General features: G+C 55.6%; 38 protein-coding genes and 1 tRNA gene. 28 read left to right on the top strand and 11 right to left on the bottom strand.

Annotated elements, in window-relative coordinates:
• Positions 1–110 precede the first annotated feature (110 nt).
• A tRNA-Met gene (locus ACR0LW_RS20255) sits at positions 111–187 on the top strand.
• A gap of 399 nt (positions 188–586) precedes the next feature.
• Here the strand turns inward: ACR0LW_RS20255 and ACR0LW_RS20260 are convergent.
• Positions 587–1,300, bottom strand: coding sequence for a response regulator (locus ACR0LW_RS20260; RefSeq protein WP_480884178.1), 714 nt, complete (start codon positions 1,298–1,300; stop codon positions 587–589).
• Complete coding sequence (locus ACR0LW_RS20265; RefSeq protein WP_480884180.1) at positions 1,293–3,524, bottom strand: ATP-binding protein; 2,232 nt, start codon at positions 3,522–3,524, stop codon at positions 1,293–1,295. The genes ACR0LW_RS20260 and ACR0LW_RS20265 overlap by 8 nt, the downstream gene beginning before the upstream one ends.
• A 259-nt stretch (positions 3,525–3,783) precedes the next feature.
• Here ACR0LW_RS20265 and ACR0LW_RS20270 point away from each other — a divergent pair, with 259 nt between their 5' ends.
• From ACR0LW_RS20270 to ACR0LW_RS20345, 16 genes are all read left to right on the top strand, one after another.
• On the top strand, positions 3,784–4,623 hold the full coding sequence (locus tag ACR0LW_RS20270; protein WP_480884182.1) for an alpha/beta fold hydrolase: 840 nt from the start codon (positions 3,784–3,786) through the stop codon (positions 4,621–4,623).
• Positions 4,624–4,696: 73 nt separating this feature from the next.
• Entirely contained in the window at positions 4,697–5,527 is an 831-nt protein-coding gene (locus ACR0LW_RS20275; protein ID WP_480884184.1) for a class I SAM-dependent methyltransferase, read from the top strand.
• Positions 5,528–5,642: 115 nt separating this feature from the next.
• A complete protein-coding gene (locus tag ACR0LW_RS20280) occupies positions 5,643–6,008 on the top strand; it encodes a group I truncated hemoglobin (RefSeq protein ID WP_170455020.1) in 366 nt (121 codons plus the stop codon).
• The gene (locus ACR0LW_RS20285; RefSeq protein ID WP_170634091.1) at positions 6,005–7,027 is read left to right on the top strand and encodes an adenylate/guanylate cyclase domain-containing protein; all 1,023 of its coding nucleotides are present in this window, start codon (positions 6,005–6,007) and stop codon (positions 7,025–7,027) included. The genes ACR0LW_RS20280 and ACR0LW_RS20285 overlap by 4 nt, the downstream gene beginning before the upstream one ends.
• A gap of 267 nt (positions 7,028–7,294) precedes the next feature.
• Positions 7,295–8,386, top strand: coding sequence for a tyrosine-type recombinase/integrase (locus tag ACR0LW_RS20290; protein WP_480884187.1), 1,092 nt, complete (start codon positions 7,295–7,297; stop codon positions 8,384–8,386).
• The gene (locus ACR0LW_RS20295; RefSeq protein ID WP_480884189.1) at positions 8,386–9,123 is read left to right on the top strand and encodes a hypothetical protein; all 738 of its coding nucleotides are present in this window, start codon (positions 8,386–8,388) and stop codon (positions 9,121–9,123) included. Before ACR0LW_RS20290 ends, ACR0LW_RS20295 begins: the two co-directional genes overlap by 1 nt.
• A gap of 75 nt (positions 9,124–9,198) precedes the next feature.
• The gene (locus ACR0LW_RS20300; protein WP_170624492.1) at positions 9,199–9,402 is read left to right on the top strand and encodes a helix-turn-helix domain-containing protein; all 204 of its coding nucleotides are present in this window, start codon (positions 9,199–9,201) and stop codon (positions 9,400–9,402) included.
• On the top strand, positions 9,402–10,046 hold the full coding sequence (locus ACR0LW_RS20305) for a helix-turn-helix domain-containing protein (protein WP_480585003.1): 645 nt from the start codon (positions 9,402–9,404) through the stop codon (positions 10,044–10,046). Before ACR0LW_RS20300 ends, ACR0LW_RS20305 begins: the two co-directional genes overlap by 1 nt.
• A gap of 429 nt (positions 10,047–10,475) precedes the next feature.
• Positions 10,476–11,060 carry an ANTAR domain-containing protein gene (locus ACR0LW_RS20310; RefSeq protein ID WP_170523107.1) on the top strand — a complete coding sequence of 195 codons (585 nt, stop codon included), beginning with the start codon at positions 10,476–10,478 and terminating at the stop codon, positions 11,058–11,060.
• On the top strand, positions 11,057–12,226 hold the full coding sequence (locus ACR0LW_RS20315) for an ABC transporter substrate-binding protein (protein WP_170623058.1): 1,170 nt from the start codon (positions 11,057–11,059) through the stop codon (positions 12,224–12,226). The genes ACR0LW_RS20310 and ACR0LW_RS20315 overlap by 4 nt, the downstream gene beginning before the upstream one ends.
• 270 nt (positions 12,227–12,496) lie before the next feature.
• The gene (locus tag ACR0LW_RS20320; protein WP_170523101.1) at positions 12,497–13,861 is read left to right on the top strand and encodes a CmpA/NrtA family ABC transporter substrate-binding protein; all 1,365 of its coding nucleotides are present in this window, start codon (positions 12,497–12,499) and stop codon (positions 13,859–13,861) included.
• Positions 13,862–13,933: 72 nt separating this feature from the next.
• Positions 13,934–15,016: an ABC transporter permease gene (locus tag ACR0LW_RS20325; RefSeq protein WP_170623056.1), complete on the top strand. Its 1,083-nt coding sequence runs from the start codon at positions 13,934–13,936 to the stop codon at positions 15,014–15,016.
• 5 nt (positions 15,017–15,021) lie between these two features.
• The gene (locus tag ACR0LW_RS20330) at positions 15,022–16,701 is read left to right on the top strand and encodes an ABC transporter ATP-binding protein (protein WP_480884193.1); all 1,680 of its coding nucleotides are present in this window, start codon (positions 15,022–15,024) and stop codon (positions 16,699–16,701) included.
• A 4-nt stretch (positions 16,702–16,705) separates the two neighbouring features.
• The gene (gene nirB / locus ACR0LW_RS20335) at positions 16,706–19,141 is read left to right on the top strand and encodes a nitrite reductase large subunit NirB (protein ID WP_480884195.1); all 2,436 of its coding nucleotides are present in this window, start codon (positions 16,706–16,708) and stop codon (positions 19,139–19,141) included.
• Positions 19,138–19,470, top strand: a complete 333-nt coding sequence (nirD, locus tag ACR0LW_RS20340; RefSeq protein ID WP_170455998.1) for a nitrite reductase small subunit NirD — start codon at positions 19,138–19,140, stop codon at positions 19,468–19,470. The genes nirB and nirD overlap by 4 nt, the downstream gene beginning before the upstream one ends.
• Positions 19,470–22,124 carry a molybdopterin-dependent oxidoreductase gene (locus ACR0LW_RS20345; RefSeq protein WP_480884197.1) on the top strand — a complete coding sequence of 885 codons (2,655 nt, stop codon included), beginning with the start codon at positions 19,470–19,472 and terminating at the stop codon, positions 22,122–22,124. Before nirD ends, ACR0LW_RS20345 begins: the two co-directional genes overlap by 1 nt.
• Before the next feature lie 302 nt (positions 22,125–22,426).
• On the opposite strand, the gene ACR0LW_RS20350 is transcribed toward ACR0LW_RS20345, so the two are convergent.
• Positions 22,427–24,406, bottom strand: a complete 1,980-nt coding sequence (locus ACR0LW_RS20350) for a bifunctional 2',3'-cyclic-nucleotide 2'-phosphodiesterase/3'-nucleotidase (protein WP_170623052.1) — start codon at positions 24,404–24,406, stop codon at positions 22,427–22,429.
• A 583-nt stretch (positions 24,407–24,989) separates the two neighbouring features.
• Here ACR0LW_RS20350 and ACR0LW_RS20355 point away from each other — a divergent pair.
• The 7 genes from ACR0LW_RS20355 to ACR0LW_RS20385 all read left to right on the top strand — a co-directional run bounded on the left by ACR0LW_RS20355 (position 24,990) and on the right by ACR0LW_RS20385 (position 33,512).
• Complete coding sequence (locus ACR0LW_RS20355; protein ID WP_480884199.1) at positions 24,990–28,310, top strand: ATP-binding protein; 3,321 nt, start codon at positions 24,990–24,992, stop codon at positions 28,308–28,310.
• 336 nt (positions 28,311–28,646) lie between these two features.
• The gene (locus tag ACR0LW_RS20360) at positions 28,647–28,832 is read left to right on the top strand and encodes a RidA family protein (RefSeq protein ID WP_480884201.1); all 186 of its coding nucleotides are present in this window, start codon (positions 28,647–28,649) and stop codon (positions 28,830–28,832) included.
• Between the two features lie 98 nt (positions 28,833–28,930).
• Positions 28,931–30,211, top strand: a complete 1,281-nt coding sequence (locus ACR0LW_RS20365; protein WP_480884203.1) for an ABC transporter substrate-binding protein — start codon at positions 28,931–28,933, stop codon at positions 30,209–30,211.
• Between the two features lie 65 nt (positions 30,212–30,276).
• Entirely contained in the window at positions 30,277–31,128 is an 852-nt protein-coding gene (locus ACR0LW_RS20370; RefSeq protein ID WP_480582414.1) for a branched-chain amino acid ABC transporter permease, read from the top strand.
• Between the two features lies 1 nt (position 31,129).
• Positions 31,130–32,077, top strand: coding sequence for a branched-chain amino acid ABC transporter permease (locus ACR0LW_RS20375; RefSeq protein WP_480582416.1), 948 nt, complete (start codon positions 31,130–31,132; stop codon positions 32,075–32,077).
• A complete protein-coding gene (locus ACR0LW_RS20380; protein ID WP_480884206.1) occupies positions 32,074–32,805 on the top strand; it encodes an ABC transporter ATP-binding protein in 732 nt (243 codons plus the stop codon). Before ACR0LW_RS20375 ends, ACR0LW_RS20380 begins: the two co-directional genes overlap by 4 nt.
• Positions 32,805–33,512: an ABC transporter ATP-binding protein gene (locus ACR0LW_RS20385; RefSeq protein ID WP_170456014.1), complete on the top strand. Its 708-nt coding sequence runs from the start codon at positions 32,805–32,807 to the stop codon at positions 33,510–33,512. Before ACR0LW_RS20380 ends, ACR0LW_RS20385 begins: the two co-directional genes overlap by 1 nt.
• Positions 33,513–33,765: 253 nt before the next feature.
• Here the strand turns inward: ACR0LW_RS20385 and ACR0LW_RS20390 are convergent, their stop codons facing one another.
• The 8 genes from ACR0LW_RS20390 to aptA all read right to left on the bottom strand — a co-directional run bounded on the left by ACR0LW_RS20390 (position 33,766) and on the right by aptA (position 42,230).
• Positions 33,766–34,398 (bottom strand): tyrosine-type recombinase/integrase, encoded by a 633-nt coding sequence (locus ACR0LW_RS20390; protein WP_170633759.1) that lies wholly within the window; start codon positions 34,396–34,398, stop codon positions 33,766–33,768.
• 231 nt (positions 34,399–34,629) lie between these two features.
• Positions 34,630–35,040 carry a universal stress protein gene (locus tag ACR0LW_RS20395; RefSeq protein ID WP_480884209.1) on the bottom strand — a complete coding sequence of 137 codons (411 nt, stop codon included), beginning with the start codon at positions 35,038–35,040 and terminating at the stop codon, positions 34,630–34,632.
• Positions 35,041–35,183: 143 nt separating this feature from the next.
• Complete coding sequence (locus tag ACR0LW_RS20400; RefSeq protein ID WP_480884211.1) at positions 35,184–36,476, bottom strand: TRAP transporter large permease; 1,293 nt, start codon at positions 36,474–36,476, stop codon at positions 35,184–35,186.
• Positions 36,473–37,087: a TRAP transporter small permease gene (locus ACR0LW_RS20405; RefSeq protein ID WP_480884213.1), complete on the bottom strand. Its 615-nt coding sequence runs from the start codon at positions 37,085–37,087 to the stop codon at positions 36,473–36,475. Before ACR0LW_RS20405 ends, ACR0LW_RS20400 begins: the two co-directional genes overlap by 4 nt.
• A gap of 72 nt (positions 37,088–37,159) precedes the next feature.
• Positions 37,160–38,149, bottom strand: a complete 990-nt coding sequence (gene dctP, locus ACR0LW_RS20410) for a TRAP transporter substrate-binding protein DctP (RefSeq protein WP_480884219.1) — start codon at positions 38,147–38,149, stop codon at positions 37,160–37,162.
• A 104-nt stretch (positions 38,150–38,253) separates the two neighbouring features.
• Positions 38,254–39,363: an alanine dehydrogenase gene (gene ald / locus ACR0LW_RS20415; RefSeq protein WP_170734265.1), complete on the bottom strand. Its 1,110-nt coding sequence runs from the start codon at positions 39,361–39,363 to the stop codon at positions 38,254–38,256.
• A 25-nt stretch (positions 39,364–39,388) separates the two neighbouring features.
• Positions 39,389–40,900, bottom strand: coding sequence for a CoA-acylating methylmalonate-semialdehyde dehydrogenase (locus ACR0LW_RS20420; RefSeq protein WP_480582422.1), 1,512 nt, complete (start codon positions 40,898–40,900; stop codon positions 39,389–39,391).
• A 34-nt stretch (positions 40,901–40,934) separates the two neighbouring features.
• Complete coding sequence (aptA, locus tag ACR0LW_RS20425; protein WP_480884216.1) at positions 40,935–42,230, bottom strand: omega-aminotransferase AptA; 1,296 nt, start codon at positions 42,228–42,230, stop codon at positions 40,935–40,937.
• A 171-nt stretch (positions 42,231–42,401) separates the two neighbouring features.
• On the opposite strand from aptA, the gene ACR0LW_RS20430 reads away from it, so the two are divergent.
• The 4 genes from ACR0LW_RS20430 (at position 42,402) to ACR0LW_RS20445 (ending at position 45,787) form a co-directional block, all read left to right on the top strand.
• The gene (locus ACR0LW_RS20430) at positions 42,402–42,968 is read left to right on the top strand and encodes a cupin domain-containing protein (protein ID WP_170456026.1); all 567 of its coding nucleotides are present in this window, start codon (positions 42,402–42,404) and stop codon (positions 42,966–42,968) included.
• Positions 42,969–43,555: 587 nt separating this feature from the next.
• Positions 43,556–44,629: a hypothetical protein gene (locus ACR0LW_RS20435; protein ID WP_170624464.1), complete on the top strand. Its 1,074-nt coding sequence runs from the start codon at positions 43,556–43,558 to the stop codon at positions 44,627–44,629.
• A gap of 11 nt (positions 44,630–44,640) precedes the next feature.
• Positions 44,641–45,312 carry a hypothetical protein gene (locus ACR0LW_RS20440; RefSeq protein WP_170624462.1) on the top strand — a complete coding sequence of 224 codons (672 nt, stop codon included), beginning with the start codon at positions 44,641–44,643 and terminating at the stop codon, positions 45,310–45,312.
• Positions 45,313–45,322: 10 nt separating this feature from the next.
• A complete protein-coding gene (locus ACR0LW_RS20445; protein WP_170624460.1) occupies positions 45,323–45,787 on the top strand; it encodes a HEAT repeat domain-containing protein in 465 nt (154 codons plus the stop codon).
• Positions 45,788–46,507: the final 720 nt, after the last annotated feature.

Below are 46,507 nucleotides of genomic sequence, written 5' to 3' on the forward strand. Positions count from 1 at the left end.
TAAGCACTGCCGCGCCAATGGTACTTGGGCTTAAGCCCCGGGAGAGTAGGTCACCGCCAAACCTAGTAAAAGCCCATATCTCTCTTACGATGATACAAATCTGACTCTGACGCGGGATGGAGCAGCCCGGTAGCTCGTCAGGCTCATAACCTGAAGGTCGCAGGTTCAAATCCTGCTCCCGCAACCAGTGTCAGAAAACCCCAACCCAGCCCGTTCAGACTATTATTGATCCACCGGATCAATGGCTTAACGTCTGCACCTCGTCGTTATCAGGGCTTTCGCGGCCCCACTGCAGCCACTGTCCCTTCAAACCATAACATGATGGTCAAAGGTGCAATTCCTAAGCCCGAAACCATTACAATCGAACGCAGTGTCAGACGAGCCGCTTCAACGCGCACAGGTTGAACCTGTTCCTCCCGGAATAGTCTTTCCGTACGCCGTTCACCTCTGGCAATACTATGAAGCCGCGCCTAACCATTTGACGGGTGAGTTTCACAAAAATTATCGGCTCCAAAGCTTCGCCAACGCGGTCGATGCCAATGGTGCCGTGTAATGCAACTTGCGCACAGCCCCCAAGAACCGCCAATCACTTGGGATCATATAAATAGCCAATTCCCCTAACGGTTCTGATGATTTCGGGCTTTTCGGGGTTGGCCTCCAGCTTGCGGCGTAATCTTGAGATTCTGATGTCGATGCTTCGGTCGAAAGGGTCCCAGCTGCGGTCATGGGCCTGTTCCAGCAGCTGATCCCGGTTCAAGACACGCCCTTTGTTTTCCGCAAAGACCTTGAGCAGACTGTACTCCATCGCCGTGAGCTGAACCTCGGTCCCGTCCGAGGAAAGAAGCTTTGCTGCCTCTTTATCCAGAGTGTAATCGCCAAAAAGCGCGTAGTCTTCACCGGGTTTTGCAGAAGGCGCGCTGTCATTCATCGAACCGCGCCGCAGGATGGCCTTGATCCGGGCTTCCAATTCACGCAGGTCAACGGGTTTGCCCAGATAGTCGTCGGCCCCCATTTCAAGACCTATTATGCGATCCACCACGTCGCCTGCTGCGGTTAGCATGATCACCGGAGTTGTATTCTCGGGGCGAAGGGACCTCAGGATCGAAAGGCCGTCTTCTTTCGGCATATTGATGTCCATGATCATGACGTCCACGGGTTCAGCGGCAGCAATTGCCCGGAGCTCTTCGCCTCCGGATGCCGCCGACACCTGGTAGCCGCGTTTGCTGAGGTATTCCTGCAGCATCTCGCGCACGTCGACTTCATCATCGCAAACCAGGATATGGGTTTTTTGATTATCCATCTGTTTCGTCCTTCCGGTCGGCAATCAGCTTCCCGACAAGTGTTCTGAGCTCTGTCGGCGAGACCGGTTTTTCCAGATAGGGCAGGCCGGAGTCCTGCAACAACCCCAAGGAACTTTCGCCCATCGTGTCGCCGGTGATATATGCGGTTCTGGGCAGCATGTCGGGGAAGCGGGACACCAGCGCCTCGTATATCTTGCGGCCATCTACGCCGGGCATGTTCAGATCGCTCAGGAAGACGTCATAAGCGGTGGATTGCAGGCGGTTCAGCGCCTCTTCGCCGGATGAGACGAAATCGACGTGAAAGCCTTCTCTCCTGAGAATTTCGGCATTCAACTCGCCCACCTCGACCTCATCATCCACCACCAATACGCGGTGTTGAGCCACGGTCGGGACTGGGTCGTGCGGTTCATCAGCCTCATCTGTGTTGGACACCGCAACAGGCAGCGTGATCCGAAAACAGGTGCCCGACAGGACAGTTTGATCAAGCCTGATCTGCCCGCCATGAGACAGCACGATCCGGTGGCAAAAGGCCAACCCGATCCCGGTACCGTCGCCAACCTCTTTCGTTGTGAAGAAGGGTTCAAAAATGCGGGGGCGGATGGATTTGGGAATTCCGGGGCCGTTGTCTTCGACTGTCAGTTCGACCATTCCTGCGTCGGGATTGGCCGCCGCCGACAGGGTAATCCGGTCGCCAACACCGCTGGAGGTCATGGCCTGTTCTGCATTGAATATCAGGTTCAGGATGACCTGCGTCAATTGATCGGCGTCCCCGGCAATCGGCGGCAATTCGGCGGGCAGGTTGCGTGTGATGCTGATCTCGCCCGAGGTGCTGCCATAGCCCGCAACATCTGCGGCGGTTTCGATCATACCGGGTACATCGACCTGTTCGATCTTGCTGGGCTGCTGGCGTGCCATCGCTAGAAAAGTCTTCACGATCTTGGCGCAGCGTTCTGCGGCACTGCCGATTTTTTCGATCCGGGCGGTCAGGTCGGGGTCCGTAATCTCTTCTTTCAGCATCAGCGAGTGACCCACAACAACTGACAGCGGGTTGTTCAATTCATGCGCGACGCCTGCCAGCAGCTCACCCAAAGCGGACATCTTTTCGTTCTGGAACAGCAGCTCTCGCTGTTTTTCAAGCTCTGCTTCGATTGCAAGTTCGTCCGTCAGATCGCGGGTGTTGGAAACGATGACTTCTTCGCCGTTGAATTCAATAAGGCGCGAAGAATCCGCGCCCCAAAACTTGCGCCCCTTTGCATCCACAAATTCCATGCGCCGGTCTTTCAGCGCACCTGCTTTTCGAAGGTCCTTTAAATAGCGATCCCGTTCTTCGGGGTCTGCGTAGTAGGATTTGGAACTTTTGTTGTCACCGAACAGCGCCTTGATTTCCGGCGTGGCAAATAGAACTTCGCCCGTGTCGGCATGCGTCATGTTGATGGCGGCCGGGTAGGCCTCCATCACCTGCCGGATCAGGGCGTCGGCTTCTTTCTGAACAGTCAGATCGATGATGCTGGTGACAATGACCTCTTCGCCCTTGTAGTCGATCAATTGCGAAGAAATGGACGCCGGAAAAGTCTTACCCTGCGCATTCACCAGATCGAGCTTGTAATCTTCGACCTGACCGTCAGCCAACAGCAGAGTAATAAAATCCGCGCGTTCTTCGGGGTTCAGATAGTGCTCTCGCGCAGATCTGGACGGCCCGAACATCTGCAGGGCCGCCGGCGTGCGATACAGGATCTGTCCGTCGCCAATCCGGGCCATTGTCACCACTGCCGAACTGGCGTCCAGAACCTGTCGGATCAGAAGATCGCCGTCGCGTTCTTCCACCTCGGCCTGTTTGCGGTCGGTAATGTCCTCGCGGGTGACGACAAAGCCGCCCAGCTTGGTGGGATGGACCGAGACCAGATAGGTGCGCCCATCCGTTTCGGTCAGTTCAAAATCCTGAATGAACTCGATCCCGTTGACCAGCCTGTCTGAAACCCATTGCTGTTCGTTGCCGATGGCGTCAGCGTAGATCCCCCGGCGCGCGGTCTCGCGCATGAGGATTTCCCAATCCAGACCGGGCTCCAGCAGATCGGCAACCCCCTTGTTCATTTCGGCATAGCGCTGGTTGAACATTACAAGGCGACGGTCGTCATCATAAAGGGCGAACCCTTCCTTGAGCGATTCAATGGCGTCGCGAAGAAGGTCTCGTGCCTTCTCAATCTCTTCAAGATTGTTCGCCATGCCCATCGTCATCCTGATTTTCTAAGATACCATTGTTTCAGTGCCATTTCAAAATCGGCCTCTTGTGTTTCAATTGTTTCACAGCGCGCCCCGCCGCGCCAGCTTCAGCCCGAAAGCTGGTTGTTTTCGAACCGGATAGCCAGTTGTGTGAACCACTTCACCAAGCAACAACTGAAACACTTTGCGCCGCATTCAGAAATCACATTGAAACAATGAAAGGTCAGTTATTGCCCATCACAAACGCAATTGGGTAAGTACGATGACTATTTCATTTAACACTTCTGAACTCACCAACGCTCCTATTGTCGCGTTGCATTCTTCTGCTTCTAACGGCGGGCAATGGGGGCCGCTGGCAGCGGATCTGGACGGCCGCTTTTCGGTTCACGCCTTTGATCTGCCCGGCTATGGCCAAGCGCCCCTTGCAGGTGACGCGTCCCAGACCGGAGCGGCCGTTTCCGCCATGCCGGTTATCCGCGAAATCGAAGCGATGGGTCGCCCTGTCCATCTGGTTGGGCATTCCAACGGTGGCGGTATTGCGATCAAGATCGCGCTGATGCGCCCGGATCTGGTAAAAAGCCTTACGGTTTACGAACCCGCCGCCTTTCATTTCCTCAAGCATGGGACTGAGGACAGCAAGGACCTGTTTCGGCAAATTCAACTGGTTGCGGCCATGGTGACGGCGTCGGCGGCAGACGGCAATCCCGCTGCGGGTATGCGTCATTTCCTGGATTTCTGGAATCAAAAGGGGTTCTGGGATGCGCTTCCAGCGCCTGCGCAAGATCGGTTCAGCGGGATGATCGCGTCCATCATGACCGACTTTGCCAATGGGTTTGCCGAGACCTGGACATTGAAGGATTTGGCCGGGATCGAAGCTCCGACGCTGGTCATGACCGGTCTGGAATCTCCGGAAATCGCTCAGCACACGTCGGTTGCGATCGCCAAGGCCCTGCCCAATGCGCGGATCGCGCTGCTGCCAGAGCTGGGCCATATGGCACCGGTCTTCCAGCCCGATTGGGTCAACCCAAGAATTCTTGAGCACGTGGCCAGTGCGGAACGGCCCGTCATGAATATCAGCTGGCCGGATCGGAAAGCTGCTTAACCCGCATGTGACGATGCGAATTTTACAAAACCCGCTGGTGTCAGGCCGGCATACCATCAAAAGGAACAAAATCATGGGTATTCAAACAGCTATCGCCTCTACAACGGACTTTACGGCAATCAAGGCCAAGCAGAACGTTGCCTGGGGATCCGGGGATTACAGCAAGGTTGGCGTCACCCTTCAAATCACCGGCGAAGAGCTTGCCGAGGCCATGGACATGACCCCAAGCGCCAAGGTGCTGGATGTCGCGGCCGGGAATGGTAATGCCACTCTGGCCTTTGCGCGGCGCTTTTGCGACGTGACCTCGACCGACTATGTCGAGGCGCTGTTGGAGGCCAGCAGTCAACGCGCAAAGGCAGAGGGCCTGTTCGTGACCTACAAGGTGGCCGATGCGGAAAACCTGCCCTTTGCGGATCAGTCGTTCGACGCGGTTGTGTCCACCTTCGGGGTGATGTTCACGCCCAATCAACAGCAATCCGCGGCCGAACTTCAGCGCGTGGTCAAACCCGGCGGCAAGATTGGCATGGCGAACTGGACACCCGAAAGCTTTATCGGCCAACTGTTCAAGACCATTGGCAAGCATGTGCCGCCGCCCGCTGGCGTGAACTCGCCCGCTATGTGGGGCAAACAGGACTGGGTCGAGGACACCTTTGGTGACAAGTGCGAGGTTATTTCCTTCCGGCGCAAGAACTTCATGTTCCGCTACCGCTCGGCCGAGCATTTCCTGGAATACTTCCGGACTTTCTATGGCCCCATGCAAAAGGCCTTTGATGCGCTGGACGAAACGGGGCAGGCGGCATTGCAGGCCGACCTTATGGCGCTGATCGAAAAGTTCGACATCTCGACCAACGGTTCCCTGTGCATCTCGTCCGAATATGCCGAGGTCATCGCCCAGCGTCGCTGACGGTGTGACATGGAAACTCAACGCTCTTGCGGTTTTGCATCCAAGGGCGTTGAGACTTGGCGGCCAAGGCATCTGGGTCGCGTTTCTTTATCAGTTTGTCAAAAGGGGTTTCGAAATGGCTGAACGCACACTTTACGAGAAATACGGCGGGTTCTCGAAGATCAGCAAGATCGTGATCTCATTCTACGACACGCTTTTGGACAATGATGAGGTTGGCCCCTTCTTCGATCATGTGGACATGACCAAGATGGTCGATCATCAGACCAAATTCATTGCCTCGCTGCTGGGCGGTCCGGCGTCCTACACAGACAACCAGCTTCGCCAGCTGCATTCTCACCTTGAAATCACGAATGCGCATTTCGATGAACTGGAAACGGTGTTGCAAGACGCTTTGCAAAAACACAACGTGGCTACAGAAGATATTGCGGCCGTTGTCGCCGAATTCGCGAAACGGCGCCCTCTGATTGTAGGTAAGCCATGACTATTGCAGCCATAAACGAACAACTGCTTCGCGCCATTGGCGTGGGCGTTGCCCTGCTCGACCGCCAGACACTGCAGTTCGGTTTTCGAAACGACACGTTTGACGAATGGTTCAGCGGCGACACCCCGTCGGATCAACTGCAACAGCTTTTTCCTGATCTCGATACTAGCGCGGTGCAGCAAAGCCTGCATGAGACCGGGCGGTATACGTCCGAGATCAGTTTCAAGAAAAAGCGCCGAACGCTGGTCATCGCGCTCGACTTCACGGTGGCGCATGATGACGTGCTAGTTCTGGTCTGCCAGAATATCACCCGCATCAAAGAGCTGGAATCCATGATCGATTCCTATTCGATGATGGTCGAGCGCAACACGCGCGAGTTGAAGCGCGAAAAAGAGCAGGTCGAAAAGCTGCTGCTCAACCTGATGCCGCGGTCGGTTTATGAAGAATACAAAACCTTCGGCGTCGTCACACCGCAGCTTTATGACCCGGTATCCGTTCTGATGCTGGATTTCGTCGGGTTCACCGAGATGGTCGCCGCGCAAGAACCCAGCGTTACGGTCACGGAACTGAACGACATCTACAGCGCCTTTGATCGCATTGGTGAGCAATTTGGTTGCGAGCGCATCAAGACAATCGGGGATGCCTATATTACCGTGGCGGGCCTGCCTGATCCGACGCCGGATCATGCCAAGGCGATTGCAAACACGGCCATTCGGTTTGTGCGCTACCTGAACCGCCGCAACCTGAGTCACCCGCATCAGTGGCGGTGCCGCATCGGGCTGGCGTCCGGGTCTGTCGTTGGGTCCGTGGTGGGCATTCAGAAATATGTCTACGACATCTTCGGCCCCGCCGTTAATCTGGCTTCACGGCTTCAGGAATTCTCGGATCCGATGCAGATCACGGTTCAGGATGAGGTCGCGGATATTCTCAAAGATCAATTCGACCTCGAGCCAATGGGGTCCAAGGCAATCCGTGGATTTGATGAGCAGGAGGTCTGGCGTTTGGCCGACAAAAGCTGATGTCACAGCATCTGGCAAAACCCCAAAATCAGACCAACGCATACTGGGGCGAGATCGCTCTTGACGCCCACTTGACCTTCACATAGGAAAGCCAAACCGTGAGCGGGTATAGCTTAATGGTAAAGCCCCTGCCTTCCAAGCAATGACAGTATGTTTCCCAGACATTCCCTGTCTTGCCAAGTAATTCAATATAAGTAATTAATTTTGTCACGATAGTTCCTGTGGTATCCTCAGGTTTCAATCCAGTTCCGACAAAAAGCTGACAAAATGCCAAAGCTCACAGAGACATTCGCACGCAAGGTTCCGCAGACAAAACAGGGCACTGCCAAGCACTGGGATAGCGAGATAAAGGGGCTTGTGCTCTTCGTCGGGAAACAGTCAAAGACCTGGTACTTCCAGAAAGACGTTGGAGGCCAAACGCGGCGTGTTTTGATCGGGCGCTACCCGATGATTTCCGCAGATACTGCTCGACAAACTGCACTGGGATATGCGCTTGACTGGGGCAGGGGAGCGGGCAAGCGTATACAGATCGGAACGCCGACGCTTGAGACAGCCATGGAAACCTATTTGGCACGTCCCAAACTTCGGTCTGAGGCTCACCGATCCGGGGTGCGTCAGCAGTTCGAGCTACATTTGAAAGATTGGCTGCGACTGCCGCTGGATGAGATAACCAAGTCGATGGTGGTTGAGCGTCACAGATCCATGGCAGCAACGCCATCTTCGGCAAATCATACGCTGAAATACTTTCGGACGGTCTGGAACCATGCACGGCGCATCTACGATCTGCCGGAAAGCCCAACGATGGCTATCGAGTGGTATGAGGAACAACCGAACGGTTCGATCATTGAGGACTTGAGCGCCTGGCGCCAATCAGTGGACGATCTGTACAACCCCATCCACAAGATCTTTTACGAGCTGCTTTTGTTCACAGGCTTTCGCAAAACCGAGGCACTGACGCTCGAATGGAAGCATATCCATGAAGATCACATCCATTTGCCGATGACAAAGAATGGTCGCAGCTTTGATCTTCCCATTTCACAGGTCCATCACGAAATACTGGCCCCTGTGCGCGGTCTGCATAGGCAATGGGTGTTTCCGTCACCCAAATCCCCCACAGGCCATCTGAAGGGACCCGAGCGTCTGCAATGGTCCAGCCATGTCCATCGTCGGACATTTGCAACGGTCGCAATGGAGGCAGGGATACTCGAAGAGATAGTTGGCCGTTTGCTGAACCACACTCCGCTTTCGATCACCGGACAACGCTACGTGAAACCGTCGCTCGACGCACTCAGGCCGGCGATGGACGCTGTCAGTCGGGAGTTGCTTCTCAGGACCGCGGGCAAAAACGGTGGTTTGTGATGAGTGGGCGAGATTGGATATTGCCGATCGACCCGGAAATATTCGAACTTGATTTTCTAGACCAAGAGGAATTCGAAGCTGGCGCCAGCAAGTTCCATAGCGAGTTAATTCGACTTCTTAGAAAACACTTTGAAAAATACGAATGTTTTGACGATGAGAGCTTTGGTTGGGTGGCGCATTTCTTGGTTTTCGATCAAGCGCATGAACTGGATGAATTCTGGTCAGCTAAACGCGTATTGGAAGACCTCACTAAACTGAGAACACGTTTGAACGAAGCAGATGAAATTCTGGACCGTCTCCCCACTCCTGTTAGCGATGCATTCCGTATCGGAGCTATTCAAAGAAGCAGGTTGTTAAACGAAAATGAAAGCACCGAAGGCGACCACGATACTCTCACTGACAAATTGAAGGAGTCTCCACACTGGAAGGCGATGTTGGCAAAGGCAGAGTTTTTCAGGAGACTTCGTCATTTCGTGGACTTGATTGAAGACGCTGAAAAGGCGGCAACTCAAGGTGTGCCGGTTGGAAAAAAGGCAATAGAGGCTTGGCGCCTGGTGGCAGCTTGTGTTGGATTATGTGAGCGCCACCCTGGAACGATAAAAGTTCCCAAAGCGATGAATGAAAGCGGGCCATTCTACCGCTTTCTGAGCGATATGTTTGAGCTCTTCGACATAGAAGAACTGCCGACGTCAGCGTTTCGCAGTTGGAGAAGGTATGTGGGGCGTAAAGAACACTAATTCGTTTGCACGACCCATGACGCCAACTCCAATTGTTTCTCTGTTGCTCCCAGACGTGTTCAAAGGAGCAATGCTATGCAGGCAAACTATCTGACGGCCCGGGAGGCCGCTCGTTACACTGGAATCAGTGAAAGCTACCTCGCGAAACTGCGGATGGGAATTGGCGCTGTCGCCGGGCCCAGGTATATTCGGATTGGAATTCGTTCCATCCGGTACAAGCGCTCTGACCTCGACGACTGGATGGCCTCGCGCAGTGAAGGTTTGGGAGGAGCGGACTGATGTCTCGGAACTCCCCATTCTCAAAATATCGTTTTGATTGGAAGAAACGCGTTCACGCTACAGATCACTTAGCACTGCGCACCAAACACTTCGCGTCTTTTGTCTGCGACGAGTTTGTATCGAAAGATAGCGGCTGCTTCTGGGCGAGCAACGCTACCCTGGCCAACAGGTTTGGCGTCCATAAGCGCAGCATCCAACGCTACATTCGGGAGCTCGAAAAGCTCGGCTGGATCCGGCGTGTACGCAAGCAAGGTGTCAGGCGCACGTTCCAAATCACGGAGCCCAAAATCAGCTTTAAACGTGACACTGGCACGCATCATGAGGCGACAACCGTGTCGCAAAAAGGTGACAACGCTGTCGCTCATTATAAGAACAAAGGAATGAACAAAGAAAACGTGAATGTTGGAGCCAGTCGTGGCGGATATCTTTGGTTTGCCGAAGATGACCAGCAGAACCTTCTTGAATGGGAAGCGTTCGTTACTGCCCACACGGTCTTCGACTTTGCATCGCTTTTGCAGTTGCTGCGGAAGAACGGCAGCATTGCATTGCCGACCCGTTTTCCAAGGCACGAAGAAATTGATCGCTACATTCTCTTTTTCAGCGATGTCGTGTTGAGTAAGGGACAGAGCATTGGTGTCACGTAGTCCTGAGTCCTCATCAGAGTTGGGGGGGGGTATCAAAAGTTGGTGGCCCCAACCCACGGGACCGGCGGGGGTAATCAGATTTTTCCGCGGGAAAGTTTTAAGGGGGGGGCTACAGGCAACGGGCGGGAAGCGGTCGTTCGCTGCGTTCGCGAAACCACATGGTTTGCTGTCAAAGCGGACTTTCGAATTGATCGTCTAAGGAAGTGCATTTGAACGTCCCAGAGCTAAGGAGTGCCCCCCAAAAAGATTCGATCCAATGCGTCACCGCGGTGTTCACTGTAAAATTTTTTGATACATGCAAAAAAACTGTGCAGACATTCCGCTGCGCGCGAAAAATAAGCTGAGAAATTGGGCGAACCGGTAGTCCGATGACTACTTTTGATGGAGTTGTAATTGCGATCAATGACGCTTGGGCTCACTTGATTCTCTATGAAAACAAACCTGACAGTCGTTGTAGTCGAACAGAATCAAGAACGTGCTTTTGCAATTGTAGATTCCTTAAAAGAGTCCGGAGACGTTGAGGTTTTTGTGATCGGTAATGTCTCCGGGCTGGCACGCAAAATCGCAACGCATAGCCCAGACATTGTCCTGATAGATATCGACAATCCCTCGCGCGATATGCTTGAAGAGCTGACCGTTGCGTCGGGTCCACTGGAACGTCCTGTGGCTATGTTCGTCTCGGGCGCAGCGGGCGCGTTGTCAAAAGCCGCCGTTGAAGCTGGGGTCTCAGCCTATGTAGTCGATGGACTTCAAGTCGAGCGCATAAAACCTGTGATCGATACCGCCATCGCTCGCTTTCAGGTACTACGTCAGATGCGGACCGAACTGGCGGAGACCCGCCGCGCCTTGGAAGATCGCAAGGTGATCGACCGCGCCAAAGGGTTGTTGATGAAGGCCAAGGGTGTGTCGGAAGACGAAGCCTATGCCCTGCTGCGCAAAACTGCGATGAATCAGAACCGCCGGGTCGCGGATGTTGCCGAAGCCCTTGTAACTGCGTCGGGGTTGTTGTCATGAGAACCGCAATCCTGCCCGTCGCCTATATGCCTCTGGTCGACGCGGCCCCGCTTATCGTCGCGCGCGAGATGGGGTTTGACCATGCCGAGGGTATTTCGCTGGACCTGCGCCCAGCCCCGTCATGGTCCTCTTTGCGCGACATGCTCGCCTTCGGGCATGTGGATGCGGCGCATTTGCTGTCGCCTATCCCCGTTGCGATGGCTTTAGGTCTTGGTGGCATTGCAACGCCGCTATCCGCCGTGTCTGTCCTTTCCCTGAATGGCAATGTCATCGGCGTTGGAACGCAATTGGCTGGCCGGTTGACCGAACAAGGTTACGACTTCGACTTCTTTGATGCCGCTGCGGCTGGGACTGCGCTGGCAAAGGCCGCCGGTGACGTTTTGGTATTTGGCGTGCCTTTTCCCTTTTCAATGCATGTTGAATTGCTGCGCTATTGGGTTTCTAGAACCGAGCTGGCCTCTAAACGGGTCGAAATCCGAACTGTGCCACCGCCGCTGATGGCAAAGGCACTCGCGGGTGGCGAGATCGATGCCTTCTGCGTGGGCGAGCCTTGGGGCTCATTCGCCGTAGACGACAATGTCGGCGCACTGCTGCTGCCCGGCAAGGCGATCTGGACCTGTGCACCTGAAAAGGTGTTGGCGGTCAGAAACGATTGGGCCGAAACCGAGCCGCATTTGCTGGGCAGCCTCATGCGGGCCGTTTGGCGCGCGGGGCGCTGGCTATCAAACACGGACAGCCGAACAACTGCGTCCGAGATGCTGTCGCGTAAAACCTACCTCAACGTCTCACCCGAACTGATCGACCGCGCTTTAATGGGCGAATTCACAATCTCGGCCCGCGGCGAGCAACGCCATGTGGATGGGTTTGTCGAATTCTTTGACGGCGCTGCCACCTTCCCGTGGCGCAGCCAGGCGAAATGGGTCGCGCATCAATTGGCGCAAAGAAACGGACTGGACGCCGGAACTGCGGAACGACAAGCCGCCAAGGTCTTTCGCAGTGATCTCTATCGCCGCGAGTTGCAGGGGCTGGGCGTTGAAACACCCGGCGCGTCAGAGAAACTGGAGGGGGCATTGCCCGAGTCGACGGCGGTTGCCTCGGCCAATGGCAGCCTGATTCTGTCTCGGAATGTCTTTTTCGACCGGCGCATTTTCGAGCCTGCGGGATAAGTTTGCACAAAATTATTGCAGCGCAGCATCTCCTTTCGCTGCACTGCAGAAATTTCTGGGTGAAAACATCGAAAATTGATGACGTCTCGCTGCGCGACTGACTTAATCGGGACATCGGCAGGCAACGACGCCCACCGACGGAATTCGCCCATAATCCAGGGCACCTCACATGAGCAAAGCCGCTCGACCATCCGCCACCTCCTCCCGGCGGACTGTGTCGGCGGCTTTTTTGTTTGCCCAAGGGGTTGGGCTGAACCGAAAGGGATCGAGATGAAAAAGCTTCTTTTAGGCCTCGCAGCGACGACGGCGCTTGTGTCTCCAGCACTGGCCGAATTGGAACTGGAAAAAGACGAGCTGACCTTTGGCTTTATCAAACTGACCGACATGGCGCCGCTGGCTGTCGCCTATGAGAATGGGTACTTTCTGGACGAAGGCCTGTTTGTGACGTTGGAAGCACAAGCAAACTGGAAAGTCCTGTTGGATGGCGTGATTGACGGGCAGTTGGACGGCGCACACATGTTGGCCGGTCAGCCGCTTGCGGCAACCATCGGCTACGGGACCGAAGCCCACATCATCACGCCGTTTTCGATGGACCTGAACGGCAACGGTATCACAGTTTCCAACGAGGTTTGGGAAGAGATGAAGCCGAACATCCCCGTCATGGAAGATGGTCGACCCCAGCACCCGATCAGCGCCGAGGCGCTGGCTCCGGTGGTCGAGAAGTACAAATCCGAAGGCAAGCCCTTCAACATGGGCATGGTCTTCCCTGTTTCGACGCACAACTACGAACTGCGTTACTGGCTGGCGGCCGGGGGGCTGCATCCCGGATACTACAGCCCGGACAACGTGACCGGCCAGATTGGTGCGGATGTGTTTCTCTCCGTAACCCCTCCGCCGCAGATGCCTGCGACGCTCGAGGCCGGTACGATTTATGGCTATTGCGTGGGAGAGCCGTGGAACCAGCAGGCCGTGTTCAAGGGCATCGGCGTTCCGGTCATCACCGATTATGAGCTGTGGAAGAACAACCCGGAAAAGGTCTTTGGCCTGAATGCCAAGTTCGCTGAACAATACCCCAACACCACTTTGGCCGTTACCAAAGCGCTGATCCGCGCGGCGATCTGGCTTGATGAAAATGACAACGCCAACCGCCCCGAGGCGGTCGAAATCCTCAGCCGTGCGGAATACGTAGGCGCCGATTACGACGTGATCGCCAACTCGATGACTGGCACGTTCGAATACGAAAAGGGCGACAAGCGCGAAGTTCCCGATTTCAACGTGTTCTTCCGCTATAATGCGACCTACCCGTTCTATTCGGACGCTGTCTGGTACCTGACCCAGATGCGCCGTTGGGGGCAAATTGCCGAGGCCAAACCGGACAGCTGGTATCACGACGTCGCGAAATCGGTCTACAAACCCGAGATCTATCTGGAAGCAGCGCGCCTGCTGGTCGACGAAGGTCTGGCAAATGAAGCCGACTTCCCTTGGGAGAGTGATGGCTACAAAGCGCCGACCCCGGCCGAGGATATTATCGACGGCATCGCCTATGACGGCCGTACCCCCAATGCCTATCTCGAAAGCCTGCCCATCGGCCTAAAAGGCGATCAGAAGATCGTCGGTTCGGACGTGCAAGGCTAACCCTGAAACGCCGTGCCCGGCATCGGTCGGGCGCGGACCACAAAGTGCCCCGCCATCGCAAGGACACATCAGATGACAACGGTCGATCCCGAATTAAACGCAGACGCCGCCCGAGAAGCGCGCCGCGCCCGCCTGTACACCCGCATCAACGCTGCCGACAAATGGTTCCAGGTTCTGGGCCTCAGCTGGGCCACCCCGGTTCTGAAGGCCGCTGCCGGAGACAACCCGCGCGCCCAGATGACCGAGATCTGGCGTCTTCTGGTCGTTCCCCTTTTGTCGATCTGCGCGTTCCTGCTGTTGTGGGGGACATTGGCACCCAAAGTTCAAACCTCTCTGGGCGCGGTCCCCGGACCGGCTCAGGTCTGGGAAGAAATGATCAACCTGAACGAGGACGCGCAGGCCAAGGCCGCCAAACGCGACAAGTTCGAGGCGATGGTTGAGAAACGGAACCAGAAGCTGATCGATGCGGGCCGGGCGGATGAGGTCAAGCAAGTCGCTTACACCGGTGCTCCGTCCTACTACCAGCAAATCTGGACCTCGATCAAAACCGTGTTTTTCGGCTTCCTGATTGCTACGGTTGTGGCTGTTCCGCTTGGGATCGCTGCTGGCCTTTCACCGACTGCAAATGCGGCGCTGAACCCGCTGATCCAAATCTTCAAGCCGGTCTCACCGCTGGCATGGCTACCGATCGTGACCATGATCGTCTCGGCGGTTTACGTCACCAATGACGGCTGGTTTGCGAAATCCTTCCTGATCTCTGCTATCACCGTGACCCTGTGTTCGCTTTGGCCCACGCTGATCAACACTTCTCTGGGCGTGGCATCCATCGATAGAGACTTGGTAAACGTTTCCAAGGTTCTGAAAATGAACACTTATACCAAGATCACCAAGCTGGTGCTGCCCTCGGCCTTGCCGCTGATCTTCACTGGCCTGCGCTTGTCGCTGGGCGTCGGCTGGATGGTTCTGATCGCGGCTGAAATGCTGGCGCAGAACCCCGGCTTGGGCAAATTTGTCTGGGATGAGTTTCAGAACGGCTCGTCCAGCTCGCTCGCCAAGATCATGGTTGCGGTCTTCACCATCGGCATCATCGGCTTCCTACTGGACCGAGTGATGTACGCGCTGCAATCCCTGTTTACCTTCACGAATAACCGGTGATCGAGATGAGCATTCTGAGCTTCAAGAACGCCTCGAAATCCTTCGGTGAAGGCACCGCACGCACCGATGTGTTGAAAGGCATTGATCTGGACGTGCAAGAGGGCGAATTTCTGGTGATCCTCGGCTTCTCGGGCACCGGCAAGACGACCTTGATCAACCTGATGGCCGGACTGGACACCCCAACCGGCGGAGAGGTCACGTTCAAAGGTACTCCGATCAAGGGGCCGGGCCCCGAGCGTGGCGTGATCTTCCAAAACTATTCTCTGATGCCGTGGCTGACGGTCAGCGGCAATGTGGGTCTGGCGGTAGACACAGTCTTTCCCGGCCTCAGTAAGGCCGAGAAATCCGAGAAGGTTGCGCACTACGTGAAGATGGTAGGCCTAAGCCATGCCGCAACGCGCCGCCCAGCAGAACTGTCCGGTGGGATGCGACAGCGGGTCAACGTGGCGCGCGCCTTGTCGATGAACCCCGAGGTTCTGCTGCTGGATGAGCCTCTGTCAGCGCTTGACGCGCTGACTCGCGCCAATCTGGCGGATGAGATTGAACACATCTGGGAGGCCGACAAAAAGACCTGTGTCCTCATCACCAATGATGTGGATGAGGCGATCATTCTCGCCGACCGCATCATTGCGCTGAACCCTGATGGGACTTTGGGGCAGGAGTTCCGCGTGTCGATCCCCCGCCCACGCGAACGCGGGGCGATGAACAACGATGAGACCTTTAAACGCCTCCGGGCCGACGTCACAAAGTACCTGATGGATGTAGGGATCGAAGCCAAAGTCGAAGTCTCTCGTATCCTGCCCGATGTCACCCCAATCCATGGGGTTCCAACGGCGGTGGCCGAGGCGCAAAAGGGGATGATCGAGAACCGCTTCCTAGACTTCTCGCAGCTGCACAAAGTGTATCCGACGCCCAAAGGCCCTCTGACCGTGGTCGAAGATTTCGACCTGAAGATCGACAAGGGTGAGTTCATCTCGCTGATCGGCCATTCGGGCTGCGGAAAGTCTACGGTTCTGACCATGGCGGCAGGGCTGAACGACATCTCGAAAGGCGCGATCAAGCTGGATGGCCGCCATGTCGAGGGAGCCGATCCAGAACGCGCCGTAGTGTTCCAATCGCCCAACCTGTTCCCCTGGCTCAGCGCCAAGGAAAACGTCGCGATTGGCGTCGACAAGGTTTATCCCAAGGCCAGCATCGCCGAGCGGCAGGACGTAGTGGAGTTCTATCTGGAACGCGTCGGACTGGCCGAAGCGATGGACAAATCTGCCTCGGATCTCTCGAACGGTATGAAGCAACGCGTCGGTATTGCCCGCGCTTTTGCACTGTCTCCCAAATTGCTGTTGTTGGATGAGCCCTTTGGAATGCTCGACAGCTTGACACGCTGGGAATTGCAGGAAGTCCTGATGGAGGTTTGGTCCCGTACCAAGGTCACCGCAATTTGCGTCACCCACGATGTGGATGAGGCGATCCTGCTGGCCGACCGCGTGGTGATGATGACCAACGGCCCGCAGGCGACGATCGGCAAGATCACCAAGGTTGACCTGCCGCGGCCGCGCACCCGCAAGGCACTTTTGGAACATCCGGACTACTACGCCTACCGGCAGGAAGTTCTCGATTTCCTCGAAGAGTACGAGCACGGCGCCAAGCCAAAAACACCCGCCCCCAAGGCGATTGCAGCGGAGTGAATTCATGAAGCAAAGACTTGTTGTCATTGGCGCAGGTATGGCCTCAGGTCGGGTGCTGGAACACCTAACCGATGCCGCGCCGGATGCGTTCGACATCACCCTGTTCAACGCCGAGCCTCGCGGGAACTACAACCGCATCATGCTCAGCCCAGTTCTGTCGGGTGAGAAAACCTATGATGAGATCATTACCCATGACGACAGCTGGTACGCCGAGCGCGGTATCGCCTGCCGGTTTGGCGAGAAGGTAGAAAAGATCGACCGCGAGATGAAGGTGGTCGAGGGCGTAAATGGCCACGTTCCCTACGACAAGCTGGTCATAGCGACGGGGTCGAACCCGTTCATTATCTCTCTGCCCGGACATGATCTGGACGGTGTGATCGCCTATCGCGATCTCGAAGACACCCATCAGATGATGGGTATGGGCCCGGACAACAAGGTTGTTGTTATTGGCGGCGGCCTGCTGGGGCTTGAGGCCGCTGCAGGGATGGCGGCGCATGGTGTTGAAGTTACCGTGGTGCATATCATGGGCCACCTGATGGAGCGTCAATTGGACGAAGCGGCAGGCTATCTGCTGAAGAAATCGCTGGAAGACAAAGGCATCAGGATTTGCCTGCAAGCGAATTCCAAGGAAATCCTCGGGCAAGATGGCAAGGTTCGCGCGCTTTTGCTGGATGATGGCACGGAACTGCCCTGTGATCTGTTGGTCATGGCGGTGGGCATCCGTCCCAATACGACGCTGGCGCAAGAGGCCGGGCTGGCCACTGGGCGTGGTATCCATGTGGATGACCAGATGTTGACCTCGGATCCGGATGTCTACGCCGTCGGCGAATGTGTTGAACATGACGGAGAGGTCTTCGGCCTCGTTGCGCCGCTCTACGATCAGGCGAAAGTGGCCGCGCAGGCTCTGCTGAATGAAGAGGCTGCGTTTGCGCAGAGAACCCTGTCGACCAAGTTGAAAGTCACCGGCTGCGATCTGTTCAGCGCGGGCGATTTTGCAGACGGGCCAGGTCGTGAAGATATCGTGTTCCGCGATCCTTCGCGCGGCGTCTACAAGCGGCTCGTCATCGAAGAGGATCGTCTGGTCGGCGCGGTCATGTATGGCGACACTGCTGATGGCAGCTGGTTCTTTGGCTTGATCAAAGACGGCAGCAGCATCGACGAGATGCGCGAGACGCTGATCTTCGGCCCTACCTATCAGGGGGGCGACACTGCGGACCCTCTCTCAGCCGTTGCAGCATTGCCGCCTGAGGCGGAGATTTGCGGCTGCAACGGCGTATGTAAAGGAAACATAGTTGAGGCGATCAACGCAGGCGCCAACGGTCTGGGCGCCGTGCGTGAAAGCACCAAGGCCAGCGCCTCGTGCGGGACATGCACGGGGCTGGTTGAACAGGTGTTGCAAGTCACCCTGGGCGATGAATTCCAAATGCCAACGGCGCAACCGATCTGCGGTTGCACCGATCTGACGCATGAGGACGTACGGCGTTTAATCAAGGGCCAGGAACTAAAAAGCCAGGCCGCTGTCTGGCAGGAGCTTGGCTGGACAACGACAAATGGCTGCCATGTCTGCCGTCCGGCGATCAACTACTACCTGCTGGCGGATTGGCCTTTGGAATATCAGGACGACCCGCAAAGCCGGTTTGTGAACGAACGCAAACACGCCAATATCCAGAAGGATGGTACATTCAGCGTTGTGCCGCGCATGTGGGGCGGGATCACTACCCCCGGAGAACTGCGCGCCATCGCTGACGCCGCTGACAAGTATGATGTGCCAACCGTCAAGGTCACCGGCGGTCAGCGCATCGATCTTCTGGGCGTGAAGGGTGAGGATCTGCCTTCGATCTGGTCGGATCTAAACGAGGCTGGTCTGGTCTCGGGCCACGCCTATTCCAAGGGTCTGCGGACGGTCAAAACCTGTGTCGGAACCGATCATTGCCGGTTTGGCACGCAGGACAGCACCGGCCTTGGTATCAAGCTGGAGAAAATCCTGTGGGGCTCGTGGACGCCGCACAAGCTGAAACTGGCAGTATCCGGTTGTCCTCGCAACTGTGCTGAGGCGACCTGCAAGGATATCGGTGTCGTTTGCGTGGAATTTGGCTATCAGATCAGCATCGGCGGGGCCGCAGGTATGGACGTGAAAGAGACCGAGTTGCTCTGTCAGGTGCCCACCGAAGACGAGGCCATCGAGGTCGTGATGGCCGTCACCCAGGCCTATCGTGAAGGCGGTAAGTATCTGGATCGATTGTATAAATGGCTGGAGAAGGTCGGCATGGACTGGGTCAAGGCGCAGGTTGTGGATGATCTTGAAAACCGGGCCGACTTGGTCGCGCGGTTTGAACTGTCGCAAAGCATCTACCGCAAGGATCCATGGGCCGAACACGTGCGCGACAAGGCGCAAACTTATGCGCCGATTGCAGATTTCACACTGGAGGCGGCGGAATGAGCTGGATCGACATCGGACATATCGACGACATACCACTGCGCGGAGCGCGTCTGGTCAAAACCCATATCGGCTGTATCGCCGTCTTCCGGACCGCCAAGGCAGAAGTATACGCCGCGACAAACAGCTGCCCGCACAAGGGTGGCCCATTGTCTGAAGGCATTGTCCACGGCCAGTCGGTGACCTGCCCCTTACACAATTGGGTGTTCGACCTGAACACAGGCGAAGCGCAGGGTGCCGATGACGGTCGGATCACCACATATCCGGTGCGCCTCGAAGATGATCGTATTCTGCTCGACGTCAGCGCGGTTGCTCAACGGAGCGCAGCCTGATGGACGGCACCAGCCTACCCGAAGTTCGTTCGACCTGCGCTTATTGCGGGGTTGGCTGCGGTGTGCTCCTGAGGCCTGATGGGGTCGGAGGTTTGACCGTTCGCGGCGATCCGGATCATCCGGCGAACCGTGGTCGTTTATGTTCAAAAGGACTGGCGTTAGGTGAAACTGTCGGGCTGCAACACCGGTTGCTGGCTCCTCGCGCCTTTGGCCAGGACACCAGTTGGGACAATGCCTTGCAATTGGTCGCAGATCGGTTCTCTGCCACAATTAAGAAGCATGGGCCGGACAGCGTGGCTTTTTATGTATCAGGACAGTTGCTAACCGAGGACTACTATGTTGCCAACAAGCTGATGAAAGGCTTCATAGGCTCGGCGAATATCGACACCAACTCGCGGCTATGCATGGCTTCGACCGTGGCCGGGCACAAACGCGCCTTCGGGACAGATACAGTACCCGGAACCTTTGAGGATCTAGACGAGGCTGATCTGGTTGTCTTGGTTGGCTCGAATCTCGCTTGGTGCCACCCCGTTCTGTATCAGCGTGTCATAGCTGCCCGTCAGGCGCGCGGTACGAAGATTGTAGTTGTCGATCCGCGTCGAACAGCAAGCTGCGATCAAGCAGATCTCCATCTGGCGCTGCGACCCGGCAGTGACGTGGCGCTGTTCAATCGGTTGCTGAACAGAATTCACCAAACGGGGCATATTGCTCCGGATTTTCTGGATCGCAGCCTGGGGTTCAATGAAGCCCTCGAACTCGCGCAGCTTGATGATGCGAATGAGACCGGGCTAAGCCCTGATGAAATTGAGGCTTTTTGCGATTTATGGATCGGTACAGAGCGCGTTGTTACGATCTTCAGCCAGGGAGTAAATCAATCCTCCAGCGGATCAGACAAGGTCAACGCGATCCTGAACTGCCATCTGGCCACCGGGCGGATCGGGCGCGCAGGGATGGGTCCGTTCTCGGTCACCGGTCAGCCTAACGCTATGGGAGGCCGAGAGGTCGGTGGCTTGGCCAACATGCTCGCATGTCACTTGGATATCGAAAACGAAGCTCACAGAACAGCCATCCAGGACTTCTGGAAAGCTCCAAAGATGCCAGAAAAGCAGGGGCTGAAAGCGGTTGACCTGTTTCGCGCTGTCGAAGGCGGTCAGATAAAGGCACTTTGGATCATCCACACCAATCCGGCGGCCACCATGCCGGATGCAGACCGAGTGATGGCGGCTATCAAAAAAAGTCCATTCGTAGTTGTCAGTGACCTGACTGCCCGAACAGACACTGCACGCGTTGCAGACGTTTTGTTGCCCGCTGCGGGATGGGGCGAAAAAAGCGGAACAGTAACCAATTCAGACCGCACGATCAGCAGACAACGCGTCGTTCTGTCACCTCCGGGACAAGCACGTGCGGATTGGGATGTTATGGCCGAGGTGGGCCGCCGCATGGGGTGGACCGAGGCATTCAGTTATGAGTCACCGGCGCAGATTTTTCGAGAATACGCGAACATGACTTCGCTTGCCGTGGCATTTGGCAAAGACTTGGACATTACCGAATTTTCGGACATTGATGACTCGGACTACGAAGATCTGAACCCATCACGGTGGCCGACGACATCTCGCAAATCGGATGGCCGATTTTTCGGTGATGCGCAGTTTTTTCATCCGGATGGCAAAGCACGTTTTGTTCCTGTCACTCATCGTTCACCCAAAGCGGCGACGTCTGACCAATACCCGTTTCTGTTGAACACAGGACGAAACCGGGATCAGTGGCACACTATGACTCGGTCTGGGTTGTCTCCCCGTCTTTCGGCCCATTTGGCCGAACCATACGTCGAGGTTAATCCGAAGGACGTTGATCGGTTGGGTCTTGGTACCGCAGATTTGGTTGAGCTCAACAGCGTGGTCGGAAGCGGCATCTTTCGACTTCGCATCACAGACACCGTCGCGCCAGGTCAAGTATTTGCTCCCATTCACTGGACAGGTGAAACGGCGCCAACAGCCCGTGTGGATGCGCTTGTTCCAAGTGTAGTCGATCCAATCTCTGGACAGCCTGAGAGCAAGGCGGCGGCCGTTTCTGTGCGACGTATGAATGCCTCGTGGTACGGTTTCGCCGTGTCCGTCGATGCGGCCTCACCTACGGCAGAATATTGGGCAATGAGCAAAACGGCCAAAGGTTACAGGATCGAGTTAGCGGGGAAGCAAGATATTGACGATTGGGAAGACAAAGCCCGCGAGTGGTTTGGGCTATCCGATGCCGTAGTGACTTCAATCGAAGATTCCAAACGCGGCTCGTACAGGATCGCATTGTCTGACGGACAGCGCCTTTTGGCAGCGCTCTTTGTTTCCCGACAACCCATCACACTAATGCGAGAGTTTTTGGCAACTTTGCCTGAGGTCTCACTCCATCAGATTCTGTCTGGCCGGTCATCTTCCGCTTCTGAAGACTGTGGACCAATCATCTGTTCGTGTTTCGGGGTGGGATTAAAGACCATCATTAGCGCCATTCACGACAAACGTTTGATCGATGTGGACGATATCGGAGATACCCTTCAGGCTGGAACGAACTGTGGTTCATGCCGTCCAGAGTTGGTTGACTTGGTCACGGAGCATTCGAAGTTGAAACGCAATAACCCGAAGAATTGCCTGCAAGAACAATAAGGGTAGACACGGGGTTTTCGACCAAGACTGCGGTTTGCTTTTATCGGCATTCAAATAAAGCATGGGTTCTGTTCATACTGTTCAACATATCCAATTTAGCCTTACTGGGGTCAGAAGATGTCTTTGCCTATTGTTTCCGACCTCCACCCATGCCCGAGTTTCGCGTTTGTAGTAAGTGTCTCGTCTGACGAGCCGCACTTAGCAAAAGCGATGAAATTCGCGTCGCTACAGAGGGCCGCGAGGCAACTGAAACAACCCCGCCACCTTTTTTGATGGCGGGTTATTTTTGAGCCCAAATTGAGTCAGAGCTTGATCCGGAAGGCTGCGAAGCCGTCGGCACCTTCTCCGGCGTCCTCAATTGTGACACCCTTGACGTCGCCTATGTAATCCCGTGCTTTCGGGCCTGTCTCGAACAAAACAGTCGTGTCCGCAAGCGGAGCAAAAGACCAGTTGGCATCTGCCTTTGGATCAATCGTACCCTGTTCGACAATGTAGCGAACGATGACGTCGCGGTTGGTATCCGGGGCCTCAAATACGATTGTGTCACCTAAAGCTCCGGGGAATGAACCACCCCCTGATGCGCGATAGTTGTTGGTGGCGATAATGAACTCCATATCATCGGTAACTGGTTCGCCGTCGTAAGAAAGGTTCACAATGCGCGCTGCATCGGGGTTAATCTCTTCTCCCTTGGGTCCGAAGCGCGATGGCTGGGACAGGTCAATTTCATAGGTCACGCCATCTATGACGTCGAAATTGTAGGACGGGAATTCCGGGTTCAGCAGGATCGCATCCTTTGAACCCGTCTCAACCTGATTGAACATTCCGGCCGACCGTTCCAACCAACCCCTAACTTGCGCTCCATTCACGCGGACTGCGCGCACCGTGTTCGGATAGAGATAGAGATCCGCGACGTTTTTGATGGCAACATCACCAACGGGTACATCGGTGTAGTATTCCGGACCACCGCGGCCACCAGCCTTGAAAGGCGCTGCCGCAGACAGGATCGGCAGGCCTTCATGTTCGGTGCCTTTCAGCATCTCTTCGACATACCACTTCTGCGCAATCGAGACGATCTGGACTGAGGGATCATCTGCGACCAGCGCGAAATAACTGTGCAGCGGTGCCGAGGTCTTGCCAACTGCGCGACGAACATAGGCCAGCGTTTCGTCGTGATCCGTCGCAACCGAGTCCAGGACGCGCTCATCATCTTCGACCAAGGCGGTGATTGACCGGTCTTCGTTCCGCCGCGAGATAGGCCGCGCCTCGGATGTGGTTGTCACCACCCGCCATTCATTTCCATCCCGTTGCAGCAGCAGATCAAGCAGACCAAGATGCGACCCCCAGAACCCGCCCATGACGGCGGGCTTGCCCATCAGAGTACCTTTATCGACGTCAATTCCGGGGCGGTCTGCAAAGGTAGGCGACGGAAAAACTAAATGGTTGTGACCTGTGACCAGCGCGTCGATCCCTTCGACGCCAGCCAGCACGACCGACGCGTTTTCCATACCATCTTCATGGTTGGCGTCCCCAATCCCGGAATGCGACAAGGCGATGATCAGGTCGCAGCCCCGCTCCTGCATCTCAGGGACAAAAGCCTTTGCCGTCTCAACGATATCCCGCGCTTGGACATTGCCTTCGAGATGCTTGCGATCCCAGTTCATGATCTGCGGAGGCGTAAAGCCTATCACACCGATCTTGATCGGATGTTTTGTGCCGTCACCCATTTCGATCTCGCGGTCGAGAATGGCGTATGGTTGGACAAGCGTCTTGTCCTCGCGCGGGCTTGCGCCTTTCTCCTTTGCTACATTAGCCAGAACCGCTGGGAAATCCGCACCTGCCAATGAGGTCTCAAGAAAGTTTAATCCGTAGTTAAACTCGTGGTTGCCCAGTGTGGCCGCATCATAGCCAATCGTATTGAATGCGGTGATGATTGGATGGCTGCCCCCTTCTTTCATACCGCGTTCATAGGCGATGTAATCGCCCATTGGGTTTCCTTGCAGAAAGTCTCCGTTGTCCACCAGAAGCGAGTTCGTCGCCTCAGAGCGGATTTCATTTATGATCGAAGCCGTACGGGACAGGCCCACCGTGTCACGGGGCTTGTCGGCATAATAATCATAGGGGAATACATGAACATGGATGTCGGTTGTTTCCATGATCCGCAAATGTGCTTGGTTGTTCGCCGCAGCAGCCGAGAAGGGGTGAAGCGTAACGGCTGCGGCACTTGCAGCAGTTGTGTACAGAAACTGACGACGCGAAATTGGTGGGCGGTTAGAGAACGACATTGGGCACCTCTCAAGTGGGTTGGTCAACGCGACTTTCGCGGACTATCCGAGCCATTCGTATGAAATCGGTTACGAGAGCATGTGTCGCGTTATTCACAGGCGGCTGTACTTAACACCATACGTTAAAATTGGGGGTTTGCTAAGGGATCGCAGATGGTGAACCTAAGCCAATAGTTGCTTATCAATCAAACGCGGCGAGATTTTGAACCTTCGAACCTGAAGGAAGCAAACAAAATGCTGAAAAAGGTATGCTTTGACATATATTTTCTCATTCATGCAACCTTGTTTCGCAGAGCTGCAACAGATGGTTTCTCCTGTCCGCAGTCCGCTAGTTCTCCAGGCAACACAGCTTGCAGCCTCGGCGAAACTGCCTGCTTGGATCCGACGTGGCTTCCAGTAAAACGTCAATAAAGCTAATGAAGTCCTTGACTTGGTATTAAACGGTCGTCTTCATTGAATAGGTACTTGTTCTTATTGTTTAACAAATAAGCCATCGGTTAATTGGCGGTTTAAGTTAACAAGGAGATGCTTGCTGGCAGAGTACATGTAGAGATCCTGTTACTAACGTAAGCAAAACTTATTGATGTCCGATATAGCGTCTTGGCTAAAGAAACATGGTTTGTCCAAGTATGCTGTCGCTTTTACTGAACATGAAATCGAACTTGGCGACCTGTCCGAATTAACTGACGAAGACCTAGTAACAATCGGACTTCCCCTCGGGCCGAGGAGGCGGTTTCTGAAAGCCATTCGCGCCAGCATAGAAGAGGAGCGGCGACCGCCCAGCAAAACCAACAGCCCCGAGATCGTGGCAGAGCGGCGACAGCTTACGGTAATGTTTATCGATCTTGTCGGATCAACGGAAATAGCACAAAGCGTCGATCCGGAGGATCTGGCCGATGTACTTCGACTTTTTAAGGAAACCTGTGCGGCGGCTGTTGCAGCGTTTGATGGCCATATTGCCAGCTACTATGGCGACGGAATCATGGTTTTTTTTGGATTTCCCCACGCCCATGAAGATGATCCCGAACGCGCCATTCGTGCGGGTCTGCGTATCATTGATGAGATGCCGGATGTTCGCACCCACGCGAAACTCAACGTCCGGATTGGGATCGCAACCGGATTGGTCGTGGTCGGCGATCTGCGAGGCGAAAAGATGTTTGAGGACGGAACGGCGATGGGTGAGACGCCCAACTTGGCCGCGCGTCTTCAAGCGATGGCAGATCCGGGGACGATGATCATCGCCCCAACCACTCATCAGTTGGCTGGTGATGCTTTTGAATACGTTTTGCGTGGCGCGTTCAAGCTCAAGGGTTTTGCTAAGGAAGTCGAAGCCTGGCAAGTAACCAGAGAGCGGGAAACAGTCAGCCGGTTTATGGCGATCGACAGTGTTTTGCTCAAGCCTTTGGTCGGTCGCGCCGCAGAATTGAAGGCGTTGAACGATAATTGGGCCTTGGCCAGTAATCGAAATGGGCAGGTTGTATTGGTGTCAGGCGAGCCGGGAATTGGCAAGTCGCGTCTGGTGGAGGAATTTCGGCAGAACATCTCCGATTTGCCCCACACGCAAATGCGATATCAATGTTCTCCATATCACTTTGCGACTGCACTGTACCCTGTCATTCGCCAACTTGAGAGTGCCGCTGATCTTCGCGCTGACGAGTCAAATCACCTCAAGCTTGAAAAAATCCGCGGCGTGTTGAGCGATCAAACCGACCAAGCTTTGAAGTTGGCAGCATCCCTTTTGTCCATACCGTTCGAAGATCATTTGGGGCCGTTGGATCTGACACCGCGGCAGATCATGGATCGGTCTCTGGAATTGTTGCTGAACAATCTTTCGTCAAAGGCTGAAGATCATCCGGTTCTCTTCCTGTTTGAAGATGCTCACTGGATTGATCCAACAACCAAATTGTTGCTGGATCGTTTGGTGGAGCGAATTCGCGACCTTCCAGTTCTGGTGGTTATGACGTTCCGGCCTGAGTTCGATCCAGGTTGGACACTGCAATCGAACCTTACGAAAGTTAATTTGAAGCAATTAAGCTTTCGACAGGTCAAGAGCATTGTTGACGAAGTCGCTAAAGACGAGTTGGTCGCTGACGGGATGTATGACGTGGTCGCGGCAAGATCCGACGGTGTGCCGCTATACGTCGAGGAGGTGACAAAAGATCTCCTTGAATCGGGCATCCTGACCAGGGGAAGGGACACTTACACGATGGGTGGGGCATCGCCTGCGAACTCGGTGCCCAGTACGTTACATGATGCACTGATGGCACGCCTTGACCGCCTGAGCTCTGCCAAAGAGGTTGCCCAGATTGGAGCTGTAATTGGCCCTCGGTTTACTTACCAGTTGATTTCAAAAGTGGCCAGAATCAGCGATAAAGCGTTACGCGCAGGATTGGAGCTTCTGGTCGAAGCTGGCATAGTTTCAGTTTCTCGTGCAGAGGATTTTGAAACCTTCAGCTACCGTCACGCCCTTATTCGTGACACCGCCTATAACAGCCTTTTAAAGCGGGAACGTCGGGTTCTGCACTCTCGCGTCGCGCAACAATTGAATGACACGTTGGCTCACACTGGTGACGCAAGCCCTGAAATTCTGGCTCATCATTATACCATGGCAGGAATGTGTAAGGAGGCCGTAGACTATCGTTTCCTTGCGGGCCAACGAGCAGTCCAGCGATCAGCTAACATTGAGGCAAGCACGCAACTGTCGTTGGCGATTGAACAGCTTGGCGAAATGGATCAAAGTATTGAACGGGACCGCAAGGAAATTGAGATTCAGGTTCTCAAGGCTGGTGTCTTACGATCAACCGCAGGAATAGCTGCCGACGAAACCGGTTCTGTTTATGCAAGAATACGCGACTTGTGTGAACGCATCGACGATACTGAGCATCTGTTCCCAATTCTGAATGGTTTGTATTCCTTCCATTTGGTGCGTGCCGAGTATGATTTGGCTAGGAAAGTCGCAGCGCAATTGCTGGACCTAGCGGTGTCGACTCGTGAGACGCAGCATCAGATGGTGGCGCATCGCGCAATGGGTGCTGTACTGTTCCACATTGGCGACCTGGTATCGGCATACGAGCATTTAAGCAAAGCACTGGACCTCTACAGCCGGGAACGTGATGCGCATCTGGCGTACATCTATGGATCCGACCATGCGGCGATTACTTCGTGCTTTCTAAGCTTGGCCATTTGGATGCGTGGGGACCCGGACAAAGCCCTTGAGGTTCAACAGCTCGCGGTGGCGGGCGCAAAAGAGCTGGAGCATGCTCATAGCATCGCGCAGTCAATGACTTATCTGTGTATGCTTCACCTTCTGCGCCGTGAACCGGCAAAAGTGCTGGAGATCGCGGAACAGCTTGAGGAACTTTCAGCCAAGCACTCGTTTACATTCATGTCTTTGACCGCGACCTTGTGGCGAAGCTGGGTGAATGCCTATGTTTCGCCGAAACAAGAAACGATCGATGCGTTACACGCAGCGTCGATAACTTGGTGGGAGAGTGGTGCGGGAAACTACAAACCGTTCTTTCTGACCCTAGTGGCGGAACTCACCTTGAACATAGGTAATCGGGACGGTGCCCTAAAATTGTTGGCTCAGGCCCGTGATCAACAGCACCACACAAATGAAGGCTGGGCCCGATCTGAGACCGATCGAGTCTACGCGCTCGCACGTTGCGAGAATGAGCTCGCAGAAAAAGCATTTCTTGAGGCTTTGGCGACTGCAAGAGAACAGAAAGCTAAGATGTTTGAACTCCGAACGTCGGTAGATTACGCAGAACAATGCAGACTATTTGGACATACGCACAAGGCGATATCTGATCTTCGTACTGCTCTGGATGGTATTGCAGGAGGTGAGTCTACGATCGATGTGATTGATGCAATTAAGCTCCTTAATCAAAGACCCATAAGCTAAATTTCATGCTTTTCAAGGCATCACGCGGTTCTACTGATTGCGAAACTCTTTTTACGGAATGCGGAAATTTTACACTTCATTGCGCCAACTGTGAGGCAACACGCTTGGAGATTTCGCTGACGCAGCGAATGACAGCATTGCGGGGTGCAACTGTAGCAATAATAGTCGCGCTCAAAGTCGTATCGCGCCGTTTGTCTGGGACGTGGGTACGACGGCAATCGAACTCACGGGACGCATTCATGCGCCCGGCGATGTAGGCGCGCAAACGAGCTAATTCCTTTCCCGCACCGAAAAAGCGCCAAAGGAGATGGGGGCCGATCTGCGCAATGTGGCCGGTTGCAGTTATATCTGACTGACCTGTTACAGGCAGGCGAATTCGCCCGTGTGCATGGTGAGGTGTTCAAAGATATCGACCGGGTACTGAGCGCTGTTCAGGTCGACCTGACGCAACCCGGTCTGTTGGTGAAGATCGACGTTGACGCAGTGATTCGCAACAAAAACGGAGAAATCAGCGGATTCTGAACATGAGTCCCCAAGAAAGGATTTGATCGCACCTTCGGCTTGTGTACTGTATACAGAATACAAGAATGGTAAAATAACAGACACAGGGAGCTAATGTGATGATCAAAACAGCACTACTAAGCGGAACATGCATCGCGCTAATGGCCTCGACGGCCGCTGCAGAGATCAAAGTTGGATTTATCGGGTCACTGTCTTCGGACACCGGTTTGTCCACGCTGCGCGGTGCCGAAGTCGCAATTGAGGAGTTGAACGCCAATGGCGGTGTTCTGGGCCAGCAGATCACGCTTGTTTCGGCTGATACCGGGCAGGACCCGACCGAAGGCGTCCGCGCGTACGAGTATCTGGCGGAAACCGAAGAGGTTGATTTTATCATCTCGGGCTCGATCGATGATGTGTCGCTGGGCTGGCTGCCACGGATGCAGGAATACCGCATCCCGACGCTGGACACCTGGACATCTTATATCGGCATCATCGACATGGTGGCCGAAGACCCCGAGGGTATGGCTCCCTATTTCATGAACATCGCCTCGGACGAGGCGCTGGCAACGCTGTACATTAACTTTGGCGCGGATGTGTTGAAGGGCCAAATGGGCTGGGACACCGTGGTCATTTTAGCCGAGGACACAGCCTTTGGCGAGGCCATCACCGGTCTTGTGACCGAGGCGCTGGCCCCCGTGGCCGGGATCGAAGTCAAGGACATCATCACCTATGACGTCGCCACCGTCGATTTCGCGCCGATCTTCAGCCGGGCGCAGGATACGGGCGCAGATTTCATCTATCAGGTCTCGTCGGTAAACTCGCAGGTGGTATCCTCGCAATATGTAAAGCTTCAGGTGCCGATGGCGATGACGGGCGTAAACGTCTCTGCCCTGGGGATGGAGTATTGGGAGGATACAGGAGGGGCTGGCGGTGGCATCTCAACCCTGTCGCCGGTGCCTTCGGTGGGTTTCAAGCTGGACCCGGCCAGCCAGGAATTTATCGACACCTATCAGGCCAAGTATGACAGCCGCCCGCTGCTGCCCCATTTTAATGGGTTCAACGCTTATCACGGGTTGAAACAGGCGATGGCGGCAGCCGAAGAGGCCGGTGGGTTTGACAAGGTCGAGGCCTGGGCCGAGGCGATGAAGAAGCAGGATCTGGTGCTGGATCTGGATGGTCAGTTGTGGCTGCGTTACGCCTTCTGGGGCGATGACGAGGTTGAGCCCGTCACCAAACGGACCTATCCGCACAACGCGCGTTTTGACTTGTCTGAACCTTTCGACGATGCCCAGCCTTCGATGGTTGTGGTCCAATGGTACGAAGACGGCACGGCGGCTGTGGTCTACCCCGAGAAATACGCGACGGGCGAGTTTACCTTGCCCAGCTGGGTAAAACAGTAACCGTGTAGAGTTCATAGACGGAAACGGGTACGCGTTCGCGCGCACCCGCAGCCGAGGATCCTCATATGTTGCAGATACTGATCCAAGGGCTTTTGCTCAGCGGTCTCTATGCGCTTATCGCCATGGGTTTCACGCTGATCTTCAGCATCGGCCGCGTCCTGAACCTTGCCTATGGCGCATATCTGATGGTCGGTGGGTATATCTATTTCTGGGTGTCGCAGACCCTGGGAATGCCCAAACTGATGGGTGTTGTCGTCGCCGCCGCGCTGGGTGTGGTGATGGGGGTGCTGAAATACCGCCTGATCGTCAAGACACTGAAAGGCGATCATGTCGCCGTCGAGATTTCAACGCTGATACTGGCCGTTGTCATACAGGCGGGCGTGGTGCTGGCCTTTGGCGACAGCAGCAAGATCTTGCTGCCGATCGTGCCGGGCGTCATCAACGTGGCCGGAGCGTCCGTCACCTTTAACATTCTTCTGGCCACTGTCATCAGCTGGGCCATTTTGCTGGGGCTCTATGCCTTTGTGCGCCTGACCCATACCGGGCGGGCGATGCAGGCGGTGTCGATGGACGCCAAGGGCGCGGCAATCTCGGGCATCGACCCGGACCGGATCAACCTGATCACCTGGGGCATTTCCGGCGCGCTGGGTGCGCTTGGCGGGGTGTTCTTCGCCAGCTACACGCAGCTGTCGCCCTCGATGTGGGTGGCCCCGCTGATCATCTCGGTCGCGGTTGTCATCGTCGGCGGGATCGGATCGATCATCGGCACGCTGGTGGTGGCCCATATCGTCGGTTTTCTGGAAGTCATCGTGGTGGCGACACTCGCCCCGGAACTGCGCGGCGTGTTCACCATGCTGCTGATCATTGGCGTGCTTGTGACACGGCCACAGGGCTTGTTCGGCCGCGAGGAGTTATAACATGGGGCTGCGCTGGTTTCACTTTGCCCTTTGGGGCGGTCTGATCGCAGGGATGCTCCTGCTGCCGCAGGTGGTCTCGAACGGGACGCTCAGAACCCTGATCTTTGCCAACTATCTGGCGGTCTTCGCCATCAGCTGGGACGTATTGTCCGGTCGCACCGGATATATCAGTTTTGGCCATCCGTTCCTGATCGGGATCGGGGCCTATACCACGGCGATCCTGACCAAACGGTTTGACGTGCCGGTCGAAATCTCGATCCCGGCGGCTGTTCTGGTCACCATGGCGGCGGGTCTGCTGGTGCTGCTGCCTGCGCTGCGCATCCGTGGCAGTTACTTCGCTCTGGTCACGCTGGCCTTCATGGAGCTGCTGTATCAACTGGTGCAGGTGATCCGTCCGGATCTGACCGGCGGCACCCGCGGCATGTCGGGCATCCAGACCCTGACCCGTGGTGCGGCAAACGGCTATTACCTGTCGACCGCGCTGATGCTGAGCGTTGCGATCAGCATGTGGCTGCTGATGAAAACCCGTCTGGGCACCGCGCTGGCCGCCATCGGCATGAACGAGGAAAGCGTGCGGGGCTCGGGCCTCAACACCACGCGGCTCAAGGCGTTTGCCTTTCTGACCAGCGCGATGGTCGCGGGGCTGGGCGGGGCGTTCTATGTCCACTATCTGGGCTCGCTGGCACCACGTGCTCTGTTCGACATCAGCTTCCTGTTCACCATCATCGTGGCGGCGCTGCTGGGCGGTACCTCGACCATCATCGGTCCGATGATCGGAGCGTTCTTCATGACCTTCCTGCTGGAATACCTGCGTCCGGTGCTGCCGGGTGCCGAACGGTACTTCGTCTACGGGGCGATCGCGCTGGTCCTTTACATGTATCAGCCCAAAGGCCTGATCGAACTGATACAGCGCGGCTTTGCCCGGCTGCGGAAAGGAGGTGTGGCATGACCGCAGCGCTGGAAGTCACAAACCTGTTCAAACGCTTCGGCGGGCTGGTCGCCACCAATGGTCTGTCCTTCTCCCTCAAAGAGGGTGAATCCCTGGGCCTGATCGGTCCGAACGGGGCGGGCAAGACCACCGTGTTCAGCCAGATCATGGGCGAGCATCGCCAGAACAGCGGCACGATCGAGCTGTTCGGGAATGAGATCTCGTCCCTGCCGACATCACAGCGGATTCAGGCCGGGGTCAGCCGGACCTATCAGATCCCGCGCCCTTTCGGCGACATGAACGTGGCCGAAAACATCCGCGTAGGCCTGATGCCCGACAATATCTGGCAGATGATCACCAGATCTCCCGATCCCGACCGTGAACGGGAGCTTGCCCTAAGCGTCGGATTTACCGAGGCCGATCTGGAACGGAGCCCGTCCGAGCTGGCCATGGGTGATCTGCGCAAGCTGGAAATGGCCCGCACCATGGCCACCGCACCCAAGGTGATGCTGCTGGACGAGGTGTTCGCCGGTCTGACCGTGGGGGAGATCGCGCAGATCTCGGAACTGATCCAGCAGATGCGCAAGGATGGCATGACCTTCCTGATCGTCAGCCATGATCTGCCCGCGCTGGAGCCACTGATCGACCGCGCCGTCGCCATCGAGCGGGGCACGATGATCGCCGAGGGCACCTTTACCGAGGTGATGAATGACAAGGCCGTGCAGGCCTCGTATCTGGGGAGCGCCTGATGTCTTATCTGGAAATCGAAAACCTGTCGGCGTTCTACGACAAGGCGCAGGCGCTGACCGACATCTCGATCACCGTCGAACCGGGCGAGATCGTCGCCGTGGTCGGCCCCAACGGGGCAGGCAAGTCCACCCTTTTGGACAGCATCATGGGTTTGGTGGAAACCGAAGGTGACATCCGGCTGCATGGCCACAGTCTGACGGGCCGGACCCCCGCCGAGATCGTGCGCCACGGCGTCGGTTATGCGCCGGAACGGTTCAACCTGTTCCCCTACATGTCGGTGCGCGACAACCTCATGGTCGGTGCCTATACCGCCCGCGAGGATATCGAGGACAACATGGACATGGTCCACAAGCTGTTCCCGCGCCTGAAAGAGCGGGAAGGGCAGGAAACCTCGACCCAATCGGGGGGTGAACGTCAGATGGTGTCCTTTGGGCGTGCGCTGATGACCAGCCCCGAACTGCTGCTGATCGACGAACCGACGATCGGCCTGGCCCCCAAGATTTGCAACGAGATCGCCGAAGTTGTTCGACAATTGAACAAGGAATTCGGCCTGACCGTTGTGATCACCGAGCAAAACGCCAACTTCGCGCTGTCTCTGGCCAGCCGGATCTACGTGCTGGAATCGGGTCGCATGCAAACCTCGGGAACCGCCGAAGAACTGCGCAACGATGAACGGCTGCTGGAGGCCTATTTCGGCAGCCACTGAGGCATGCGCGGCTTTGTGCTGGCCATTTCTCTTCTTTGCGTCGGCGCTTGTTTGACGAACTGAAAGACTGCAGTCCAACAAAAAATTGTTGGCGAAAGCGTAGCGAATTTTCCTTATGTCCAAGAAGATTAAATTTGTTTACGATCTAACTTAGCGGCTGCATCGAGCGTCCAGAATGCGGGCTGCGATCACAGTATCTTTCCTAGTCGATGAATGACTGGCTGGGGCCGCCAACGAAAGCGGCCCGCAGTATTCAGATTTCAATTGCCTCTGCTATAGCAAGTGCATCCTCGAGCTCAACTCCGAGATACCGAACGGTACTGTCCATCTTTGTATGCCCAAGTAAGAGTTGTACCGCGCGCAGATTGCCCGTCTTTTTGTAAATCTGAGTAACCTTTGTGCGCCGCATCGAATGTGTGCCATATGCGCTGGCTTCCAAACCTATAGACGTGACCCAATCACGCACGATCCGGGCATACTGGCGCGTTGAAATGTGCAAACGCTCATGGAAACGCCCTGGCCAAAGGTATTCAGACCCAACCATAAGTTCATCTTCCATCCACTTCTCGACGGAGGTCCGAGTACCTTCAGAAATTTCGAAGCGGACCGGTTTCTGAGTTTTACTTTGCAGCACCGAAGCCCGCTCCTTGATCTGACCAGAGGCCATGATGTCAACGACTTTCATCTTCACCAAGTCACAACCGCGCAACTTGCTGTCGATGGCCATATTGAAGAGAGCGAGGTCGCGATGGTTCTCTGCGAGCTCCAATCTTACTCGAATTGCCCAGACGTGTTTGGGTTTTAACGGGCGTTTTTGACCGACGATGCGTCCCTTGTTCCAAGCTGGGCGAAGCGCGCGAATGGCAGGTAAGTTTGGTGTATCCATAACTGATCCTCCTTTCCGCCATTCCCGCCCACAACGACAACCCGACGTTGACAAAAGAGGATATCAAAGGATGCCGCGTTGCCGCCGAGATTGGCTGCGAATCATACCTCCCAAAGGCCGCAAAGTGAAACTCTTTTAGGTGCACCAAAATTAGACCTTGGTCACCGTGAGACGTGCTTATCACCGCAGATTTCACTGGGCGAAGTTACGAGCATGTTGCGGGTGCCAGCGTCACAGTCGGAGTACATGCACCGAACACTGAGCATGGCGAACAACGAGAGCAGCCGTGGAACCCAAAAAGAACTCTTTCATCCCAGGTTTGTGTGAAGCGAGGACGATACAGTCGATGCCGTGTTTGTTGGCGTATTCGGTGATTGCGCGACCCGCCGATTGGCTCTCGATCAGGATAGACGACACTTCTGTCTCACTTGTTAGGCGCTCGGCCAAGCGCGCCTTTGCTCTTTGGAGAGACTTTTCTGCGATTCCTTCATCCATATAGTACATTATCTGTCTGTTTGGGGGCTCATGGATATGCGCGGCAGTGATTTTTCCACCTTCGGATACAAGGGCATGTGCCGCCGCAAGTGCGTGTTCACTGATGCCATGCTCCAGAGACAGAGCGACTAGAATATTTTTGTACATTTCAAACCTCCGTATTCAGGTCTTCAGTTTTCTGCTGCTAACTCGCCGCTCCTATTTCACCTTCGGGAGGGCGCACAGGCACCCCAGCCGTAAGAATGGGGTGCGTGCAGTTTCGTCTTGGGCTTATTTGTGCTTTCCCGTCGCTACCTGCTGAGCAGGAGGTCCGGCAGGAACAGGGCCAACTCTGGTACAAAAGTTGTCAACATCAGCGTTGGGAGCCAGGCAAAGACTATGAAGATCAAAGTCGGCCATAACATGCGCGAAACCGGTTCATCACAGACCTGCGCACCAAGATAGAGCAGAGGTGCAGTCGGAGGGGTGATGTTCGCCATACCTAAGTTCACGCCAATCACGGCCGCAAAATGGATGGGATCCATGCCGGTGCTCTGCGCGATGGGCAGTAGGATTGGTGTTGCCAAAAGCAGACCGGAGATATCGTCCATCAGCATCCCGATCAGGATCATCACGACGTTGATCATCAGAAGGATGACGACCGGATTGTCCGAAACGGAATAGACCAGATCTTTGGCCAACTGAGGTGCACCCTGCGAGATCAGGTTGTCCGACACGATCAGAACCATGAAGATCATGACCATGACCACACCAATCGTAACACCGGAATTCTGGATCGTCTGGGCCAGAGTTTTCCAGGTCAGGCCACGGTAGAAGTAAATCGCGATCGGGATCGAGTAGACCACTGCGATACCCGCAGCCTCGGTTGGCGTCATTATGCCGCCATAGATCCCGCCCAGAATGATCAGCGGCATCATAAGCGCAGGCCCGGCCAAACGTGCCTGAACTCCGAATGTCGGCAGGAACGGTTTAGGACGTTCCGTCAGGTTGATGTCGTCATACTTCCGCAGCATAAACTGATTAACGATTATCAATAGCGTGATCAGGATGATCGCCGGAATGACCGTGGACAAGAAGCACTTTAGTACATGCTGCTGTGCGACCCAGCCATAAAGGATGTGCGACGAACTCGGCGGGATCAACAGACCTAAAGGGCTGGCCGCTACGATCAAAGCCGCCGATTGCCCACCCGGATAGTTGGCCTTTTTCAGGTGGGGCATCATGATGCCGCCGATACAGGTCAGCGTTGCGTTTGCACTGCCGGAAATGGAGCCAAACACACCGCAGGCCAGCACCCCCGCTGCGCTCAAACCTCCTTTGATGTGACCAATGAACATTTCAGCCAGTGCAACAAGAGGGGCGGCGATCTTACCTTTTTCCATGATGCCACCGGCAATCATGAAGAGGGGGATCGCCAGAAGCACCAGTGAGCGGATACCTGTAGAGCCGGTGGGCAAGTAGCCGGTGATGGATTGATCTCCAATAAGGGCGATGAAAATCAAAACCGATCCGAATGCCACATAAACGCTGACGCCTAACAGCAGCATAAAGCAGACGATAAGGAGACTTCCTCCGATGATCATTTGGTTTCTCCTTTTTGCATTTCGGATCTCAGGGGTAGACCGAGCCCTTTGCGGATGTGCACGTACAAATATGCCGCCGTGAACGTCGCCATGAGGCCAAAGGCAATCATGATTGCAATCCGCCAGGTCACAAACGGAATGCGCAGCACCGGGGTTGCGCGCAGCCGGGGGAATGAGAAGTCATCAAGCAGCGAGACATAACAGGCGTACATGAGGAATAGGATCACCAGCACCTCGACTGTCAGGACGACAAAGCCGCGCCACCAAATCAACCGAGGATTTTGGATCACAATGCCAAGAATGTCCGCGTTGATGTGCAGGTTGCGGGCAGAGGCCAGAACAGCACCTGCAAAAAAGCCGATGATGCTAATGCCCAAAAGCCATTCTTCGTAGGCAAACAGATCACCGCCAAATCCATACCGGATGACAACAACTGCCCCAAATGTGAAAGCCATCAGGAAACCGGCAAACATAACGATCTGCCTCATGACAAAAGCCACTGCTTTCAGCGGATACCCAATAGTGACTGGCAACTCGTCAGTGATTTTTTGCGAACTCTTCTTTTCTGCGCTTTCGACGACCAATGGACGTTCAGCTTCAGAACTAGACATCTTTCTCCCTCCCTTTGTTGAGCCAAAGACCAAAAAAGGGCCAGCTGATCTGCTGGCCCTTCTTCTCAGTGATTATTGCTGTTCTTTTGCTGCCAGCAGGCGGTCGATGATGTCCTGACCGACGTTTTGTGCCATTGCGGGCCAGACCGTTTCCTGGACATGAGCGGCCATCGCAGCTTGTTCTTCGTCGCTCAGGCGCAAGATGGTGTAGCCTTTGTCGATCAGTTTCTGGCCGAACACTTCGTCGTTCTCACGGTTGTAGGCAAAGAAGTCTTCGGACGCCTTGGTCATAGCGGCTTGCAGAGCGGTGCGCTGTTCATCGTTCAGCTTGTCGAGTGTCCGCTGCGACGCATAGAAAGTTGTCAGTTCCGAAATCGAGTTGTACTCGACAAAATGGGTGCCAACATCTGACTGAGCGAAGATCGAGTAGGTGGCTGTCTTGGTGCAGCAGATCGCCCCATCAACAATACCGGCCTGAAGTGCGGGGAAGATGTCGCCCCATGCCATGGTGGTCGCCTGGTAACCCAGTTCTTCGACCATCGACTTCACAACGCTGGACGACCAGACGCGAATGTTCATGCCCTTGTCGTCAAAAGTATTCCAGTTCTGGGGCTCTTGCGACGAAACGATGCCGATGAACCCTTCCGGATTCTGCGCCATGACGCGCACGCCATATTCGTCGGTGATCTCTTGCAGGATGGTGTTGAACTCGGAGTCCATGTTCAGAAGCGTGCTCTCCATGTCATCCCAGCCGCCCAGCAGGAACGGCATTGACAGGAATTCGAGGCGTGGATCTGTATCGGCATAGATGAACGCCGATGCCAGATCGATGTTGCCGCGTGCAACATCTTCGAACAGCGCCTCACCAGAACCCAGCTGGTTTGCAGGGAAGACCTCGACCTTCAAGCCGACATCCGCTGCTGCCACATCCGCTGCGACCTGTTCCATCATCTTCGTGCCCTGATGATCGATCGGGAACACGCCAGCGAAGCGCAGTGCCATGTCTTCCGCTGCAGCGGTCGTTGAGATTGTGGTTGCAGCGAGCAAAGCTGCGCCACCCATCGCGCCGAGGGCGCGGCGGTTAATCTTCGTAATCATTAAGGTTTCCTCCTCAGTGGTGTGTGTCCCGCCGCAATACGCGCAACGGGACATTTCTTTGCTTCAAGTCAGCAAAATTCCGGGGCGATGAACTCGTATCCAAGATCATCGGCCACAGCCTTGTAAGTCACCTTCCCGTGGGCCACGTTCAGGCCATTCTTCAGGTGTCGATTGTCTGCAAGCGCCTGCTTCCAGCCATTGTTGGCAATAGCCAGAGCGTGCGGCAGCGTGACGTTGTTCAGTGCATAGGTCGAGGTTCGGGCGACTGCGCCAGGCATGTTGGCGACGCAGTAATGAACAACATCGTCGACAACATAGGTAGGCTCTGCGTGAGTGGTGGCTTTGGACGTTTCAAAGCAGCCGCCCTGATCGATCGCCACGTCCACGACGACCGCACCGGGTTTCATTTTCGAGATCAGCTCGCGTGAAACCAGCTTGGGCGCAGCAGCGCCCGGGATCAGAACCGCGCCAACAACCAGATCCGCATTGGTGACTTCTTCCTCGAGTGCAGCTTTGGTTGAATAGACAACCTTGGCCGAGGCCTCGAAGTGGTTTTCCAGCTTCTCCAGAACTGCCGGATTGCGGTCCAGAATGGTCACGTCCGCGTGCAAGCCAACAGCCATCTGAGCCGCATTGAACCCAACAACACCGCCACCGATGATCACGACCTTGCCTGGTTTCACACCAGGCACGCCGCCCAGCAGCACGCCTAGGCCTCCCTTTGCTTTCTCCAACGCACCGGCACCGGCCTGGATCGACATGCGACCGGCCACCTGGCTCATCGGTTTCAGCAGGGGCAGACCGCCATTGTCGTCGGTGACGGTTTCATAAGCGATGCAGACAGCGCCCGAGTCGACCAGATCTTTGGTTTGTTCCGGGTCGGGGGCCAGATGCAGATAGGTATAAAGGATCTGACCCTCACGCAGCATGGCGCGTTCCACGGCCTGGGGCTCTTTCACCTTCACGATCATCTCGGCATTGGCAAAGATGTCTGCTGCGGTTTCGGCAATCTCCGCGCCAGCGGCACGATAGGCATTATCATCAGCCCCAATGCCAACACCGGCATTGGTTTCCACGACGACGTTGTGACCATGCGAAACCAGTTCCGCGACACTTTCAGGGGTCAGGCCGACCCGATATTCATGGTTCTTGATTTCCTTGGGAACACCAATGAACATGTTCTTCACTCCTTGGAACGGATGATCATTTTGCGGTTGGCATGACGAACTCGGCACCTTCCGAGATACTTTCAGGCCAGCGCTGCATGATGGATTTCTGCTTGGTGTAGAAACGCACACCCTCCTCGCCATAGGCGTGCATGTCGCCGAACAGGCTCTTCTTCCAGCCGCCAAAACCGTGCCAGGCCATCGGAACCGGGATCGGAACATTGACGCCGACCATGCCGACCTGAACCTGCTTGCCGAATTCACGCGCGACGTTGCCGTCACGGGTGAACAGCGACACACCATTGCCGAACTCGTGGTCGTTGATCAGTTGCAGGCCTTCGGCAAAGTTTGAGACGCGGACGCAGGACAGGACCGGGCCAAAGATCTCTTCCTTGTAGATCTTCATGTCGGGGGTGACGTTGTCGAACAGGGTACCGCCCAGGAAGAAGCCTTGCTCATGCCCTTCGACGGTATAGTCGCGGCCATCGACCAGCAGGTCAGCACCTTCTGCAACGCCAGAGTCGATGTAGCCCTTGATCCGGTCGCGCGCAGCAGCCGTCACGATCGGACCCATCTCGGCGTCCAGCTCTAGGCCATTCTTGACCTTCAGAGTTTCGGCGCGCTCTTTCAGGACCGGCATCAACTTATCGGCAGCATCACCAACCAGCAGAGCAACCGAGATCGCCATGCAGCGTTCGCCTGCCGAGCCAAAGGCTGCGCCGATCAGGGCGTCCGCAGCCTTGTTCATGTCGGCGTCGGGCATAACCAGCATGTGGTTCTTTGCGCCACCCAGAGCCTGAACCCGTTTGCCATGCCGCGCACCAACTTCGTAGATGTAGTTCGCAATCGGGGTCGAACCGACAAAGGAAACGGCCTTGACGTCGTCGTTCTTCAACAACGCATCCACGGCCACCTTGTCACCTTGTACGACGTTGAACACACCGTCGGGGAAGCCGGCCTTCTGCATCAGATCCGCGTATAGCAGAGCAGCGGACGGGTCGGTTGGCGACGGCTTCAGGATGAAGGTATTGCCTGCCGCGATGGCAATCGGGAACATCCACATCGGCACCATGACCGGGAAGTTAAAGGGAGTAATTCCGGCCACAACGCCCAACGCCTGACGCGTTGTCCAGTTGTCCATGCCAGTGGAGACCTGCTCCGTGTAATCGCCCTTGAGGAGTTGCGGAATGCCGCAGGCAAACTCGATGATATCAATGCCGCGCTCAACCTCGCCCTGAGCGTCGGTGAATACTTTGCCGTGCTCTACAGTGATAGCGCGGGCCAGTTCGTCTTTGTGCTCGCGTACAAGGGCGAGGAAGTTGTTCATCAGGCGGGCACGGCGGATCGGTGGTGTGTTCGACCACTTCGGGAACGCCGCTTTGGCAGCGGCCACTGCGTCGTCAACTTTCTGAACAGTCGCCAGCGACACCTCGCCGGTTTGCGCACCGGTTGCAGGGTTGAATACCGGCTGGGTCTTCTCACCAGAAGGAGCAGTGATTTGGCCATTAATGTAGTGGCCGATCAAAGCGATCGGGGATGCATCTTTCATGATGTCAGTCCTTTTTGGGGTTAGAAGTCAGTGGTCATGGCAAGTCAGCCAATACCTCTCCAAGTGTTTGACAGAGTGTCGTTATTTCAGGTTCCGAAATGATAAGCGGCGGCGACAAGGCGATAATGTCACCGGTGACACGGATCATTATTCCGGCGTCCCAGCCCCGTTTCATTGCATCATAACCCCGTGCCCCAGGCGCGCCCTCTCGTGGTGCAAGCTCGACCGCGCCCACCAATCCCAGATTGCGGATATCGATGACGTTGGGCAGACCCTTGAGGCTGTGAAGCTGATCCTCCCAGGGCTGCGACAGCAATGCAGCGCGCCGGAATAGATCATTCTGCTTGTAACTCTCCAGCGTTGCCAGCGCCGCGGCGCAGGACACAGGGTTGGCGGAATAGGTATAACCGTGGAACAGCTCAATCGGCGCATCGGCGTTTTCCATAGCCGAGTCATATATCTTGTCGGATACGATGACCGCTCCCATCGGAATGACACCATTGGTGAGGCCTTTGGCGGTCGTGATGATGTCCGGCTTTACATCATAATACTCTGATGCTGTCGCTGCCCCCAAGCGGCCAAAAGCGGTGATGACCTCGTCGAAAATCAGCAGAATGCCATGGCGGTCGCAGATCTCACGCAGCCGCTTTAGGTATCCTTTCGGCGGCAGGAGAACACCGGTCGAACCGGCCATTGGTTCGACGATCACAGCCGCAATGGTCGAGGCGTCATGCAAAGCAACCAAACGCTCCAGATCGTCTGCCAGCTCTGCCCCGTGTTGTGGGCAACCGCGGGAGAAAGCGTTTTTGTCCAGATCATGCGTGTGACGCAGGTGATCAACGCCGGTCAGAAGCGTGCCGAAATGCATGCGGTTCTTGACGATACCGCCAACCGAGATGCCACCAAACCCTGTGCCGTGGTAGCCACGCTCGCGCCCGATCAAACGCGTACGCGCCCCATCGCCGCGCATTCGATGGTAGTGCAGCGCAATCTTTAGCGCCGTATCAACAGACTCGGAGCCAGAGTTGGTGAAGAAAGCATGGTTCATCCCCTCAGGCATCATCGCGGTCAGCTTTGCCGACAACTCAAATGCCTGCGGGTGTGAGAACTGGAAGTTTGGTGCGTAATCCAGCTCGTGCACCTGTTTCTGTACCGCTTCAACGATAAGCGGATCACGGTGACCGGCATTGACGCACCACAGTCCGGCGGTGCCGTCCATGATCCTGCGACCATCGGAGGTAGTGAAGTACATCCCATCAGCCGCTTGGATCATTCGGGGCTCGCGAAGGAAATCACGATTGGCCGAAAACGGCATCCAAAACGATGACATTGAGTTGGGTTGATCGAGCACGTTCTTTCCTCGTGAAACAGATTTTCATTTGATGACAAATCTTTGCAGAGTTCAGACCTTCCGCACACCCGGTTTTACGCGATTCTGTAAGTTATTGAAAAACAGACCGCCGCCCCCTAATGTGCTTAAAATCAAAAGCGGGAAATCATTATGGATGCCTCACTAAAATCTGATCTGGAAACCGCAAGACGGCTGCGATTGATTCGAACCTCAAAGGGCCTCAGTCAGCGCGAAATGGCAAAGCGGGCCGGTGTGGGAAGCGGTACGATTTCTCAAATTGAAAGCGGATCGTCCCAGCCGTCTGTGGCATTGCTCAAGAAGATTCTTGCAGGTGTAGACATAAATCTTGGTTTCTTTTTCAGCTTTGAACTCAAAAACGACGACAGCTTTTATTTTCCTCACAGCAGCATGCGTGATCTTGGATCACCCGGAGTTTCCTATTTGCTTGTCGCAGGTGAGCGCCGAGACAGAAAGCTTCAGATGCTCATAGAAAAGTACGACGTCGGAGCTGACTCGGGTCGGTCTGAACTATCGCATGAAGGAGAGGAATGCGCGGTTGTGATAGAGGGCCGTCTTGAAGTGACGGTAGATGGGCAGTCCAGGGTTCTGGGTCCCGGGGACGCGTACTATTTCTCAAGCATATTGCCACACAGGTTTCGAAACGCTGGAGACACACCCTGTAAAGTCATTAGCGCATGCACTCCTTCGTCGTTCTGACTAAATCACAAGACCTCTTCTGTGAACGCTTCAATATTTCGCGGGATGGTCAAATTCGATAACCAACTCAGAATGTGGAAATGAAATCGACATTCAAGATCAGGAGCCAACTGTCGCCTTTCTCACGCCCCCCCGACGGCGGGCTTATTAGGTTTCGCGCCTGCAGCGAATGGCCGAATGCGTGCTGCCGCTGCGGCATCTTGAATGCTCGGCGAAGGTCGGGATTGGGCCGTTAGCGGACAAGTGCGTGCTGCAGTGGGTTGTCGTGGACAACGCGGATTGGTTTTATGCGTCGGTCGGAACCGAGGCAAGGGACAACAAGCCGCCGAATGCTCGCTGGAGCCGGCGAGTGTCCGGCTCAATAGCAAGTGCTCTTGGGCCAAGGGTTTGAATTGCGTGCGCCGATGACGACCCGGAGATTGAGGATAGTTGCGTAAAACGGGTTGTCATGGTACAATTATTGCACGGTCTCGGGCCTGAGGCGTTATTGTACCAACACGCAATCGCCCCTCTATACAAATTTTAATTACCTATTTTTTGATCCGCCCAGACTGGCGACAAACCTCTGATATTACGGAGACATATTCATGGCTATTTCGATAAATTCGAACAACGGAAACATCTCGGCTGGTGGCGACAACACCGACGGTGATCTGCTTTTGAATGCCAATGACGGTAAGCGACGCATCCATCTGGATGCGGGCAGTGGCAACGCGTATTTAGGTGGGAACGGCGCCGACGGGGACCTTGTGCTAATGCCCAGCGGGGCGACCAGCCAATCGGCTTCGGCGGGTACGATCCATATGAGCGGCGACTCCGGCAACTATCGGGCTGGAGGTAATGGCGCGGACGGCGATATCACGCTGAATTCCGTCAGTGGTGAACGGCGTATCCACCTTGATGCCGGCGGCGGCAACTTGTGGCTGGGTGCGAATGGCGCCGATGGTGACCTCGTGCTGATGCCCAGCGGCGCAAGCACGCAATCGACGGCCGCGGCGACGATCCACATGAGCGGCGATTCCGGGAACTACCGCGCGGGCGGCAACGGCGCCGACGGCGATATCACGTTACGGGCCGATAATGGTGATGACCGTATCCGGCTAGATGCTGGCGGCGGCAACATGTGGATCGGTGGCAACGGTGCCGACGGCGATATCGTGGTCTTCGCCTCGGACGGCGACAACACGACGCTGAGCCAAGCCACGATCCATATCAATGGTGACGCCGGCGACATTATCATGCAGAACGCGGACTTTGCCGAGGATTTCGATGTGGCCGCCTGTGCCGTGGCCGATGCGAGCCCCGGCACTGTTATGTCGCTGATCGATGACGGATCGCTGGTGCCATGCGAACGTGTCTATGATCCAAGAGTGGTAGGCGTGATTTCGGGCGCCGGCGATTTCAAACCGGGAATCGTCATGGACAAGCGTCACGACGTCGAGGACCGGATGCCAATCGCGTTGGTCGGTAAGGTCTATTGCAAGGTCGATGCACGCATGGAGCCGATCGCGGTCGGGGACCTGCTGACCTCGGCGGACATGCCGGGCCATGCGATGAAAGCCATCGACCGCGACCGAGCGTTTGGCGCAGTGCTGGGCAAGGCGCTGGCACCGCTGGAGGAGGGCACTGGCCTGATCCCCGTCCTGGTTAACCTGCAATAGGGGGCCGGGCCATGAGTGCAAGCATCAGAAATGTGGCGGGCTCGTGCCTGGACAAAACCGGGCGCCTTTCACTGCGCGAGGATATCCTTGGCGTCTACGGCAACGACAATCCCCGCAACCGATCGGTTTTGGCGCAGATGGACCGAATCCAGAATATGCCATTTGTCAAAGTGGCGCTGGTTACAATCCAGGGGGCTACGCCTCAGATCCAGCGCGACCTGGACAATGGCAACGACGTTTACCAGAACGAGTGCGATGTCTGGATCTATCCAACGGACAGCATCACGGTGAACAACCCCGGGCTGCTGGTTTTTGAGCAGGACGATTGCCGGGGCAGCGGCCACAGCGTGAGCGATGACGAAGACGAACTGTTCGATTTGGGCCGGAACCTGGGAGCGAATGTTGTTGGGTATTACGTCAATAACCCCAGCCCGTTCGGGTGTGCCGCGCACCCGTCGGACCGGCGAGGGTTTTGGGTCGGGCCAGGGGCATCGCCATGGACATGGGTGCACGAACTGACCCATGTGGTCGGCGACAACTCGCACATTGACAGTGACGACAGTTGCGACCTCACAAACCTGATGACCGGTTGCGGCACTAACAACATCAACGTTGCGCTGCCCAACCTGAATACATCGCAGTGCAACAACATCAACGACGACGACGATGTCGAGGAATGCTAAGGAGGCGACAATGGCAGAGCTAGACAACATTGCTGAGCGCATGCTGGCCACCGATTGTGGCCACTCGCTGGAGGAACTGGCCGGCAAGGCGAAGGCCGAGGACCTGGCTGCGCTGGTCCGGGTCATCGAGGACGCCGGCGCACCCAATGCCAGAACGACCCGTGCAATATTCGTGCTGGGACGGATGAACAAGAAAGAGGCGGTGCAACCGATCCTGAAAGCGTTGCCCAAGCTGGACGAAGGCGGTCTAATTGCCGCGGTCGACGCGCTTGGACGGCTGGGTGGAGCCAAGGCGCGGGGCGAACTTGTTAAGATGACAGCCAAGGACAATGCCCAAATTCGCAAGGTCGCCGCTCAGGCGCTGGCGCGGATCGGTGACAACACCGCGATGGACCGGTTGAAAGAGATTGCCGAGAGCGACGCCGAAACATTCGTGCGACGGGCGGCACGCAAGAAGCTGGACCGCGCGAAATAGACCAGTGCCGATCCAATGGACGGGCGCGCGCGTGTTTTTAGGTATCGTCCATGCTCTGGTAGTGACCTGAAGCTATCGACGGATCGTCGGGCACTTACAGGCAGATTTGCCGCGTTCTCTCGTGCAACCGAGTTTCGTAGTTTTCCTATCTCTTCGAAAAAAGGTGTAAAATTCCATAGATTGCTTTGGCGAAAAAGAATGTACCTCTGATCTAAAGAGATACCATGTGATATACTCGGCACTGGTGCCAGCGAAGGGTGCCATCGTATCCGTGATCCTCCTGCAAGTGCCCTTTTCGATTGCCAACAACTCTGGTCTCCTAATTGTGACCCACGGTGTTTCAACCCCCCGCACTTTTCGGCAAAACCCAAAGGCTCAAAACACTTTTTGAGGAGGGTGCACCGGTGATCGCCACTGATCCACACCCGAGCAATGCCGGGCGATTGCTGCATACAAAAAAGCAGGTTTCAAGGAGTTGCGCCCTGCCGAGGAAACTCCTTGTGGCTTAATTCTTCCCATGGTCGTGTACACTTAGCCGGGAATATCCCACTATCCGCTTCCAGCCCAAACCGGACATTCATAACTGAACTTTGCAGTTTCCCTGGTGCGGAGAAAACGCGCGTCCGTATTCCAAAATAGTAACGTTTGGTTACGAAGCTAGGCCTCCCAAATACACCTAGACGAGGCCTACAGTGTTGCAAGGTCAGGGTGGTGATAGGC

This window comes from Ruegeria sp. N4 (genome assembly GCF_056531425.1).

Excerpts from the sequence above, each read along its gene's own strand:
- ACR0LW_RS20260 (WP_480884178.1), bottom strand. The coding sequence starts at position 1,300 with ATGGATAATCAAAAAACCCATATCCTGGTTTGCGATGATGAAGTCGAC.
- ACR0LW_RS20290 (WP_480884187.1), top strand. The coding sequence starts at position 7,295 with ATGCCAAAGCTCACAGAGACATTCGCACGCAAGGTTCCGCAGACAAAA.
- ACR0LW_RS20330 (WP_480884193.1), top strand. The coding sequence starts at position 15,022 with ATGAGCATTCTGAGCTTCAAGAACGCCTCGAAATCCTTCGGTGAAGGC.
- ACR0LW_RS20350 (WP_170623052.1), bottom strand. The coding sequence starts at position 24,406 with ATGTCGTTCTCTAACCGCCCACCAATTTCGCGTCGTCAGTTTCTGTAC.
- ACR0LW_RS20390 (WP_170633759.1), bottom strand. The coding sequence starts at position 34,398 with ATGGATACACCAAACTTACCTGCCATTCGCGCGCTTCGCCCAGCTTGG.
- ACR0LW_RS20355 (WP_480884199.1), top strand. The coding sequence starts at position 24,990 with ATGTCCGATATAGCGTCTTGGCTAAAGAAACATGGTTTGTCCAAGTAT.
- ACR0LW_RS20285 (WP_170634091.1), top strand. The coding sequence starts at position 6,005 with ATGACTATTGCAGCCATAAACGAACAACTGCTTCGCGCCATTGGCGTG.
- aptA (WP_480884216.1), bottom strand. The coding sequence starts at position 42,230 with ATGTCATCGTTTTGGATGCCGTTTTCGGCCAATCGTGATTTCCTTCGC.
- ACR0LW_RS20435 (WP_170624464.1), top strand. The coding sequence starts at position 43,556 with ATGGCTATTTCGATAAATTCGAACAACGGAAACATCTCGGCTGGTGGC.
- ACR0LW_RS20275 (WP_480884184.1), top strand. The coding sequence starts at position 4,697 with ATGGGTATTCAAACAGCTATCGCCTCTACAACGGACTTTACGGCAATC.
- ACR0LW_RS20420 (WP_480582422.1), bottom strand. The coding sequence starts at position 40,900 with ATGAAAGATGCATCCCCGATCGCTTTGATCGGCCACTACATTAATGGC.
- nirB (WP_480884195.1), top strand. The coding sequence starts at position 16,706 with ATGAAGCAAAGACTTGTTGTCATTGGCGCAGGTATGGCCTCAGGTCGG.
- ACR0LW_RS20300 (WP_170624492.1), top strand. The coding sequence starts at position 9,199 with ATGCAGGCAAACTATCTGACGGCCCGGGAGGCCGCTCGTTACACTGGA.
- ACR0LW_RS20305 (WP_480585003.1), top strand. The coding sequence starts at position 9,402 with ATGTCTCGGAACTCCCCATTCTCAAAATATCGTTTTGATTGGAAGAAA.
- ACR0LW_RS20345 (WP_480884197.1), top strand. The coding sequence starts at position 19,470 with ATGGACGGCACCAGCCTACCCGAAGTTCGTTCGACCTGCGCTTATTGC.
- ACR0LW_RS20325 (WP_170623056.1), top strand. The coding sequence starts at position 13,934 with ATGACAACGGTCGATCCCGAATTAAACGCAGACGCCGCCCGAGAAGCG.
- ACR0LW_RS20375 (WP_480582416.1), top strand. The coding sequence starts at position 31,130 with ATGGGGCTGCGCTGGTTTCACTTTGCCCTTTGGGGCGGTCTGATCGCA.
- ACR0LW_RS20430 (WP_170456026.1), top strand. The coding sequence starts at position 42,402 with ATGGATGCCTCACTAAAATCTGATCTGGAAACCGCAAGACGGCTGCGA.
- ACR0LW_RS20295 (WP_480884189.1), top strand. The coding sequence starts at position 8,386 with ATGAGTGGGCGAGATTGGATATTGCCGATCGACCCGGAAATATTCGAA.
- ACR0LW_RS20270 (WP_480884182.1), top strand. The coding sequence starts at position 3,784 with ATGACTATTTCATTTAACACTTCTGAACTCACCAACGCTCCTATTGTC.
- ACR0LW_RS20445 (WP_170624460.1), top strand. The coding sequence starts at position 45,323 with ATGGCAGAGCTAGACAACATTGCTGAGCGCATGCTGGCCACCGATTGT.
- ACR0LW_RS20440 (WP_170624462.1), top strand. The coding sequence starts at position 44,641 with ATGAGTGCAAGCATCAGAAATGTGGCGGGCTCGTGCCTGGACAAAACC.
- ACR0LW_RS20380 (WP_480884206.1), top strand. The coding sequence starts at position 32,074 with ATGACCGCAGCGCTGGAAGTCACAAACCTGTTCAAACGCTTCGGCGGG.
- ACR0LW_RS20280 (WP_170455020.1), top strand. The coding sequence starts at position 5,643 with ATGGCTGAACGCACACTTTACGAGAAATACGGCGGGTTCTCGAAGATC.
- ACR0LW_RS20365 (WP_480884203.1), top strand. The coding sequence starts at position 28,931 with ATGATCAAAACAGCACTACTAAGCGGAACATGCATCGCGCTAATGGCC.
- ACR0LW_RS20395 (WP_480884209.1), bottom strand. The coding sequence starts at position 35,040 with ATGTACAAAAATATTCTAGTCGCTCTGTCTCTGGAGCATGGCATCAGT.
- ACR0LW_RS20320 (WP_170523101.1), top strand. The coding sequence starts at position 12,497 with ATGAAAAAGCTTCTTTTAGGCCTCGCAGCGACGACGGCGCTTGTGTCT.
- dctP (WP_480884219.1), bottom strand. The coding sequence starts at position 38,149 with ATGGGTGGCGCAGCTTTGCTCGCTGCAACCACAATCTCAACGACCGCT.
- ACR0LW_RS20400 (WP_480884211.1), bottom strand. The coding sequence starts at position 36,476 with ATGATCATCGGAGGAAGTCTCCTTATCGTCTGCTTTATGCTGCTGTTA.
- ACR0LW_RS20315 (WP_170623058.1), top strand. The coding sequence starts at position 11,057 with ATGAGAACCGCAATCCTGCCCGTCGCCTATATGCCTCTGGTCGACGCG.
- ACR0LW_RS20405 (WP_480884213.1), bottom strand. The coding sequence starts at position 37,087 with ATGTCTAGTTCTGAAGCTGAACGTCCATTGGTCGTCGAAAGCGCAGAA.
- ACR0LW_RS20385 (WP_170456014.1), top strand. The coding sequence starts at position 32,805 with ATGTCTTATCTGGAAATCGAAAACCTGTCGGCGTTCTACGACAAGGCG.
- ACR0LW_RS20370 (WP_480582414.1), top strand. The coding sequence starts at position 30,277 with ATGTTGCAGATACTGATCCAAGGGCTTTTGCTCAGCGGTCTCTATGCG.
- nirD (WP_170455998.1), top strand. The coding sequence starts at position 19,138 with ATGAGCTGGATCGACATCGGACATATCGACGACATACCACTGCGCGGA.
- ACR0LW_RS20310 (WP_170523107.1), top strand. The coding sequence starts at position 10,476 with ATGAAAACAAACCTGACAGTCGTTGTAGTCGAACAGAATCAAGAACGT.
- ald (WP_170734265.1), bottom strand. The coding sequence starts at position 39,363 with ATGTTCATTGGTGTTCCCAAGGAAATCAAGAACCATGAATATCGGGTC.
- ACR0LW_RS20265 (WP_480884180.1), bottom strand. The coding sequence starts at position 3,524 with ATGGCGAACAATCTTGAAGAGATTGAGAAGGCACGAGACCTTCTTCGC.